General features: G+C 65.4%; 48 protein-coding genes (2 of these 48 cut by a window edge). 25 read left to right on the plus strand and 23 right to left on the minus strand.

The window, feature by feature from the left end; genetic code table 11:
* Nucleotides 1-77, plus strand: partial view of an NUDIX hydrolase gene (locus ACZ5BO_RS14880; protein WP_464700687.1) — the end only. It extends 346 nt beyond the left edge of the window; only the last 77 of its 423 coding nucleotides appear in the window; its start codon lies off the left edge, out of view; it ends in the stop codon at nucleotides 75-77.
* A gap of 14 nt (nucleotides 78-91) precedes the next feature.
* Here the strand turns inward: ACZ5BO_RS14880 and ACZ5BO_RS14885 are convergent, their stop codons facing one another.
* Nucleotides 92-1,114, minus strand: a complete 1,023-nt coding sequence (locus ACZ5BO_RS14885) for a sensor domain-containing diguanylate cyclase (RefSeq protein WP_029978295.1) — start codon at nucleotides 1,112-1,114, stop codon at nucleotides 92-94.
* A gap of 207 nt (nucleotides 1,115-1,321) precedes the next feature.
* Here ACZ5BO_RS14885 and ACZ5BO_RS14890 point away from each other — a divergent pair, with 207 nt between their 5' ends.
* Both ACZ5BO_RS14890 and dmeF read left to right on the plus strand, forming a co-directional pair.
* Nucleotides 1,322-1,597, plus strand: a complete 276-nt coding sequence (locus ACZ5BO_RS14890) for a metal/formaldehyde-sensitive transcriptional repressor (protein ID WP_025128074.1) — start codon at nucleotides 1,322-1,324, stop codon at nucleotides 1,595-1,597.
* A 10-nt stretch (nucleotides 1,598-1,607) separates the two neighbouring features.
* A complete protein-coding gene (dmeF, locus tag ACZ5BO_RS14895) occupies nucleotides 1,608-2,585 on the plus strand; it encodes a CDF family Co(II)/Ni(II) efflux transporter DmeF (protein ID WP_464700689.1) in 978 nt (325 codons plus the stop codon).
* 18 nt (nucleotides 2,586-2,603) lie between these two features.
* Here the strand turns inward: dmeF and ACZ5BO_RS14900 are convergent, their stop codons facing one another.
* Nucleotides 2,604-3,242, minus strand: a complete 639-nt coding sequence (locus ACZ5BO_RS14900; RefSeq protein WP_464701276.1) for a LysE family translocator — start codon at nucleotides 3,240-3,242, stop codon at nucleotides 2,604-2,606.
* A 119-nt stretch (nucleotides 3,243-3,361) separates the two neighbouring features.
* Between ACZ5BO_RS14900 and ACZ5BO_RS14905 the strand changes: the two genes are divergently transcribed.
* Nucleotides 3,362-4,315, plus strand: a complete 954-nt coding sequence (locus tag ACZ5BO_RS14905; RefSeq protein ID WP_464700691.1) for a LysR substrate-binding domain-containing protein — start codon at nucleotides 3,362-3,364, stop codon at nucleotides 4,313-4,315.
* Here the strand turns inward: ACZ5BO_RS14905 and ACZ5BO_RS14910 are convergent.
* The 4 genes from ACZ5BO_RS14910 to ACZ5BO_RS14925 all read right to left on the minus strand — a co-directional run bounded on the left by ACZ5BO_RS14910 (nucleotide 4,270) and on the right by ACZ5BO_RS14925 (nucleotide 7,007).
* A complete protein-coding gene (locus tag ACZ5BO_RS14910) occupies nucleotides 4,270-4,815 on the minus strand; it encodes an N-acetyltransferase family protein (RefSeq protein WP_464700693.1) in 546 nt (181 codons plus the stop codon). The genes ACZ5BO_RS14905 and ACZ5BO_RS14910 overlap by 46 nt on opposite strands.
* A 106-nt stretch (nucleotides 4,816-4,921) precedes the next feature.
* On the minus strand, nucleotides 4,922-5,416 hold the full coding sequence (locus tag ACZ5BO_RS14915) for a DUF1543 domain-containing protein (RefSeq protein WP_464700695.1): 495 nt from the start codon (nucleotides 5,414-5,416) through the stop codon (nucleotides 4,922-4,924).
* 83 nt (nucleotides 5,417-5,499) lie between these two features.
* Entirely contained in the window at nucleotides 5,500-5,868 is a 369-nt protein-coding gene (locus ACZ5BO_RS14920) for an antibiotic biosynthesis monooxygenase family protein (protein ID WP_025128080.1), read from the minus strand.
* Entirely contained in the window at nucleotides 5,865-7,007 is a 1,143-nt protein-coding gene (locus ACZ5BO_RS14925; protein ID WP_464700697.1) for a cytochrome P450, read from the minus strand. The genes ACZ5BO_RS14920 and ACZ5BO_RS14925 overlap by 4 nt, the downstream gene beginning before the upstream one ends.
* 81 nt (nucleotides 7,008-7,088) lie before the next feature.
* On the opposite strand from ACZ5BO_RS14925, the gene ACZ5BO_RS14930 reads away from it, so the two are divergent.
* A complete protein-coding gene (locus tag ACZ5BO_RS14930) occupies nucleotides 7,089-7,844 on the plus strand; it encodes a metalloregulator ArsR/SmtB family transcription factor (RefSeq protein WP_464700699.1) in 756 nt (251 codons plus the stop codon).
* Between the two features lie 57 nt (nucleotides 7,845-7,901).
* Here ACZ5BO_RS14930 and ACZ5BO_RS14935 read toward each other — a convergent pair whose 3' ends face one another.
* Nucleotides 7,902-11,504: a transporter substrate-binding domain-containing protein gene (locus tag ACZ5BO_RS14935; RefSeq protein WP_464700701.1), complete on the minus strand. Its 3,603-nt coding sequence runs from the start codon at nucleotides 11,502-11,504 to the stop codon at nucleotides 7,902-7,904.
* Nucleotides 11,505-11,815: 311 nt separating this feature from the next.
* Here ACZ5BO_RS14935 and ACZ5BO_RS14940 point away from each other — a divergent pair, with 311 nt between their 5' ends.
* The 5 genes from ACZ5BO_RS14940 to ACZ5BO_RS14960 all read left to right on the plus strand — a co-directional run bounded on the left by ACZ5BO_RS14940 (nucleotide 11,816) and on the right by ACZ5BO_RS14960 (nucleotide 17,315).
* Complete coding sequence (locus ACZ5BO_RS14940; protein WP_464700703.1) at nucleotides 11,816-13,012, plus strand: EAL domain-containing response regulator; 1,197 nt, start codon at nucleotides 11,816-11,818, stop codon at nucleotides 13,010-13,012.
* A 160-nt stretch (nucleotides 13,013-13,172) separates the two neighbouring features.
* On the plus strand, nucleotides 13,173-13,670 hold the full coding sequence (locus ACZ5BO_RS14945; RefSeq protein ID WP_025128085.1) for a P-loop nucleotide/nucleoside kinase family protein: 498 nt from the start codon (nucleotides 13,173-13,175) through the stop codon (nucleotides 13,668-13,670).
* A 487-nt stretch (nucleotides 13,671-14,157) separates the two neighbouring features.
* A complete protein-coding gene (locus tag ACZ5BO_RS14950) occupies nucleotides 14,158-15,567 on the plus strand; it encodes a circularly permuted type 2 ATP-grasp protein (protein ID WP_025128086.1) in 1,410 nt (469 codons plus the stop codon).
* A 3-nt stretch (nucleotides 15,568-15,570) separates the two neighbouring features.
* A complete protein-coding gene (locus ACZ5BO_RS14955) occupies nucleotides 15,571-16,521 on the plus strand; it encodes an alpha-E domain-containing protein (protein ID WP_025128087.1) in 951 nt (316 codons plus the stop codon).
* Nucleotides 16,518-17,315 (plus strand): transglutaminase family protein, encoded by a 798-nt coding sequence (locus ACZ5BO_RS14960; RefSeq protein ID WP_464700705.1) that lies wholly within the window; start codon nucleotides 16,518-16,520, stop codon nucleotides 17,313-17,315. Before ACZ5BO_RS14955 ends, ACZ5BO_RS14960 begins: the two co-directional genes overlap by 4 nt.
* 10 nt (nucleotides 17,316-17,325) lie before the next feature.
* Here the strand turns inward: ACZ5BO_RS14960 and ACZ5BO_RS14965 are convergent, their stop codons facing one another.
* Entirely contained in the window at nucleotides 17,326-18,123 is a 798-nt protein-coding gene (locus ACZ5BO_RS14965; protein WP_025128089.1) for an AraC family transcriptional regulator, read from the minus strand.
* Nucleotides 18,124-18,234: 111 nt separating this feature from the next.
* On the opposite strand from ACZ5BO_RS14965, the gene ACZ5BO_RS14970 reads away from it, so the two are divergent.
* Nucleotides 18,235-19,185: a DMT family transporter gene (locus ACZ5BO_RS14970; protein ID WP_464700707.1), complete on the plus strand. Its 951-nt coding sequence runs from the start codon at nucleotides 18,235-18,237 to the stop codon at nucleotides 19,183-19,185.
* A 33-nt stretch (nucleotides 19,186-19,218) separates the two neighbouring features.
* Here ACZ5BO_RS14970 and ACZ5BO_RS14975 read toward each other — a convergent pair whose 3' ends face one another.
* Nucleotides 19,219-19,869, minus strand: a complete 651-nt coding sequence (locus ACZ5BO_RS14975) for an SEL1-like repeat protein (protein WP_464700709.1) — start codon at nucleotides 19,867-19,869, stop codon at nucleotides 19,219-19,221.
* A 176-nt stretch (nucleotides 19,870-20,045) separates the two neighbouring features.
* Here ACZ5BO_RS14975 and ACZ5BO_RS14980 point away from each other — a divergent pair, with 176 nt between their 5' ends.
* The 3 genes from ACZ5BO_RS14980 to ACZ5BO_RS14990 are packed head-to-tail and all read left to right on the plus strand — an operon-like array spanning nucleotide 20,046 to nucleotide 22,854.
* Nucleotides 20,046-21,266 carry a putative DNA modification/repair radical SAM protein gene (locus ACZ5BO_RS14980; protein WP_025128092.1) on the plus strand — a complete coding sequence of 407 codons (1,221 nt, stop codon included), beginning with the start codon at nucleotides 20,046-20,048 and terminating at the stop codon, nucleotides 21,264-21,266.
* Complete coding sequence (locus tag ACZ5BO_RS14985; RefSeq protein WP_464700711.1) at nucleotides 21,263-22,156, plus strand: TIGR03915 family putative DNA repair protein; 894 nt, start codon at nucleotides 21,263-21,265, stop codon at nucleotides 22,154-22,156. Before ACZ5BO_RS14980 ends, ACZ5BO_RS14985 begins: the two co-directional genes overlap by 4 nt.
* Nucleotides 22,157-22,167: 11 nt before the next feature.
* Nucleotides 22,168-22,854 carry a hypothetical protein gene (locus ACZ5BO_RS14990; RefSeq protein ID WP_464700713.1) on the plus strand — a complete coding sequence of 229 codons (687 nt, stop codon included), beginning with the start codon at nucleotides 22,168-22,170 and terminating at the stop codon, nucleotides 22,852-22,854.
* 349 nt (nucleotides 22,855-23,203) lie between these two features.
* Here ACZ5BO_RS14990 and ACZ5BO_RS14995 read toward each other — a convergent pair whose 3' ends face one another.
* The 5 genes from ACZ5BO_RS14995 to ACZ5BO_RS15015 form a co-directional block, all read right to left on the minus strand.
* Nucleotides 23,204-24,223 carry a branched-chain amino acid aminotransferase gene (locus ACZ5BO_RS14995; RefSeq protein WP_025128095.1) on the minus strand — a complete coding sequence of 340 codons (1,020 nt, stop codon included), beginning with the start codon at nucleotides 24,221-24,223 and terminating at the stop codon, nucleotides 23,204-23,206.
* 286 nt (nucleotides 24,224-24,509) lie between these two features.
* Entirely contained in the window at nucleotides 24,510-25,901 is a 1,392-nt protein-coding gene (gene lpdA / locus ACZ5BO_RS15000; RefSeq protein WP_464700715.1) for a dihydrolipoyl dehydrogenase, read from the minus strand.
* 3 nt (nucleotides 25,902-25,904) lie between these two features.
* Entirely contained in the window at nucleotides 25,905-27,209 is a 1,305-nt protein-coding gene (locus ACZ5BO_RS15005; RefSeq protein ID WP_025128097.1) for a dihydrolipoamide acetyltransferase family protein, read from the minus strand.
* Nucleotides 27,210-28,268, minus strand: a complete 1,059-nt coding sequence (locus ACZ5BO_RS15010) for an alpha-ketoacid dehydrogenase subunit beta (RefSeq protein ID WP_011060829.1) — start codon at nucleotides 28,266-28,268, stop codon at nucleotides 27,210-27,212.
* Nucleotide 28,269: 1 nt separating this feature from the next.
* Nucleotides 28,270-29,505: a 3-methyl-2-oxobutanoate dehydrogenase (2-methylpropanoyl-transferring) subunit alpha gene (locus ACZ5BO_RS15015; protein WP_025128098.1), complete on the minus strand. Its 1,236-nt coding sequence runs from the start codon at nucleotides 29,503-29,505 to the stop codon at nucleotides 28,270-28,272.
* A gap of 196 nt (nucleotides 29,506-29,701) precedes the next feature.
* On the opposite strand from ACZ5BO_RS15015, the gene bkdR reads away from it, so the two are divergent.
* Nucleotides 29,702-30,190, plus strand: coding sequence for a Bkd operon transcriptional regulator BkdR (gene bkdR, locus ACZ5BO_RS15020; protein WP_016963011.1), 489 nt, complete (start codon nucleotides 29,702-29,704; stop codon nucleotides 30,188-30,190).
* Between the two features lie 3 nt (nucleotides 30,191-30,193).
* On the opposite strand, the gene ACZ5BO_RS15025 is transcribed toward bkdR, so the two are convergent.
* Nucleotides 30,194-31,390, minus strand: coding sequence for an HD-GYP domain-containing protein (locus ACZ5BO_RS15025; RefSeq protein ID WP_464700718.1), 1,197 nt, complete (start codon nucleotides 31,388-31,390; stop codon nucleotides 30,194-30,196).
* A 129-nt stretch (nucleotides 31,391-31,519) separates the two neighbouring features.
* Nucleotides 31,520-33,142 (minus strand): methyl-accepting chemotaxis protein, encoded by a 1,623-nt coding sequence (locus tag ACZ5BO_RS15030; RefSeq protein ID WP_464700720.1) that lies wholly within the window; start codon nucleotides 33,140-33,142, stop codon nucleotides 31,520-31,522.
* 309 nt (nucleotides 33,143-33,451) lie between these two features.
* Between ACZ5BO_RS15030 and ACZ5BO_RS15035 the strand changes: the two genes are divergently transcribed.
* Complete coding sequence (locus ACZ5BO_RS15035; RefSeq protein ID WP_025128101.1) at nucleotides 33,452-34,936, plus strand: DASS family sodium-coupled anion symporter; 1,485 nt, start codon at nucleotides 33,452-33,454, stop codon at nucleotides 34,934-34,936.
* Nucleotides 34,937-34,961: 25 nt separating this feature from the next.
* Here ACZ5BO_RS15035 and dapF read toward each other — a convergent pair whose 3' ends face one another.
* A complete protein-coding gene (gene dapF, locus ACZ5BO_RS15040) occupies nucleotides 34,962-35,771 on the minus strand; it encodes a diaminopimelate epimerase (protein WP_464700722.1) in 810 nt (269 codons plus the stop codon).
* A gap of 217 nt (nucleotides 35,772-35,988) precedes the next feature.
* Between dapF and ACZ5BO_RS15045 the strand changes: the two genes are divergently transcribed.
* Together ACZ5BO_RS15045 and ACZ5BO_RS15050 are read left to right on the plus strand one after the other, a co-directional pair.
* Nucleotides 35,989-37,650 (plus strand): MFS transporter, encoded by a 1,662-nt coding sequence (locus ACZ5BO_RS15045; protein WP_025128103.1) that lies wholly within the window; start codon nucleotides 35,989-35,991, stop codon nucleotides 37,648-37,650.
* Nucleotides 37,647-38,789 (plus strand): HlyD family secretion protein, encoded by a 1,143-nt coding sequence (locus ACZ5BO_RS15050; protein ID WP_464700724.1) that lies wholly within the window; start codon nucleotides 37,647-37,649, stop codon nucleotides 38,787-38,789. The genes ACZ5BO_RS15045 and ACZ5BO_RS15050 overlap by 4 nt, the downstream gene beginning before the upstream one ends.
* A 436-nt stretch (nucleotides 38,790-39,225) precedes the next feature.
* Here the strand turns inward: ACZ5BO_RS15050 and copD are convergent, their stop codons facing one another.
* Genes copD through ACZ5BO_RS15065 form a run of 3 tightly spaced genes read right to left on the minus strand, consistent with a single transcriptional unit; the run spans nucleotide 39,226 to nucleotide 40,940 of the window.
* Nucleotides 39,226-40,101, minus strand: coding sequence for a copper homeostasis membrane protein CopD (gene copD, locus ACZ5BO_RS15055; protein ID WP_464700726.1), 876 nt, complete (start codon nucleotides 40,099-40,101; stop codon nucleotides 39,226-39,228).
* A 3-nt stretch (nucleotides 40,102-40,104) separates the two neighbouring features.
* Complete coding sequence (gene copC / locus ACZ5BO_RS15060; RefSeq protein WP_464700728.1) at nucleotides 40,105-40,473, minus strand: copper homeostasis periplasmic binding protein CopC; 369 nt, start codon at nucleotides 40,471-40,473, stop codon at nucleotides 40,105-40,107.
* A 32-nt stretch (nucleotides 40,474-40,505) separates the two neighbouring features.
* On the minus strand, nucleotides 40,506-40,940 hold the full coding sequence (locus tag ACZ5BO_RS15065) for a GNAT family N-acetyltransferase (RefSeq protein ID WP_025128107.1): 435 nt from the start codon (nucleotides 40,938-40,940) through the stop codon (nucleotides 40,506-40,508).
* Between the two features lie 264 nt (nucleotides 40,941-41,204).
* On the opposite strand from ACZ5BO_RS15065, the gene ACZ5BO_RS15070 reads away from it, so the two are divergent.
* Complete coding sequence (locus tag ACZ5BO_RS15070; RefSeq protein ID WP_025128108.1) at nucleotides 41,205-41,825, plus strand: TetR/AcrR family transcriptional regulator; 621 nt, start codon at nucleotides 41,205-41,207, stop codon at nucleotides 41,823-41,825.
* Nucleotides 41,826-42,377: 552 nt separating this feature from the next.
* Here the strand turns inward: ACZ5BO_RS15070 and preA are convergent.
* From preA to hydA, 3 genes are all read right to left on the minus strand, one after another.
* Complete coding sequence (gene preA / locus ACZ5BO_RS15075; protein WP_464700731.1) at nucleotides 42,378-43,652, minus strand: NAD-dependent dihydropyrimidine dehydrogenase subunit PreA; 1,275 nt, start codon at nucleotides 43,650-43,652, stop codon at nucleotides 42,378-42,380.
* A complete protein-coding gene (locus ACZ5BO_RS15080; RefSeq protein ID WP_043274520.1) occupies nucleotides 43,653-45,020 on the minus strand; it encodes an NAD(P)-dependent oxidoreductase in 1,368 nt (455 codons plus the stop codon). It lies immediately after the preceding gene.
* A gap of 216 nt (nucleotides 45,021-45,236) precedes the next feature.
* Nucleotides 45,237-46,676 (minus strand): dihydropyrimidinase, encoded by a 1,440-nt coding sequence (hydA, locus tag ACZ5BO_RS15085; protein ID WP_025128111.1) that lies wholly within the window; start codon nucleotides 46,674-46,676, stop codon nucleotides 45,237-45,239.
* Nucleotides 46,677-47,297: 621 nt separating this feature from the next.
* Here hydA and ACZ5BO_RS15090 point away from each other — a divergent pair.
* The 6 genes from ACZ5BO_RS15090 to ACZ5BO_RS15115 form a co-directional block, all read left to right on the plus strand.
* Nucleotides 47,298-48,785, plus strand: a complete 1,488-nt coding sequence (locus tag ACZ5BO_RS15090) for an NCS1 family nucleobase:cation symporter-1 (protein WP_464700734.1) — start codon at nucleotides 47,298-47,300, stop codon at nucleotides 48,783-48,785.
* Nucleotides 48,786-49,107: 322 nt separating this feature from the next.
* The gene (locus ACZ5BO_RS15095; RefSeq protein ID WP_464700736.1) at nucleotides 49,108-50,385 is read left to right on the plus strand and encodes a Zn-dependent hydrolase; all 1,278 of its coding nucleotides are present in this window, start codon (nucleotides 49,108-49,110) and stop codon (nucleotides 50,383-50,385) included.
* 526 nt (nucleotides 50,386-50,911) lie between these two features.
* Nucleotides 50,912-51,463: a hypothetical protein gene (locus ACZ5BO_RS15100; RefSeq protein WP_464700738.1), complete on the plus strand. Its 552-nt coding sequence runs from the start codon at nucleotides 50,912-50,914 to the stop codon at nucleotides 51,461-51,463.
* 109 nt (nucleotides 51,464-51,572) lie between these two features.
* The gene (locus ACZ5BO_RS15105) at nucleotides 51,573-52,541 is read left to right on the plus strand and encodes an aliphatic sulfonate ABC transporter substrate-binding protein (protein WP_464700740.1); all 969 of its coding nucleotides are present in this window, start codon (nucleotides 51,573-51,575) and stop codon (nucleotides 52,539-52,541) included.
* 150 nt (nucleotides 52,542-52,691) lie between these two features.
* Nucleotides 52,692-54,767 carry an ATP-binding cassette domain-containing protein gene (locus tag ACZ5BO_RS15110; protein ID WP_464700742.1) on the plus strand — a complete coding sequence of 692 codons (2,076 nt, stop codon included), beginning with the start codon at nucleotides 52,692-52,694 and terminating at the stop codon, nucleotides 54,765-54,767.
* A protein-coding gene (locus ACZ5BO_RS15115; RefSeq protein ID WP_464700744.1) for an ABC transporter substrate-binding protein crosses the window boundary here: on the plus strand, nucleotides 54,764-55,754 show its 5' portion. 65 nt of this gene lie beyond the right edge of the window; only the first 991 of its 1,056 coding nucleotides appear in the window; the start codon lies at nucleotides 54,764-54,766; the stop codon falls past the right edge of the window. The genes ACZ5BO_RS15110 and ACZ5BO_RS15115 overlap by 4 nt, the downstream gene beginning before the upstream one ends.

The following is a 55,754-nucleotide window of genomic DNA, read 5'->3' on the forward strand; positions in this document are numbered from 1 at the left end:
ATGAATGGCACCCGTTGTTCCAGGGCGCTCTGGCTTATCTGCGCCAGCAACTGCTCGGCGCGGCCAGCGACGCCTGACACGGGCGGCGGCCTTATTGCCCCAGCCGATACTGGTTGTTGCCGCTGCGCTTGGCTTCGTACATCGCCAGGTCGGCAATGTGCAGCAACTGGTCCATGCGCCCCGCATGGTCGGGAAACACCGCCACTCCCAGGCTGCTGCCGATGCTGTGGCGCTGGCTGTCGACCTCCACCGGCGGCGACAGCTGGCTGAAGATCTTCTCGCCAATGCGCCGGGCTTCCTCGTCCAGGTCGAGCCCGGGTGACAGGCCCTCGAGAATCACCACGAACTCATCGCCGCCAATGCGCGCCACGGTGTCGCTGGCCCGCAGGATGCCCTGCAGGCGCTGGGCGGTGGCGCTCAGCACCCGGTCGCCGGCGGCATGGCCGAACTGGTCGTTGATCGCCTTGAAACCATTGAGGTCGACGAACACCAGGGCCACCCGGGTCTGGTCCTGACGCGCCTGTTCCAGGGCCCGGGACAGGCGCTGTTCGAGCATCAGGCGGTTGGGCAGGCCGGTCAGCGGATCGAAATGCGCCAGTTGCTGCAACTGGCGGGTGGAGACTTTTTCATCGGTGATGTCGCGCACCACCCCCATCATCTTGATGGCGGTGTCGTGCACGTTCTTCACCACGTTGCCGGTTTCCCGCAGCCAGTGAACGCTGCCATCGGGCCACACCACGCGGTATTCCTCGTCATGGTTCTCTCCGGTCTCCAGGCAATGCAACTCGCCGGCGCGGACCCGGGCCCGATCATCCGGGTGCACACAGGAGCAGAACAGCTCATAGGAGGGCACCACTTCACCGACCTTGAAGCCGAACATGCCGTAGATGGCTTCCGACCAGTACAGGCGCTGGGTGTCGACTTCCCAGTCCCAGGTGCCGATCCGCGCGAAGTACTGGCTGCGCTTGAAGCGCTCGGCATCATCGGGCGCGCCCTTGGCGAGGGCGCGATAGGCCCGCAGTTCGGCCTGGGCACGGCGTTCGCGATACAGCAGCCACAGGGCCAGCAGGGCTAGCAGCAGGGTCAGGCAGAGCAGGGACCAGACGGCAATCATCGGATTCTGGACAACATGGAAGGACAGGTCCTGAGGAAGGAGTAGCACTTGGCTATGTTAATCCACGGCAGTGGCCGGGCCGCAGTTATTTCTGTGGGACGAGCCGTTGATCCGTGGTTGCCGAGGGCAGCATTTTTCTCCCAGTGACTTGTGGCAGGCCAGATAAGGGCGCAGGATCTGTCTCATATAGGTATAGGGGGTATAGGTATGTCGCATACGCAGGCACAGAAAGATCAGTTGCTGAAACGGGTCCGGCGCATTCTCGGTCAGGTCCAGGCTGTGGAGCGGGCGCTGGAGAGCGGCGCCGACTGTGGCAAGACCCTGCACCTGGTGGCCGCCACCCGGGGCGCCATCAGCGGGCTGATGGGCGAGATCATCGAGGCCCATGCCCTGGAGCATGTGGCCAACCCCGAGCTCAGCGACGCCGAGCGGGCCCAGGGCGTGGCTGAACTGCTCGCCGCCATTCGCCGTTATGCCAAGTAGGAGTGCACTGATGAATCTGTCCCAGCAGGCTGCCCGTCTCGCCCACGATCACCAGTTCCTCGGTGCTGATCATGATGACAATGCCCGGCGTACCCTGTGGGTGGTGCTGCTGACGGTGGTGATGATGGGGGCGGAGATCGTCGCCGGCTACGTCACCGGGTCCATGGCGCTGTTGGCCGACGGGCTGCACATGGCCACCCACGCCGGGGCCCTGGGCATTGCGGCGGCGGCCTATGCCTTTGCCCGGCGCCACGCCGGCAACGCCCGTTTCAGTTTTGGCACCGGCAAAGTCGGTGACCTGGCCGGCTTCGCCTCGGCGATCATCCTCGGGCTGGTGGCCCTGGGGATCGGCGCCGAATCCCTGCTGCGGTTGTTCCAGCCGACGGCGGTGGCCTTTGCTGAAGCCACGCTGATCGCCGTGGCGGGGCTGTTGGTGAACATCCTCAGCGCCTGGCTGCTGGGCGGCGGGCATGCCCATCACGGCCACTCCCATGATCACGAGCATCACGAGCATCACGAGCATCACGAGCATCACGAGCATCACGAGCATCACGAGCATCATCGGGCGCACGGCGACAACAACCTGCGTTCGGCCTACGTGCACGTGCTGGCCGATGCCCTGACCTCGGTGCTGGCCATCGCCGCGCTGCTGGCCGGGCGCTACCTGGGCTGGGTCTGGCTGGACCCGGTGATGGGCATTGTCGGGGCGCTGGTGATCGCTCGCTGGTCCTATGCCCTGATCAAGTCCAGCGCGGCGGTGTTGCTCGATGCCAGCGACGCGGCGGTGGCTGCGCAGATCCGCGCCTCGGTGGAGGCGGCGGGAGACGCCAGCATCGTCGACCTGCACGTGTGGCAGGTCGGCCCCGGGGCCCGGGCAGCGATTGTCAGTGTGGTGGCCCAGGCTTCCCTCAGTGTCGAGGTGCTGCGCGCACGTCTTGCGTCGTTGCCCGGCTTGTCGCACCTGACCCTGGAACTGCGCAACGTCTGAGGCGCAATCCCGGGCGCCTTAGCTGACGCCCGGGCGGTACAGCTCCAGTAGTGAATAAACCAGGCCGACCACGGCCACCGCCAGCAGCACCAGGCTCGACAGCCCGGTCACCAGGCGCTTGTATTTCAGCGAGAAGCCCTGGCGGGCCACCAGGATATAGGCCCCCAGCACGGCAAAATCGATCAGTACCCAGACCAGGGTCAGCAGCAGTGCACTGTGCTGCACCGAGCGGCTGACCTGGATGAACTGGGGGAAGAACGAGACAAAGAACAGAATGTCCTTGGGGTTGCCGATGCCCACCAGAAACCCGGTGGCCAGGCCCTTGCCCCGGCGCCGTGCAGCGCCGGCCGGGGCGTCTCCGTTGTCGGGCGTGCGCAGTTCGCGCAGCCCCTGCAGCGCCAGCCAGGCGATGAAGCAGCAGCCCAACAGGCTGATCCAGCTGATCAGGCGCGGGTCCAGGGCCAGTCCCGTGGTCAGCATCAGTACCGCCAGCAGGGCCAGCAGCAGCGAGGCGGCATGAGTGCCCAGGGCCGTCAGCAGGGCCTGGCGCGGACCGGCGTTGATGCTGGTGCTGATGATCAGCGTCACCACCGGCCCCGGGGTCGCCACCAGCATCAGCACACTCAGCATGTAGGCCAGTAACAGCGATATATTCACATCCACGGACATTCACCTGATTCATTGCACAGGCGCTCAGCTTGGGGGCTTTGCCCTGCGTTGAAAAACGCAAAAAGCTGTGACCTACTATGATTATTAATCATCATGAGTGCCTGACGATGGTCGAGTCCCTACCGCCGCTCTATGCCTTGCGCGCCTTTGAAGTGGCGGCCCGTTCCAGCTCCTTCACCCGGGCGGCCGAGGAGCTGTCCCTGACCCAGAGCGCCATCAGCCGGCACATCCGCACCCTGGAGAGCCAGTTCGGCTGCCGCCTGTTCGAGCGCCATGGTCCACGGCTGGTGCTGACCGATACCGGACAGCGCCTGGCCCGGGAGCTCAAGGCCGGTTTTCGGATCATCGAGGACGCCTGCCTGCCGCTGCGGGTCAACAGTGGCCAGTTGCGGCTCAAGGCGCCCTCGACCCTGACCATGCGCTGGCTGCTCCGGGTCCTGGAACAGCTCAAGCGCGAGCATCCCGAACTGCCGGTGCAACTGGCCAGTGTATGGATGGACCTCGATCATGTGGATTTCTACGCCGAGCCGTACGACTGCGCGATCCTCCTGGGCAACGGCCAGTTCGGGGCCGGGGTCGAGGCCTGCAAGCTGTTCGATGAGTGGCTGGTTCCCGTGGGGCCGGCGCAAGCACCGGACGCAGCCTCCTGGACCCTGGAGCGACTGCAGCGTGCCGAACTGATCCACCCCTCGGCCGATCGCCGGGACTGGCGCCGCTGGCTGCAGGCCCAGGGCCTGCTGGAGCAGGTGCCCCTGGATCGGGGCAATGTGTTCGACACCCTGGACCAGGCCATCTCCGCCGCCATGGGCGGGCACGGCCTGTCGATTGCCGACCTGCACCTGGTGGCTCAGGACATTCGCCAGGGGCGGCTCAGCCTGCCGTTCCCCAAGGCCCTGGCCTCGGGCGACGGCTATTACCTGGTATGGCTGCGCGACAGTCCGCGCCAGGAACGGATCGACCGCCTGCGCCAGTTCCTGCTGAGCCAGGTGCTGGACATCACCGACCTGCCGCTGAGCTACCTGGGCGCCGGTCCAGGCTCTGCCGATTCGGGCATGGCCTGACGGCGCACCATGACCCAGTCGCGCTGGGGATCGGCGCCGCACTGGAACAGGGTCTCACCGACCTTGATAAAACCGTTGCGCTGGTAGAAGCGAATGGCCCGGGCATTGGTTTCGCTGACGGTCAGGCGCAGCGGCCCGGGTTGTTGCGCCAGGGTCTGTTGCAGCAGGTATTGGGCGGCGCCGCTGCCATGATGCTCGGCGGCCAGGTAGCAGCGGGTCAGCTCGGCGATGCCGTCGGCTTCGGCAATTGCCAAGGGTTCGGGCCGCAGGCTGATCAGGCTGTAGCCGATGATCTGCCGGTCCTGCAGCAGCACCCGCAGTTGCTTGAGGGGCGTCTCCAGCAGCGCGGCAAAATGCTCCGCTTGCAGGTGGTCGCGGATAAAGGCCTGGAGTTCTGCCGCCGGGGTGTCTGGCGGGCAGGCGAGGGCGAAGGTCTGGCGGGCGATCCGGCTCAGGTGCGGGCTGTCATCGACCCGGGCCGGGCGAAGGTGGAGGGGCATCGGCGGTTTCTCCCTGAAAGGCAGCGGCTGCGCTGGCCGATCATACCCCTGGGCGAGGGCGCCGCCGGCACCCCCGAGCATTTTTTAGCGACGCCAGGCCCCGGGGCTAGCCGAGGATGATGTAGTCGTTGTGCTGCACGATGCCCTGGTGCGGGCCGTGCACCAGGTGCACATAACGCCCGTCGACCAGGTCGACCGGCAGGCAGTCGTCGACATCCAGCAAGGCGTCGGTGTGGGGCTTGTGCCAGTGGGCGAGCATTTGCTGCTTGCCCTTGGCCTTGGCTTCGAGCCTGTCCCGGGCCACCACCAGCAGGTAACGATGAGCTTCACCGAAGGTGGCGGCCTCGTAGCCGCCCAGGTTGAGGAAAAACAGGCGTGGTGCATCGGCCGCCGGGGCCAGGGGGCTGAGTTCGAGCCGGTAGTCCTCGACCCCGTCGACCTTCATCCAGGAGTCGATGTGCAGGCCGGCGGGGCTGCCGAACCAGCCTTCGCGCAGTTGCGGGTAGGCGGCCGCAAGGCTGTCGGCAACCACGAACTGCACGTCGTGGACTTCGATCTTCGCTCTGGGGTGCTTGCCCCCCAGCATCACCACAAACAGCATGCTCACTCCTTTTTCGATGAACCGCGGCGCTGGCGGGCGCACCTTTTACCCCAGTGCGGCGCCGTTTGCCAAGACCGCCGGCTTCAATTGCTCGGCTCCTGCTTGCCGGGCCCATGGGCCTGGCGACTGTCCTCGGGGGCCTGCTCGCGTTGATGCAGGCCATAGTCGCGCAGCACCGTGGCGACCCGCAGGCGATAGTCGACGAAGATCCCCGTGCGTCCCTGGGATTGCGCCTGGCGATGGCACTCCAGGGTGCGCCATCGGGCCACGGCCTGCTCGTCGCGCCAGAACGACAGCGACAGCAGTTTTTCCGGCTGGCCGAGGCTCTGGAAGCGCTCGATGGAAATGAACCCGTCGATCCCGGCAAGCCGGGCGCCCAGGCCGGCGGCCAGCGCCAGGTAGTGCTCACGCCGCTCGGGGTGCGGCAAGACCTCGAAGATCACGGCAATCATGCGCTCACCTGCGGCCGGTCGCTGAACAGCGCGATGCGCCCGTTGACCGAAGGCAGGTAGTGCCGCTCCAGCTTCAGTTGGTTCAGCCCTGGCGACTGCAACAGGGCCTGCAGCAGGGTCTGGACGATGTTCAGCGCCAGCCCCCGGCCAGGGCACCGGTGCACCCCACTGCCGAAGCTGAAGCCCTGGTGGGCTGGGTCGCTGCCGGTGACGGCGGCCAGAGCCGGGTCATGGTTGGCGGCTGCCAGCAGCACCAGCAAGGTATCGCCGGCCTGCAACTCGACCCCATGCACGGTGCAGGGTTCGGCGACAAAGCGCCGGGTGTTCTGCACCGGCGGGTCCAGGCGCTGGCGCTGGATGAGCCAGGCGCCGAGCTGGCCGGGCGCCTGGCGCAGGCGCTGGCAGAGCGCCGGGTCTGCGAGCAGGGCAACCAGGCTGTTGCCGATCAGCCCGGCGCAGGCATCGTGGGTTTGCCCCAGCAGGCCCACCAGGTTGGCGCACAGGTCCGCCGGGCAAAGCTCGCCCCGCAGGCGCAGGATGTCGCTCAGCAGCGGGCTGTGTTCCTCGGCAGCTACCAGGGCCTGCATCTGGCCATTCAGGTACTGCGCGGCACTCTGGGCCGCCTGCAACTGGGCCGGATCGCTGAGGGGCGAGAAGCAGGCGACGAACTCGCTGGTGCGCAGGGCGAGTGCTTCACGCTGCTCGGCGGCTACTCCCAGCAGGCCGGCCACCAGCGCCACCGGCAGACGGAATTGCCAGCGATGCAGGTCGGCGGCGCAGCTCGGCGCCTCCAGGGCCGGGTGCCACTGGGCCAGGCAGGCCCTGAGGTCGACGCCTGCCAGGGCTTGCAGGCCAGGTTCGATGGCCGCGCGAGGGCAAGCGTGACGCTGGCCGTCGTTCATCCGCATCAGGCGGGCGAACAGCTCGCCGGCGGGGCCGCCTGCAATCGCCCGGGGCACCGCTTCATGGGCCGGGCGCACGCGGCAGGCCGGGTGATCGAGCACCGCGGCCACCGCCTCGGCACTGCTGGCAACCCATAGCCCGAGTCGGGAATCGTAGGTCAGGCCGCCCCGGGCGCGCAGGCGGGCGTAGTAGAAGTCGTATGGGTCAAAATGGGTAGCAGCGCTGATCGGGTCCATGATTTATCTCTTTGTTCGGCAGATATCCAGGTTGCTACTATCCTCATCCTTTCGAAGACATGATTCGTCAGGGAGCGAAATATGAATGCAGTGCAAAACGACCTGGGGGTATCCAATGTGGCGGCGGCGATCGCCGAGCCGGCCCGTACCCGGATGCTCTGTGCGCTGATGGACGGGCATGCCCGGACCAGCACCGAGCTGGCGGCGATTGCCGAGGTCAGCCCCTCCACCGCCAGCGCCCACCTGGCCAAGCTCAAGGATGCCGGCCTGCTGCGGCTGCAGGTCCAGGGCCGGCACCGCTACTACTGCCTGAGCGACCCGCTGGTGGCCCAGGCCCTGGAGGCGCTGATGGTGATCGACCGAAGCAGCACGCCGAGCTTTACCCCACGCACGCCGGACCGGCTGCAGTTCGCCCGTACCTGCTACGACCACCTGGCGGGCACCCTGGGGGTGCAGTTGCACGACCGACTGCTCGAAGCCGGCTGGCTGCTGGCGGCCGAGGAGGGCGAGGAGTACCGGGTCAGCGACAGCGGCGTCGAGTTCTTCAAGAGCCTGGGTATCGAGGTGGCCGAACTGGCCACCTTGCGCCGGCGCTTCGCCTGCCCGTGCCTGGACTGCAGCATGCGCCGCCCGCACCTGGGAGGTGCCCTGGGCGCGGCACTGTTGCGGTCACTGCTGGAGCGCAAGTGGCTGACCCAGGACCTGGACAGCCGCGCCCTGACCCTGACCGCCACGGGCGGGCGCTACATCAGCAAGCGCTTCAGCATGGCCCTGATCCAGCCGTCCAGGCCGCTGTCGGCGTCTACCGCCCGGGAGCTGCAGCATCTGGGCGGCTGAGTCGCCTGGTGGGGGCCCGGCAGGAGCGCCCGGGCCTCCAGGGCCGAAGCGCCGGGTTCATTCGGTTGTGATGGATCCCTGCAGGTCGCGGTCGAGGTCGATCATCGCCTGTTCCAGGCGGGTCAACGCTGCCTTGATCCGCTCCCTCTCGGCACTGTCGTCGCAGGCGTTTTCCAGGTAATTGCACTCGTCGATCAGGGCCTTGGCCTTGATGATCTGCGCCGCGCCGAGGATGCGGTGGGCGAGGTCGGCTACCCCTTGCGTGCGGTCGCTGGCGAGCAGTGCGCGGACCTGCTTCAGGTCCTGCCGGTTGCTCTGGTGCAGGCCCTTGAGTACCCGCTGGATGACCTGCGGATCGCCGCCGGTCAGGTGGTCCAGTTGGTGGATGTCATACCGCGCGTTGTCGATCTTCAGTGGCGGCCGCGGCAAGGGCCCCAACTGGCGCAGGCGGCGGTCCAGTTCCGGCAGGGCGATGGGCTTGAAGAGGCAGCCATTCATTCCGGCATCGCGGCAGCGCTGCTCTTCGTCGGGCTGGACGTTGGCGGTAAAGCCGAAGATCTGCACCGGCGGCCGGTTCTGGGCCTGCTCGGCGGCGCGGATCCTGCGGGCCAGTTCGTAGCCGTTGATCACCGGCATGTTGCAGTCGGTGATCACCAGGTCGAAGGTTTCCCGCTGCCATGCCAGGAGGGCCTCGGCCCCGTCCCGTGCCTGGCTCGGGGAATAGTCGAGGAACTTCAGCTGTTCGCAGAGCAACTGGCGATTGGCCTGGCTGTCGTCCACCACCAGGATGTGCAGCGAGGGCCTGGCGGCCAGCACCTCGATCGCCGGTGCGGCCTGGGGTTGTTGCGGCAAGGCTTCAAGGCGGCTCAGCTGCAGGTCGACCAGTACCTGGGTTCCCTCGCCGGGACGACTGTCCAAGGTCAGGTGCCCGCCCATCATTTCGCACAGGGTGCGGCAGATCACCAGGCCCAGGCCGGTGCCCGACCGGGCGTTCTGGTGCTGCCCGGGCACTTGGCTGAAGGGCTGGAACAACCGCTGCAGGTCACTGGCGGCGATACCGATGCCGGTGTCCCTGACCGTCAGGTGCACGGGCAATTGGGACGAGTCGTCGGGGCTGGCCCTGAGGCTGACCTGGACACTGCCGCTGTCGGTGAACTTGATCGCATTGCTGATCAGGTTCGACAGGATCTGCTTGAAGCGCATGGGGTCCACCAGCACGTCGCCGCTGGCGCTGCTGTCCAGGTCCAGCTCCAGGCGCAGGCCTTTTTGCCGGGCCAGGCCATCGAACACCCGGAACACCGACTCCACCAGTTCCCGCAGGTTGGCCCGCTCGGGGCTCAGGCTCAGGTGCCCGCTCTCGATCCGGGCGATATCCAGGATGTCGCCGATCAGGTCCAGCAGGCTCTGGGCCGAACCGTAGGCCACCTCGATCGAAGAGCGGTCGAGCTGGCCCTGGTCGGCACGCTTGAGGGCCAGCTCGAGCATGCCGATCACCGCGCTCATGGGGGTGCGGATCTCGTGGCTCATGGTCGCCAGGAAGGTGGTCTTGGCCCGGTTGGCCTCATCGGCATCCTGCTTGGCCTGCTGCAGCTGCTCCAGCAGTTGCTGGCGTTCGCTGATGTCCAGCCAGCCGCCGATGATCCCGATGATTTCGCCCTGGCCGTTACGGTACGGCAGCATCCAGTGATAGACGTTCAGGCGCTTGCCCTGCAGGTGCACCACCCGGTCCACCAGCATCGGCTGGCCGCCTTCGAGAATGGCCTGGAAGTCCACGGCGAACTCCCGGGCCTCGGGGACCGACAACTGCTCGAAGTGGGTGCCCAGCATTTCTTCGCGCCGGGCGCCGAGGGCCTTGAGGTAGCTGTCGTTGCAGATCACCAGGCGGCGGTCCAGGTCGCGCACGTAGATCGGGTTCGGCGTGCCGTTGATCAGTGCGTCCATGAAACGCATCTGGTCGTTGAGCGCCTGCTCGGCGTGCAGCCGCTGGTTGACCTGGCGGCGCATGGCGTAGCCCCAGGCCAGGGCGATCAGCAACAGCACCGCCGAGCCTGCGCCCACCAGGTAGATGATGTAGCGGTAGTCGCGCCAGGAGGGCGGTGCGATCGCGGCCTTCGAGCGCCAGCGATTGTTGAGCTCGGTGATGGCGTCGGGGGCGATGCTGCGCAGGGACTTGTCGATGATGCTGAACAGCTCCGTCTGATCGCGCCGGATGCCAAAGGACTCGTTGAGCAGGGGCAGGTTGACCACCGAGGCGACCTTGAGCTGGTCTTCCTTGATCCGCGGCATGTTGAAGCTGATGGAAATCTCCGCCTGCACCGCGCCGTCGCCCTTGTGGTCGCGCAGCAGGGTGAGGATCTCGAAGTTGGTCTGCACTTCCTCCAGGTGCACCTGGGGAAAACGCTCGCGCAGCATCGGCAGCAGGGCATGGCCGCTGCCGATCAGCAGGGTCTTGCCGGCCATCTCCTCCAGGCTCCTGGGGGCCCCGGGTTCGTCACGGGTGATCAGCATGTAGGGCCCGACCAGGTAAGGGCGGGTGAAGCGCAGGTAGCTTTCGCGCTCAGGGTTGCGGGCCAGGTCGGCGACCATCTGCACCCGGCCCGCGCGTACGGCGTCGTTGAGGTCCTTGAGGCTGGTCTGGGGGGTGATGACGAAGGTCAGTCCGGTCTTGGCTTCGAGCATTGCCAGCAGGTCGGCGGTGATCCCCAGGTAGTTGTCGTCGGCATCGAAGTAGGACAGCGGCGGCAGGTAGCGGTGGATGCCGATGCGCACCAGGGGGTTCTGCTCGATCCAGTGTTGTTCATCGGGACTCAGGTCGGTCTTGTCCAGGCTCAGCAGCAGGCGGTCGCCCCAGCGATTGCGGATGCTGATGTCCTGCTCCTTGTGCACCGCCTGCAATGCCTGGTTGAGCAGGCGCTGCAACTGGTGGTTGTCCGGGCTCAGGGCGAAGGCAAAACCCGAGGTGCCGGCCGGGCCGCTGTAGATCACCCGCAGGTAGTCGCTGTAATTGCGTGAAATCAGGAACTGCGCCGAAACCGCATCGCTGAGCAGAACGTCCACCTGGCCGAAGGCTACGGCGGCCATGGCGGCATCGGCGCTGGGGAAAGTCTCGATCCGTGCCTTGGGGTACATCTGGTGGGCGACCTGCGCGGTCACCGCGTCCCCGGAGATGGCCAGGCTGCGCCCCTGGAGCCCGTCCTTGATTGACGGCGAGCCGCCCAGGCGGGCCACCAGGGTCGGCCGATTGACGATGTAGCTGTCGCTCTGCAACAGATGGCGGGCCTGGATTTCACCGGTGGTGACGCTGCCCATGAAGTCGACCTCGCCCCTGGCCAGGGCGCTGAAGGCGTCCTCGCGGCTGGGGTAGGCGCGGATCCGCACCTTCACCCCCAGAGAGTCCTCCAGCAGGCCGAGGTAGTCGGCGGTGATGCCCTCGAACTCGTTGCTTTCGGTGACCATCTCCAGGGGCGGAAGGTTTTGCCGCGAGGTTCCCAGCACCAGTTCGCGCTTGTTGCGCAGCCATTGCCAGTCCGTGGCGTCGAGGGCGAGCTCGTGGTGATGGGGGGACTCGTAGTTGAGCAGTTGCAAGGGCATTGCGCTGTCGCCCAGGGCTGGCAGGCAGGCCAGCCAGGCCAGTGCCGGCAGCAGGATAAAACGGGGCATCGGGGCTCCTGGTCAGCGATTGGCGCAAGGGTCGGTCAAGCAGCGTATGGGCAAGGCAGCGAATGGAGGAAATATAGTTCAAGGCCCGGGGCCCAAACAGGCTATTTTCCTGATCCGCCGGGTGCTGAACAAGGGCTGTGCGGAGCACGGACCAAAGGTACGGCTCACGCCTTGACCGGCGCAGTGTTAGGGATACGCTTGTTTTTATCCACGCGCTCCAGGTCATCGCGTCGGCAGGTCTGCGGCAATGGTTTCGGTGAAACGCCGTGGGCTCCTTGTCGGTCACCGCCGTTCCACTCCAGGATGCTCCCGTGAAGACCTTGAAGATACTGGTGCTCGAAGACCACCCCGTGCAGCAACTGTTGGCAGTGGAGCAATTGCGCCGCCTGGGGGTGAAGGCGCCCCTGGCAGCGTTCGACGGCTTGAGTGCGTTGCGCCTGTTGCGTGAGCAGGGAGCGGCCGACATCGTGCTCTGCGACCTGCAGATGCCGGGAATGGACGGCCTGGAGTTCCTCCGCCGAGCCAGCGAGGAGCGACTGGTGCGGGCGGTGATTCTGTTCAGCCTGATCGAGGCCGACCTGCGCCGGGCAGTGTTGCAGATGGTCAGCCTGCATGGCCTGATCGTCCTCGGCGACGTAGGCAAGCCGGCAGCGCTGGCGGACCTGCAGACGATGCTCGAGTTCTATCGGCAGGACGAGCCGCAACTGCCTGCAGCGTTGCCGCCGAAGCTGGTCGCGGTCAGCCCTGAGTTGTTGCGCCAGGGGGTGGAGCAGCACCAGTTCGTGTCCTATTACCAGCCCAAGTTCAACCTGCAGCAGGCCAGTTGTTGCGGCGCCGAGGTGCTGATGCGCTGGCACCACCCGCAGCTCGGAGTGCTGGGCCCGGGAGCCTTTCTCGAGGCACTGGAAAGCGCAGGCCTGCTGGACCAGGTCTTGCGCCAGCAACTGGATCAGGGCATGGCGCTGCAGCGCCAACTGCTGGATCGCGGCGAGGAACTGGAACTGGCTTTCAATCTGCAACCCCGGCAACTGGCGTGCAGCGAGGTGGTCGTGCACATCCGCCAGGCCATCGAGCGCCACCGGATTCCGCCGCGGTTGCTGACGTTCGAGATCACCGAGGTCGGGTTGGTGGAGGCCCCGGCCATCAGCCTGGAAAACCTCGTGCGCCTGCGGATGATGGAGTGCAACCTGGCCATCGATGATTTCGGCGCCGGCTATTCGTCCTTGCAGCGCCTGTGTGAGCTGCCCTTCAACCAGATCAAGCTCGATGCCCACTTCGTCCGTGAACTGGTGCGCCAGCCGCGCTGCCGAGCGGTGGTCGGCGCCTCCCTGGCCCTGGCCCGCAACCTGCAGATGAGCCTGGTGGTGGAAGGGGTGGAGACCGCGCTTGAACGGCGCCTGCTGCTGGAAATGGGCTGCACCCTGGCCCAGGGCTACTGGTACGCCCGGCCGATGTCGGCCGCCGACCTGCAGGCCTGGCCGCGAGCTGCGCCGGCCGTTGTCCGCTAGGCGCGGCTGGCGGACGGCCCTGGTCAGCCGGTGGGCCGCGCGGCCGGCCGGGTGTCGGGTCGCTCCTGCTGCCGCCAGCAGGGGCCAAGAGCGCGATAAAGCCTGGACGCGCGGAGCGTTTATGCCGAAGCTGGGCTCCCTCGACCTGGGTAGAACCTGCATGCTCATTGTTTTCAGCGGATTGCCGGGAACCGGCAAGACCACCATCGCCCGCGCCCTGGTGCCACACCTGAAGGCCACCTACCTGCGTATCGACAGCCTCGAACAAGGCTTGCGCAACGCCGGCCTGGCAGAGGTCGGCAAGGCCGGCTATCAACTGGCCCTACAACTGGCCCAGGCCAACCTGGCCCTGGGCAACCCGGTGCTGGCGGACTGTGTCAATCCGGTGGCCGAGAGCCGCCAGGCCTGGCGCGAACTGGCCGGCCACTCGGGAGTCGGGCTGCTGGAGATCGAAGTGGTGTGTTCCGACCTTGAGGAACACCGGCGGCGGGTCGAGACCCGGCAGCTGGATGTACCGGGCCTGCAGCCGCCGAGCTGGCAGTCGGTGCTCGACCACGACTACCAGCCGTGGGAGCCGGACCTGCGCCTGGACAGCGCGCAGCTGTCCCCGCAGCAGGCGGTGGCGCGGATCCTCAAGCGCTTGCCTGGGCGCACCTGAGCCGACGCCAGTGCTCTCCCGGGGGAGCCGGCCGGGCCCTTGAACCTCAATGGTGCGCAGCCTGTGCTGGCCCGGGCCGGGCGCAGGGAGAAATGCCCGGCCCGGTGCGGAAAACTCCCGATAACGGGGCAAAAGAAAACCCTTCCCAGGCTTGATGCACCGATTCTGCTCGTCCGGCCCCCGAATGACCCCCGCTTGAAGCCCAGGGGGCATCAGCGATGCCCATGGCTGGATGAATGTTTTGTCGCCTTTTTGAATCTATTTGTCGCATAGGCTGGGCCGGCCGAGCTGGGCCGCTGCCGGTGTGGGTGCTTGTGCATTTGCGGCATAGCGATTGCTATCACAGTTCCAGGGGCCGGCATCGCCGCCCCGATCGAGGGATTCAGGAGGTGCTCGAAGACCAGGGCCCCCTGTACAAGCGTGAAGCCGGGTTTCACCCACACAGGATTCAGATAAGAAGCCGTTGACCTGACGGCAAGGAGTGGCAATGTCCCGCGCTTTTTTTGATGAGATGTATGCCGCCAGCGGCGCCTGCCGCCCTCACTACCAAGCCTTCGCCCAGTGGCTGGCGGACACCCCCCTGGAACTGCTGGACCAGCGCCGGCGCGAAGCCGACCTGCTGTTCCATCGCGCCGGCATCACCTTCACCCTGTATGGCGACGAGCAGGGCACCGAGCGCCTGATTCCCTTCGACATCATTCCCCGCAGCATCAAGGCCAGCGAATGGCGCACCGTGGAGCGCGGCTGCATCCAGCGGGTGCAGGCGCTGAACCTGTTTCTTGCCGACATCTATCACGCTCAGCGGATTCTCAAGGAGGGCATCATTCCCGCCGAGCAGGTGCTGGCCAACCAAGGCTATCAGATGGCCATGCAGGGCCAGGACCTGCACCGGGGAATCTATGCCCACATCGCCGGGGTCGACCTGGTGCGCGATGGTGATGGCCGCTACTACGTGCTCGAAGACAACCTGCGCACCCCCAGCGGCGTCAGCTACATGCTCGAAGACCGCAAGATGATGATGCGCCTGTTTCCCGAGCTGTTCGCCGCCCAGCGGGTGGCGCCCATCGACCACTACCCGAACCTGCTGCTCGACACCCTGAAGAGCTCCAGCCCGCTGGATAACCCGACCGTGGTGGTGCTGACCCCGGGACGCTTCAACAGCGCCTATTTCGAACACGCGTTCCTGGCCCGGGAGATGGGCGTGGAGCTGGTCGAAGGCGCCGATCTGTTCGTGCGTGACGACCGGGTGTTCATGCGCACCACCGCCGGTGCCCAGGCGGTGGATGTGATCTACCGGCGCCTGGACGATGCCTACCTCGACCCGCTGTCATTCAACCCCGACTCGATGCTCGGGGTGCCCGGGCTGATTGCCGCCTACCGCTGCGGCAACGTGGTGCTGGCCAACGCCGTGGGCACCGGGGTCGCCGACGACAAGTCGATCTACCCCTATGTCGACGAGATGATCCGCTTCTACCTCAGCGAGGAGCCGATCCTCAACAACGTGCCCACTTGGCAATGCCGCAAGCCCGCTGAACTGTCCCATGTACTGGCCAACCTGGCGGACCTGGTGGTCAAGGAAACCCAGGGCTCCGGCGGTTACGGCATGCTGGTGGGCCCGGCGGCCACGGCGGCGGAGATCGAGGAGTTCCGCGCCCGGCTCAAGGCCCGGCCCGAGGCCTATATCGCTCAACCCACACTGTCGTTGTCGACCTGCCCGACCTTCGTCGACAGCGGCATCGCCCCGCGGCATATCGATTTGCGCCCCTTTGTGCTGTCCGGCCGCGAGACCCGCCTGGTGCCCGGCGGCCTGACCCGGGTGGCCCTGCGCGAGGGCTCGCTGGTGGTGAACTCGTCCCAGGGCGGCGGCACCAAGGACACTTGGGTGGTGGAGGACTGAACCATGCTTTCAAGAACCGCTGCAGACCTGTACTGGATGTCCCGCTACCTGGAGCGCGCAGAGAACCTGGCGCGCATGCTCGAAGTCAGCTATTCGCTGTCGCTGATGCCCCAGGCCGGGCGCGGCGATGGCCATGCCGAGCTGGCCATGTCGTTGCTGGCGGCCGGCACCCTGGAGGATTACCACCAGCACCACGGTGAACTCAACACCGAGCGCATGCTGCATTTCTTCGCCCTCGACGACAGCAACCCGGGGAGCATCTACAGCTGCCTGCGGGCCGCCCGCAGCAATGCCCACGCGGTGCGCGGGCGGATCACCGCAGACATGTGGGAGAACATCAACGCCACCTGGCTGGAGATGCGCAACATCGCCCGCAATGGCCTGGGGCGCTACGGCATCAGCCAGTTCTGCGAGTGGGTCAAGGAGCGCTCCCATCTGTTTCGCGGTGCCACCGCCGGCACCATCATGCGCAACGACGCCTACCGCTTCATTCGCCTGGGGACCTTCATCGAGCGCGCCGACAACACCCTGCGCCTGCTGGACGTGCGTTATGAAATGTTCGGCGAGGAATCCGAGGAAGTCAGCGACGACTCGGCCCGCGGCTACTACCAGTGGAGCGCCTTGCTTCGTGCCTTGTCGTCCTTCGAGGCGTTCAACGAGATCTACCGCAATGCTCCGGGCGCCGAGCAGGTGTCCGAGATGCTGCTGTTGCGGGCCGATGTGCCGCGTTCCCTGCACGCCTGCATCGAGGAGCTGGACCAGATCCTCGCCGGCCTGCCGGGAGACAACGGCCGCCCGGCCCAGCGCCTGGCTGCCGAGTTGAACGCGCGCCTGCGCTACACCGGGATCAACGAGATCCTCGATTCCGGACTGCACCAATGGCTGACCGAGTCCATCGCCCAGGTCCGCCACCTGGGGCAGACCGTGCACGAGTCCTATCTGGAGGTGGTATGAAACTGTCCATTCGTCACGACACGACCTACAGCTATGCCGACGAAGTCTGCACCAGCATCCAGTTCCTGCGCCTCACGCCTCAGGACAGCACGCGCCAGCAGATCCTCGAATGGCACCTGGAGTTGCCACGCCGGGTGCGCGCCCAGCGTGATCCCTACGGCAACATCCTCCACGTCATGACCCTCGACGAGCCCCACGGGGCGATTGTCCTCTCAGCCTTTGGCGAGGTGCGGATCGACCCGGACCAGGACGTGGAGGGCGACAGCCAGTCGCCGCTGCCGTTCCTGCGCAGCAGCCACCTGAGCCAGGCCGACCTTGCCCTGAGCGAGTTTGCCCGGCGCCACTGCGGCCAACGCCGTGATCGCGCGGCCTTGATCGACCTGATGCAGGCCCTGGCCGAACACATGCCTTACCGTCCGGGTGCCACCGGAGTCGGCAGCACGGCCGCCGAAGCCTTTGCCGGAGGCGCCGGGGTCTGCCAGGACCACACCCATGCGTTCCTGGCCTGTGCCCGCAGCCTGGGGATTCCCGCGCGCTATGCCTCCGGCTACCTGTGCACCGAGGACCAGAGCCACCTGGCCAGCCATGCCTGGGCCGAAGCCTGGCTCGACGACGGCTGGTACAGCTTCGATGTGACCAACCGCCTGGCCCGGCCCGAGCGCCACCTGAAACTGGCGGTGGGCCTGGACTACCTGGATGCCTGCCCGGTGCGCGGCATGCGCCGGGGAGGAGGGATGGAGCAGATGCACGCGCAGGTGCAGGTCAGTTCAATGATGCAGGTTCAGCATCAATAGGTGCGCGGGCTCAGTCCCGCCCCATGGATTGACGGCGGTACTCATCCGGTGTGGTGCCCATCATCCGCCGGAACATGCTGATAAAGGCTGAGGCGCTGCTGTAGCCCAGGTCCAGGCCAATGCTTTCCACGGTCTGGCCCTGTTCCAGCAAGGCCAGGGCCTGCACCACTTTCAAGCGCTGACGCCATTCGCTCAGGGACATGCCCAGCTCCTGCTGGCTGCGACGCATCAGCGTGCGCTCGCTGGTGTGGGCGGCATGGGCCAGTTGCGGCAGCGAGCGCGGGTCTCCGGGGTTGGCCTTGAGGGTGCGCAGCACCGGCCCCAGCAGCGGGTCATCGGAAGAGGGCAGGTAGCTGCCGGCGCAGGAGGCATGCCCCAGCTTGTCCACCAGCACCTGCAGCAGACGCTGTTGTTCGTCGTTCTGGGGCAGCCCCGGCGGCGCCTGGCGCAGGTCGTCCAGGAGCGCCAGGACCAGCGGGCTGAGGCTCAGGGCGCAGTGCCGGGCGGGCAGGGCGGTGCACAGCTCGGGCGCCAGGTACAGCGAGCAGTGGCAGGCTTCGTGGCGGTTGAACCCCATGTGCTCGACATTGGGCGGCAGCCAGATGCCGTACTGTGGTGGCGCCAGGTAATGGTGGTCGCCCAATTCGATTTCCATCACCCCGCTGTAGGCGTAGACGAACTCGCCCCAGGGATGGCGGTGGCGTGGGTAGGTGGCGTGGGCCGGCAGGTTGGCCGCGCGAAAGAAGATCGGCGCCGGCAGGGCTTCGCTGAAAGGGGGCAGGTGCAGCAGTTGCGCGGCTTTGTTCACGGTGGGCACCGGTTGGCGGATAAGTGCTATGGGCTGGCGGAATAAAACTATATCTAGGAAAACTGTCAGGCGGACAATCCTTCATCACTTTTTCTCCATGAAGGATCTGCCATGGCCACTCGCCAACCCCTGGATGCCACCGCCTGTAGCCTGATGGTCGGCCTGTGCGCGATCTGGGGCCTGCAACAGGTGGCGCTCAAGGCTACTGCGCCGGACATTGCCCCCGTGCTGCAGATTGCCCTGCGTTCCGGCGGCGCGGCGCTGCTGGTGGGGCTGCTGATGCGCTGGCGCGGCGAGAGCCTGGGGCTGGGTGATGGCCACTGGCGTCCGGGCCTGCTGGTGGGCGGGTTGTTCGCCCTGGAGTTTCTGCTGGTGGGTGAAGGGTTGCGCTACACCACGGCCTCGCACATGGCGATCTTTCTCTATACCGCGCCGATCTTCGCCGCCCTCGGGTTGCATTGGCTGATGCCCGCCGAGCGCCTCAAACCTGCGCAATGGCTGGGCATCGGCGTGGCCTTTGGCGGCATAGTCGTGGCCTTCAGCGGACCCTCCACGGCCGGACACGGTGGCGGCAGCAATGTGCTGCTGGGGGATTTTCTCGGGGTGCTGGGCGGGGTTGCCTGGGGCGCCACCACGGTGGTGGTGCGCTGTTCGCGGCTGGCTTCCAGCCCGACCACCCGCACTCTGCAATACCAGTTGCTGGGGGCGTTCGTCTGGCTCGGCCTGGCGGCCCTGCTGTTCGGCCAGACACGGATCCATTTCACTCCCCTGGTGATCGCCAGCCTGGGGTTCCAGGTGCTGGTGGTGTCCTTCGCCAGCTTCCTGATCTGGTTCACGCTGCTGCGCCGTTACCCGGCCTCGCGGCTTGGAGTGCTGTCGTTCATGACTCCGCTGTTCGGCATCGGCTTTGGGGTGTGGCTGCTGCACGAGCCCTTGGAGCGGAGCTTCATCTTCGGCGCGCTGCTGGTGCTGTCGGGGATCGTCATGGTCAGCGGCTACGAATGGCTGCGCCAGCGTCTCAAGCGCAACCGCGAAAGCCCGGTTGCGCCGCGCAGCTCTTGAGAACCCAGCCGCCTCGCGAGCAGGCGCAGGGATTCAGCGTTTCGCCGCCTCAACGGCGTTGCGGATTTCTTCCTGCAATTGGCGGGCGCCGCTGCAGGCCGGGTCGGCGGGGCCGTGCTTGCAGGACTTTTCCAGCACCTTCAATGCCAGGTTGACATCGGGGGTTACGCCTATGCCCCGGCTCAGGTGGAAGCCGTACATGGTGCAGGCCCAGGGATCATCCAGCTCACAGGCCTTGTTGAAGGTCTGCACCGCACAGTGCCGGACGGCCTGGCTGTCGGCATCGGCCGTGAGCATGCCAGCGGCGCGGTTGGTGCATCCGGAGACCAGCCCCAGGCTGCAGGCGCGCTGGTACAGCGCTTCATAGCCGTCCGCGGGGCCCTTTGCCTGTTGCAGGGTGGTTGCCAGCCAGTAGCAGTCGTTGCCGTCGCCGGCTTCGCAGCGCTGCAGGCAGGCCTCCAGTTGCCCAGGGGATGCACAGCGGTTGGCTTGCATGCTGCGTGTCGCGGTCCTGGCCGGCATGTTGTCGCCGGGGCATTGCCTGGCCTGGGCTTGCCAGTCTTGCCGGGCCTGGATGTCGGCATACAGCCTGTCGAACAGGGCCTGGTTGTCTGACGTGGCGCTGGCGGCAAGGCTCGACAGCAGGGCGATGCCGAACAGGCAGAAACGGTAGAGGCGATGCATGGCGCAGAGTCCTTTCCAGAGGAGCGTGGGGGCGGGCGTATGTTAAGGATTTTCGCCAATAGCACCAGGCTGCCGACGGGTTGGCGAGATTTTTTTCACTTTGCCCCCGGCAACGCCCTTGTGGTCCCGGGCTTTTACTCTGTACTGTATATAAAAACAGTATCCGGGCCCCGACCATGCAGTTGATCGACAAGTTGAGCATCCTCGCCGATGCGGCCAAGTACGATGCCTCCTGCGCCAGCAGCGGGGCGCCCAAGCGCAGCTCCGAGGGCAAGAGCGGGCTGGGTTCGAGCAACGGCATGGGCATCTGCCACAGCTATACCCCGGATGGGCGCTGCGTCTCGCTGCTCAAGGTCCTGCTGACCAATTTCTGTCTCTATGACTGCCAGTACTGCGTCAACCGTCGTTCCAGCGACGTGCCCCGGGCGCGCTTCAGCCCCGAGGAAGTGGTGCACCTGACCCTGGATTTCTACCGGCGCAATTGTGTCAGCGGCCTGTTTCTCAGCTCCGGGATCATTCGCTCGGCGGACTACACCATGGAGCAGTTGGTGCGGGTGGCGCAGCTGCTGCGCGAGGTGCATGAATTTCGCGGCTACATCCACCTCAAGACCATTCCCGATGCCGACCCGGCGCTGATCGAGCAGGCCGGGCGCTATGCCGATCGCCTCAGCGTGAATGTCGAGTTGCCCACCGACCAGGGCCTCAGGACCCTGGCCCCGGAAAAACAGCTGGGCTCGATCAAGCAGGCGATGCAGACCATCTACACCGGCGAGCAGACGGTACTCAACGAGCCCCGGGCGCCGCGTTTCGCCCCGGCCGGGCAGAGCACCCAGATGATCGTCGGCGCCGATGACACCGACGACAGCACCATCCTCCACAGTGCCCAGGCGCTGTATGGCAACTTCCGCTTGCGCCGGGTCTATTACTCGGCCTTCAGCCCGATTCCCAACAGCCCGAAAAGCGTGCCCCTGGCGGCGCCGCCGCTGATGCGCGAACACCGCCTGTACCAGGCCGACTTCCTCCTGCGGGGCTACGGTTTTAGTGCCAACGAGCTGTTCAAGGGCCCCGGGCACCTGGCCCTGGACATCGACCCCAAGCTGGCCTGGGCCCTGGAGAATCGCAGCGTGTTTCCCCTCGACCTGAACCGCGCCGAGCCGGCGCTGATCTCGCGGATTCCGGGGATTGGCCTGCGCACCACCCAGCGCCTGGTGGCGTTGCGCCGCGAGCGGCGGATCCGCTTCGAAGACCTGGCGCGCATGCGCTGCGTGCTGAGCAAGGCCAAGCCGTTCTTCATCACCAGCGACTATCACCCGCAGCAGGCGGAAAGCAGCAGTGCCTCGCTCTACCAGCAACTGCGCGATCGCCCGCAGCCGCAGCAGATGGGGCTGTGGGGATGATCAGCCTGGACTGCGACGACCTGTTCGACACCTGGCGCCAGCAGGCGCGCTGGCTGCTCAGCCATTCCATCGACCCGAGCCGGGTCAGTTGGTCCGGCAAGCAGGCAGCCGACCTGTTCGCCAGCGATGAAGACCTCGCCCAGGAGCCGGGCCCTTTTCGCGCGCGCATTCCCCTGGCGCTGTTGCCACTGCTGGAGCGGGCCGGTGCCTGGTGCGGAGAGCAGCGCTGGAGCCTGCTGTACGAAGTGCTGTGGCGGGTCGCACACGGTGATCGCACGGCGATGCTCAGCGGCGATGCGCTGGGCAGCGAGCTGCAACGACGGATCAGGCAGGTGGACCGCGAGGCCCATCACCTGCATGCCTTCGTCCGCTTCGTCAGCGTGCCCGAAGGCCGCTCGAACCTCGCAGAGCAGCCGCAGTACGTGGCCTGGCACGAGCCGGCCCACGACATCCTGGCCAGTGCCAGCGAGCACTTCATCGGACGCGTGGGGCGTCAGCGCTGGATCATCGCCACGCCCCGGGACGGGGTCTGCTATGACGGCCAGCGGCTGATCCACCTGCGCCAGTGCCCGCGTGCCTGGCAACACCTGGCGCAGACCATCGAAGACCCCAAGGGCGACCTGTGGCTGGCCTACTACAGCCATATCTTCAACCCGGCACGGCTCAACCCCAAGGCCATGCAGGGGCATTTGCCGGCGCGGTTCTGGAAGCACCTGCCGGAAGGCCCGCTGATTCCCGCACTGATCAGCGAAGCCCGCCACGGCAAGCAGCGTGATGGCCAGGCCAGCGCCGTGGCGGCGCGGCCGGGCAAGCGGATTGGCCAGGTGCACAGCGATAGCCCTGGGCATTGGTCGGGGCCATCCATGACAATGGGCGGCTTCGAACAATGAGGCAGGCAGCCATGGATGACGGCAAAGGGATTACCGAGGTGTTCTGGTCGAAGACCGTCAGCGACGACGCCAAGATGATGTGGCGGATCGGCAGCCGGGGCGCGACCTTCCTGATGGCCTTGCTGTTGCCCAAGACCGGGTTCAAGGCCGTGGACATCGCAGTGGGGGTGCTGACCATGCTGATCCCCTTGCTGGTGATCGAAACGCAAAGGGCCTATTCGAAGTTCTCCCCCGGGTTCCTGGCCTGGGTGATCCGCATCAGCGTGTTTGCCAGCGGTGTGGCCATGGCCAGCCTGGGGCTGGTGATCTACTTCGGGGTGGTCATGCCCGTGGTTTCGGCGGTGGGGGTGCATTTCTTCCAGCAAAGTACTCGCTACCACGGGCAGGGGCAGAGCGCTGTGGAGCTCTTCGGATTCTGGTGGATGGCAGCCGTCACCGGGTTTGCCGTGCTGTATGCGCTGTTGAAGAATTTTCGCGAGACGAAGATTTTCGAGATTGTCTATCACCTGCCGCGCAACGCGGTGCGGCAACTCATGCAGGATCGGCCATTGCGTGCTGACAACTGGCCGATGTTCGTCTGGTTCGAACTCTGTGTGTTGATCGGCAGCTTCCTCTACACCTTCATGGCCTCCCAGGCTGCGTTGCTGGTGGTGGACGGGGCGCGACAGGTGTTGAAGTTGTTCGGAACCGGCCTCTAGGGAGGGACCCGCCTTCGTCGAGAGGAAGACGGGCACCGCGGGCTGTGGCAAGGCGCCACCTGGTGGGGCTCGGCCCTCGGCAGCAACTGTACTTGAAGCTGGTCGTCAGGTTGCGCGGGGCACCCTGGTTGCCGCAGGAACCGGCGTTGCTGTAGCCGCTGCGATCGAACCGGTTGTCGAGGTTGAGGGAGGCGCTGAGGTCCGAATGATAAAGCTTGTCCTATGGATCGTTGCCAAAGCTCCGCAAGAAAAGTCTGACGCCGCTCTGCCAGGAACGCACAGACAGATTCCAGGCATGAAAAAGCCCGCCCCTGGCAAGCAGGGGCGGGCCTGGCTGAAGCAGGGGGGATCAGACCTTGACGATCCAGCCCGCTGGCGCTTCAACGTCGCCGGTCTGCACGCCGGTCAGCTCTTTGTAGAGCTTCTGGGTGATCGGGCCGACTTCTTTTTCGCTATAGAACACGTGCAGCTTGTTCTGGTATTCGATGCCGCCGATCGGGGTGATCACGGCGGCGGTACCGCAGGCACCGGCTTCCTTGAAGTCCGACAGCTTGTCGATGAACACGTCGCCCTCGATCACTTCCAGGCCCAGGCGGGTCTTGGCCAGTTCGATCAGCGACAGGCGGGTGATGCCTGGCAGCACGGAAGGCGAGTTCGGGGTGACGAACTTGTCATCGTGGGTGATGCCGAAGAAGTTGGCCGAGCCGACTTCCTCGATCTTGCGGTGGGTCAGCGGGTCGAGGTAGATGCAGTCGGCGAAGTGCGCCTTCTTGGCCTCGGAGCCGGGCATCAGGCTGGCGGCGTAGTTGCCACCGACCTTGGCCGCGCCGGTGCCTTGCGGGGCTGCACGGTCGTAGCTGGAGATCAGGAAGTTGTGCGGGGTCAGGCCGCCCTTGAAGTAGGCGCCGACCGGGATGGCGAAGATCGAGAAGATGAACTCCGGCGCGGTACGCACGCCGATGTTGTCGCCGACGCCGATCACGAACGGGCGCAGGTACAGGGCGCCGCCGGTGCCGTAAGGCGGGATGAAGCGCTCGTTGGCGCGAACCACTTCCTTGCAGGCCTCGATGAACTGCTCGGTGGGCACCTGGGGCATCAGCAGGCGTGCGCAGCTGCGCTGCATGCGGGCGGCGTTCTGGTCCGGGCGGAACAGGTTGATCGAGCCGTCCTTGCAGCGGTAGGCCTTCAGGCCTTCGAAACATTGCTGGCCATAGTGCAGGGCGGTGGAGCCCTCGCTGATGTGCAGCACGTTGTCAGCGGTCAAGGTGCCCTTGTCCCACTCGCCATTACGCCAGTGCGACAGATAGCGCTTGTCTGTCTTGATGTAGTCAAAACCCAGCTTGTCCCAATTGATGCTTTCGTTACCCATGACACCCTCTATCGCTTAACAACCGTCGGAACGGCTCAAGGCTTCTGACGTTTTTTGGATGGGCACAACAATACTGCATTCCGGGGGCGTCCCGCATCCCGGACGATGGGAGGGGGAGCAAAAAAACATAGCCTGCTTATGAAGCGTCCCCATAACAGCCCCCATAGCCCCTGTAGGAGCGAGCTTGCTCGCGAAGGCCTCGGCGCGAACGCGTGGCTATCCCCGTCAGCCCTTTCGCGAGCAAGCTCGCTCCTACCTGGGCAGTGTCCTGTGTGCCCCTGAATGCTTACAGATGCAGGGCGTGGCCCAGTGCTCGCAGCGCTGCTTCCTGGACCGCTTCACCCAGGGTCGGGTGGGCGTGGATGGTGCCGCCGATGTCTTCCAGGCGTGCGCCCATTTCCAGGGACTGACCGAAGGCCGTGGACAATTCGGAGACCCCGACCCCCACCGCCTGCCAGCCGACAATCAGGTGATTGTCCCGTCGCGCCACCACCCGCACGAAACCGCTTTTCGATTCCAGGGTCATGGCCCGGCCATTGGCCGCGAACGGGAAGCTGCTGACGATGCAATCCAGGCCGGCCGACTTGGCTTCGTCCGGGGTCTTGCCCACCACCACCAGTTCCGGGTCGGTGAAGCACACCGCCGGGATTGCCGCCGGGTTGAACTCGCGGTGCTTGCCGGCGATCAGCTCGGCGACCATCTCGCCCTGGGCCATGGCCCGGTGCGCGAGCATCGGCTCACCGCTGAGGTCGCCGATGGCCCAGACGTTGCGCATGCTGGTCTGGCAGCGGTTGTCGATCTTGATCGCCGCGCCGTTCATGTCCAGGTTCAGGGCTTCCAGGTTCCAGCCCTGGGTGTTGGGCTTGCGGCCCACCGCCACCAGCACCTGGTCGGTGGCCAGGTTCAGGGTGTCGCCGTTGGGCTCGCGCACCTGCAGGCTGCTGCTGGCGGCGTCGAAGCCGAGCACGCTGTGCTTGAGGTAGAGCTTGATCCCCAACTGTTTCACCGATTCGAGCACCGGCTGGGTCAGCTCGGCGTCATAGGCCGGAAGGATGCGCTCCTGGGCCTCGACCACGCTGACTTCGACCCCGAGCTTGCGGTAGGCGATGCCCAGCTCCAGGCCGATGTAGCCGCCGCCGACCACGCTCAGGCGCTTGGGCAGGGTCTTGGGCGCCAGGGCCTCGGTGGAGGAGATGATCGGCCCGCCGAGGGGCAGCATCGGCAGGTTGACGCTTTTCGAACCGGTGGCCAGCAGCAGGTGCTCGCACTGGATGCGGGTGTCGGCGCCGTCGATCTCCACGGTCTTGCCGTCGATGACCTTGGCCCAGCCCTGGATCACCTGGACCTTGTTTTTCTTCAACAGCGCGGCAACCCCGGTGGTCAGGCGGTCGACGATGCCGTCCTTCCATTCCACGCTCTTGCCGATGTTCAGGGTTGGCGCCGCCACTTCGATGCCCAGGGCCGAGCCCTGGCTGTGGTGGCGGGTCTGATGGAACTGCTCGGCGACATGGATCAGCGCCTTGGACGGGATGCAGCCGATGTTCAGGCAGGTGCCGCCCAGGGCCTGGCCCTCCACCAGAATGGTGGAGATGCCCAGCTGGCCGGCGCGGATCGCCGCCACGTAACCGCCGGGGCCGCCGCCGATGATCAGCAGCTGGGTATTGAGAGTCTGAGGCATGTCTTACTCCACAAACAGCGTGGCGGGTTGTTCGAGCAGGCCGCGAATGGCCTGGATGAATTGCGCAGCGTCCATGCCGTCGACCACCCGATGATCGAAGGAGCTGGAGAGGTTCATCATCTTGCGGATCACGATCTGGCCCTTGATCACCATGGGCCGCTCGACAATGCGGTTGACCCCGACAATCGCCACTTCCGGCAGGTTCAGCACCGGGGTGCTGACGATTCCGCCCAGGGCGCCGAGGCTGGTGAGGGTGATGGTGGAGCCGGACAGTTCATCCCGGGCGGCCTTGCCACTGCGGGCGGCCTGGGCCAGGCGCGAGATTTCCTCGGCGTTGCCCCATAGGCTGCGGGCTTCGGCGTGACGCACCACCGGCACCATCAGGCCGACGTCGCTCTGGGTAGCGACCCCGACATGCACCGCGCCGAGGCGGGTGATGACCTGGGCTTCATCGTCGTAGCGGGCGTTGATCTGCGGGAAGTCGCGCAGGGCAACGACCATGGCCCGTACCAGGAACGGCAGCAGGGTCAGCTTGCCGCGGGTGGCGCCGTGCTTTTCATTGAGGTGGATGCGCAGCTCTTCCAGGGCGGTGACGTCCACTTCCTCGACATAGCTGAAGTGCGCGGCGCGCTGGGTGGATTCCTGCATGCGCTGGGCGATCTTGCGGCGCATGCCGATCACCTGGATCTGCTCTTCGTCGTGGCGTTCGGCATAACCGGCCCCCGGCGCCGAGTAGCCCTTGAGCGGCTGGCTGTCCTGGGCCAGGTAGGCGTCCAGGTCTTCGTGGAGGATGCGTCCGGCCGGGCCGCTGCCTTGCACCAGGCGCAGCTGGATGCCCAGGTCCAGGGCGTGCTTGCGCACCGCCGGCGAGGCCAGGGGGCGTTCGTCGGCTTCCCGCGCCACCGGCGCCTGGGGCGCTGGGCGGCAGGCGGCGGCTTGGCTGGCGACGGGTTTTTCCGCCTGGGCTGCGGCGGCCACCGGCAGGGCGGCTGCAGGCTTATTAATAGCAGCCGGCTCTTTGGCTGCCGGTGCAGTTGCCTGGGCAGACTCCTTGAGGTTGCCCGCGCCTTCGACTTCGATGCTGATGAGGATGCTGCCTACCGCCATCACTTCACCGGGCTCGCCGCCCAGGGAAATGACCTTGCCGTGCACCGGGGAGGGGATGTCCACCATCGCCTTGTCGGTCATCACGTCCGCCAGCACCTGGTCTTCCACGACCTGGTCACCGACCTTGACATGCCACTGCGCCAGTTCTACTTCCGCGATGCCTTCGCCGATGTCCGGCATCTTGATAACGTGCGTGCCCATTCAGACCTCCATGACCCGTTGCAGCGCCGCGCCCACTCGGGACGGCCCTGGGAAATATGCCCACTCCTGCGCGTGGGGATACGGCGTATCCCAACCGGTAACGCGCTCGATCGGGGCTTCCAGGTGGTGGAAGCAGTGTTCCTGCACCAGCGACACCAGTTCGGCGCCGAAGCCGCAGGTGCGGGTGGCTTCGTGTACCACCACGCAACGGCCGGTCTTCTTCACCGACTTGACGATGGTGTCCAGGTCCAGGGGCCACAGGCTGCGCAGGTCGATGACCTCGGCGTCGATGCCGGTTTCCTCGGCCGCCACTTGCGACACATACACCGTGGTGCCGTAGGTGAGGATGGTCACGTCCTTGCCCGGGCGGGCGATGGCTGCCACGTCCAGGGGCACCTTGTAGTAGCCGTCCGGCACCTGGGCCGCGGGGTGTTTCGACCAGGGGGTGACCGGGCGATCGTGGTGACCATCGAACGGGCCGTTATACAGGCGCTTGGGTTCGAGGAAGATCACCGGGTCATCGTTCTCGATGGAGGCGATCAGCAGGCCCTTGGCGTCATAGGGGTTGGACGGCATCACGGTGCGCAGGCCGCAGACCTGGGTGAACATCGCCTCGATGCTCTGGCTGTGGGTCTGGCCGCCGTAGATCCCGCCGCCGCAGGGCATGCGCAGGGTCATCGGCGCGGTGAACTGGCCGGCGGAGCGATAGCGCAGGCGCGCGGCCTCGGAAATGATCTGGTCCGAGGCCGGGTAGACGTAGTCGGCGAACTGGATTTCCGCCACCGGGCGCAGGCCGTAGGCGCCCATGCCGATGGCTGCGCCGACGATGCCGCTTTCTGAGATCGGCGCGTCGAACACCCGCGAGGTGCCGTACTTGGCCTGCAGGCCTTCGGTGCAGCGGAACACGCCGCCGAAGTAGCCGACGTCCTGGCCGAAGACCACGACGTTGTCGTCACGCTCGAGCATCACATCCATGGCCGAGCGCAGGGCCTGGATCATGGTCATGGTGGTGGTGGTCATGGCGGTGTCCAGCTGGATATTGTTGTTGTGATCGTTCATCTCAGATCCCCAGTTCCTGGCGTTGGCGTTTCAGGTGTTCGGGCATGTCCTTGTAGACATCCTCGAACATGGTCGCGGCGCTTGGGATCTGGCCGCCGGCGAGGGTGCCGAACTGCTCGGCTTCCTTCTGCGCGGCGATGACCTGGGCCTCCAGCTCGGCACTGACGGCGGTGTGTTCCTCTTCGGACCATTGGCCGATCTTGATCAGGTGCTGCTTGAGGCGGGCAATCGGGTCGCCCAGGGGGAAGTGGCTCCAGTCGTCGGCCGGGCGGTATTTCGACGGGTCGTCGGAGGTGGAGTGCGGGCCGGCGCGGTAGGTGACCCATTCGATCAGGGTCGGGCCGAGGTTGCGGCGGGCGCGTTCGGCGGCCCAGCGCGAGGCGGCGTAGACCGCGACAAAATCGTTGCCGTCGACCCGCAGCGAGGCGATGCCGCAGCCCACGCCGCGTCCGGCGAAGGTGGTGGCTTCACCGCCGGCGATGGCCTGGAAGGTGGAGATCGCCCACTGGTTGTTGACCACGTTGAGGATCACCGGCGCGCGGTACACGTGGGCGAAGGTCAGGGCGGTGTGGAAGTCCGACTCGGCGGTGGCGCCGTCGCCGATCCAGGCCGAGGCGATCTTGGTATCGCCCTTGATCGCCGAGGCCATGCCCCAGCCCACGCCCTGCACGAACTGGGTGGCGAGGTTGCCGGAAATGGTGAAGAACCCGGATTCCTTCACCGAGTACATGATCGGCAGCTGGCGTCCCTTGAGCGGATCGCGCTCGTTGGACAGCAGTTGGCAGATCATCTCCACCAGCGGCACTTCCCGGGCCATCAGGATGCTTTGCTGGCGATAGGTGGGGAAGCACATGTCGTCGATGTTCAGCGCCAGGGCCTGGGCACTGCCGATGGCTTCCTCGCCCAGGCTCTGCATGTAGAAGGACATCTTCTTCTGCCGTTGGGCAACCACCATGCGGTTGTCGAAGATCCGCGTCTTGAGCATGGCGCGCATGCCCTGGCGCAGGATGGCCACAGGCACGTCGTCGGCCCATTCGCCCAGGGCGTTGCCCTGGTCGTCGAGCACACGGATCAGGCCCCGGGCCAGGTCGGCGCAGTCGGCAGGTTCGATATCGATAGGGGGTTTGCGGGCCAGGCCGGCATCGTTCAGACGCAGGTAGGTGAAGTCGGTCTTGCAGCCGGGACGGCCCGAAGGTTCGGGAACGTGCAGGCGTAGCGGTGCATACGCTGTGGTCATGGCTTTCTACGCTCGATCTTGTGGATTTCTTGTAATTGGGCGCGCTAGCTGGCAGTCATTCCCTGGGTAAGGGAAATCTTGTCCTACAAACATCATAGGCCGGGTGAGAGAGAATATTTATCTCTGTTTCATTGCGCTGGAGATCATTTGCAGATAAAAAATCTGCATAAACATAAAAAACAGGTTGTTTTGTCTCATGCGTAAACTGGACCGTACCGACATCGGCATTCTCAACAGCCTCCAGGAGAATGCCCGCATCACCAACGCCGACCTGGCCCGTTCGGTGAACCTTTCACCCACTCCCTGCTTCAACCGGGTCAAGGCCATGGAAGAGCTGGGGCTGATCCGCGAGCAGGTGACCCTGCTGGACGCCGACCTGCTGGGCCTGCACGTCAACGTGTTCATTCACGTCAGCCTGGAGAAGCAGGTGGAAGAGGCCTTGCAGCATTTCGAAGAGGCCATCGCCGACCGCCCGGAAGTCATGGAGTGCTACCTGATGGCCGGCGACCCGGACTACCTGATCCGCGTGCTGGTGCCGACCATCCAGGCCCTGGAGCGCTTCATGATGGACTTCCTGACCAAGGTCCCCGGGGTGGCCAATATCCGCTCCAGCTTTGCCCTCAAGCAGGTGCGCTACAAGACCGCACTGCCGTTGCCGGCCAACGGCCTGACCCTGGGCACCTGAGGCTCAGGCGGGGCTCTCGCTCCAGAGCCGGTCGAGCTGCTTGAAATCCCAGTCTTGCGGGTCTTCGCGGCCGACGATGCGTTCCTTGCCCTGGTGCCGTGACAGGTCGATGACCCGTTGCGGCAGAGGCATTCCCGAGCGGGTGGAAAAGAACACCTTGACCCTGGGCATCAGCAACGAGTCGGGGTTCTGTTCCAGCACCACCGCCAGCTGCCCGCTGTGCAGGCGCACCAGGGAGCCCACCGGGTAGATGCCGACACTCTTGACCAGGGCCTGAAGCACCCGCGGGGCGAAATGCCCGGTCCAGCCGGACATCCTCTGCAGCGCTTCGGCCGGGTCCCAGCCGCGGTTGTAGGGGCGGGTCGAGGTCACTGCGTCATACACGTCGCAGACCGCGCCCATCTGCGCGAACAGGCTGATCTGCTCCCCCGCCAGGCGGTGCGGGTAGCCGCTGCCGTCGATCTTTTCGTGGTGGTGCAGGCACACGTCCAGCACCAGCGCATCCAGGTGCGGGTTCTGGCGCAGGATCGCGCCACCGGCGGCGGGGTGCAGCTTGATCCGCTCGAACTCGTCGGCCGAGAGTTTTTCCGGTTTGTTGAGGATGCTGTCGGGGATGGTCAGCTTGCCGATGTCGTGCAGCAGCCCGGCCACCCCGGCCTGATGCACCTGGGTGGCCGGCAGTTGCAACTGACGGGCCACCGCCACCATCAGCGCACACACCGCCACCGAGTGCATGTAGGTGTAGTCGTCGGCAGTCTTCAGCCGGGCCAGGCTGATCAGCACGTCGGGGTGGCGCAGCAGCGAAGCGGAGAGGTTATGCACCAGATTGTCCACCTGGGCCAGTTCGATGGCCTGGCCCATGCGCACTTCCTGGAACATGGCCATGACGGCCTGTTTCGAGTGGGCGCAGAGTTTCAGCGCCCGCTGGATTTCCTCGGAGCGCTCGACCCGCCGCGGGGCCGCGGGTTTGACCAGCGGGGCAGGGGCAGGCGCAGGCGCCGGGCTGTCCGGTGCCAGGTCCAGGCCCTTGTTCAAGTCGATCCACAGGTCGGTGAGGTTGGACTGGCGCAGACGCTGGTAGTCGGACGGGCTCTTGAGCACGAAGCCGGCCTTCCAGAACGAATGATCCAGCCACGAGCCGTCGAACTGGTGGATGTACATCCCCATGCGCAACTGAGTGATGGATATGCGTTTGAGCACGCTGAAACCCTCCGCCCGATCCAGTCCCGGCGGCCCCCCTGGGGGCCGGCCGGTGCCGAACGATAAAGCTCCTTGCCGTTATTCGTCCTGAGCCTCGCGAGCGGGCGCGGAATCAGTCCGCGCCAGCGCTCAGAGGGAGAAGCGTGCCACCAGTTTGTTCAGACTCACCGCCAGGCCCGACAGTTCACTGCTGGCGATCGACGTCTGGCTGGCGGCCGACGAGCTTTGCAGCGACAGGTCGCGGATGCTCATCAGGTTCTGGTCCACCGAGCGGGCGACCTGGGCCTGCTCTTCCGAGGCGGTGGCGATCATCAGGTTACGCTCGTTGATGTCGCTGATGGCCTGGGTGATATGGCCGATGGCAGCGCCGGCCTCGTGGGCGATGGCCAGGGTCTGGCTGGCGTCCTCGCTGCTTTGCTGCATCGACAGCATGGCCTTGTTCGAACCCGACTGGATGCCCTGGATCATCTGCTCGATCTCCTGGGTCGAGAGCTGGGTCCGGTGGGCCAGGGCGCGCACCTCGTCGGCCACCACGGCAAAGCCGCGGCCTTGCTCGCCGGCCCGGGCGGCTTCGATGGCGGCGTTGAGGGCCAGCAGGTTGGTCTGTTCGGCAATTGCCCGGATCACGTCCAGAACCTTGGTGATGTCCTGGGCCTGCTGGGCCAGGCCGGCCATTTCCACCCGGGTGTGCTCCACGGTGCCGGTGAGTTTCTCGATCGAGTGGATGGTCTGTTCGACCCGTTCCTTGCCCAGCCCTGCCGAGCGTTCCGAGGCCTGGGTCGACTGCGACGCGGACACCGCGTTGCGCGCCACTTCCTCCACCGCGGCGGTCATTTCGTTGACCGCGGTGGCGGCCTGGTCGGTCTCCATGCTCTGTTGCTGGATACCGGCATTGGACTCGCGGGTGATGGCGCTCATTTCCTCGGCGGCGGAGGCCAGTTGGGTCGAGGAATCGGCAATGTGGCGGATGGTGGATTTCAGGCTGTCGAGCATCGCCTGGGTGGAGGTTTGCAGATCGGTCAGTTCGTCCTGGCCGCTGACTTCCACCTGGGTACGCAAGTCGCCCTCGGCGATTTTCTGGGTGGTGGCCAGCAGCGACAGCACCGGGCGGATGATGCTGCGGGTGAACAGGGTGGCGATCAGGATGGTCAGGACAATGGCCAGCACGATGATCACCCAGGTCAGGGTCAGGCCGCTGTCAAACTGTTGGCCGGCCAGGGTTGCGGACTGCTCGGCGCCAGTTTCATTGATGCGGATCAGCGCCTCGATCGAGGCTTGCAGGCTGTTGGCCAGGGGCACGGTGACCTGGTTGATGTAGGTGTTGGTCTGTTCGGCGGTATTGGTCTTGCTGTTGTCGATCATCACCGTCAGCTTGTCCAGGTAGTCCTGGGCGCCGCGCTTGACCTGCTCGTAGTTGGTTTTTTCTTCGGCGCTGGAGATCAGCGGCTCGTAGTCCTTGATCGCCTGGGCCAGGGTGGTTTTCAGGTTGCCCAGCTTGTCCAGCGAGGCGGCTTTCTGGCTTTCGGTCTCAGTGGCGTAGTGCAGGGCCTCCAGGCGCACACGCAAGGTTGAGGATTCGATTTTCGTGGCTTGCCTGACGCTGGGCAGCCAGTTGGTCTGAAGGTCGAGCGCCGCGTCGTGAATCTGTCCCATTTTCCACAGTGCCAATCCCCCCAAGCCGATCAACAATACGCAAATGGCGCCAAAACTCACGAGCGCCCTGGAAGTCAGTTTCAGATTTCTTGTCACCATAGAGGCACCTTGCAGGTTGGAGTGATAGTGATACAGCTAAAAACGTTTCGACTCCTTGTCGCCTTGATAGCACTCTGACTCCAAAATGATGAAAAATCTGTAGAAATGTAAAAATATATTTCCACAAGTTTTCCATCGTTCAGCCGAGGGACCGCCAAGGCGGGAGAAAGCTCCGGGTAGCCTGGGCTTGCCGGCCCCTCCGGGAGGACCGGCGCGGTACGGCAAACCCGCGGGCTTGACCCTTATCAAGGCACTTTTGAGCGTTTTGAGCGATCCTTGGCACCTGTCCAATGGAAAAGGAAAAGGCCCATGACAACGCCTGTGACAACGGCGCCCGCGGCCAAGGCCGTATTACCGATTGGATTGCTGATCGGCGTGCTGGCCCTGGTCGGCGTACTGCTGTTGCCCCTGCCGGCCGACTTGCCGGTGGCCGGGCATCGCATGCTGGCGATCCTGGCATTTGCCGTGGTGGTGTGGATCAGCGAGGCGGTGTCCTACGAGGCCAGCGCCATCATGATCACCGCCCTGATGGCATTCCTCATCGGCACCGCGCCAACCCTGCAGGACCCGACGCAGATCTACGGCAGTTCGGCGGCCATCAGCATGGCGCTGACCGGCTTCTCCAACTCGGCCCTGGCCCTGGTGGCCGGCGCCCTGTTCATCGCCGCCGCGATGACCCACACCGGCCTGGACCGGCGCATCGCCCTGGTGACCCTGACCGGGGTCGGCACCAGCACCCGGCGCATCCTCATCGGCGCTATCGCCGTGACCATTCTCCTCAGCCTGCTGGTGCCCAGCGCCACCGCCCGCAGTGCTTGCGTGGTGCCGATCATGATGGGGGTGATTGCCGCGTTCGGCGTCGACAAGCGCTCGAACATCGCCGCTGGCCTGATGATTGTGGTGGCCCAGGGCACCAGCATCTGGAACGTCGGGATCCAGACCGCCGCGGCGCAGAACCTGCTGACCGTGGGCTTCATGGACAAGATGCTCGGCCAGCGCGTGGCCTGGCTCGACTGGCTGATCGCCGGGGCGCCCTGGGCGGTGATCATGTCCCTGGTGCTGCTGTGGCTGGTGCTCAAGCTGCTGCCCCCGGAAACCGACAGCATCCCTGGCGGCCAGGAAGCGGTGGCCCGATCCCTGGCGGAAATCGGCCCCATGACCGGGCCGCAGAAACGCCTGTTGGCAGTGTCGCTGCTGTTGCTCCTGGCCTGGTCCACCGAAGGCAAGCTGCACCCCTTCGACACCACGACCACCACCTACGCCGGGCTGGTGATCCTGCTGCTGCCACGCATCGGCATCATGACCTGGAAGGACGTGCAGTCACGGATTCCCTGGGGCACGGTGATTGTCTTCGGGGTCGGCATCAGCCTGGGCACGGCGCTGCTCAGCACCCAGGCCGGGCAGTGGCTGGGCACCCAGGTGGTGGCCCACACCGGGCTGGACCAGGTGGGCCCGCTGGCGGTGTTCGCGATTCTTTCGGCCTTCCTGATCCTCATCCACCTGGGGTTCGCCAGCGCCACGGCGCTGACCTCGGCCTTGCTGCCGATCCTCATCGCCGTGCTGCAGACCCTGCCCGGTGAGATCAACCGCCTGGGCATGACCATGCTCCTGGGCTTTGTCGTCAGCTACGGTTTCATCCTGCCGATCAACGCCCCGCAGAACATGGTCTGCCTGGGCACCGAGACCTTCACCGCCCGGCAATTTGCCAAGGTCGGCCTGTTGGTGACCCTGGTGGGCTATCTGCTGATGCTGGTGTTCGCCATGACCTGGTGGAAGTGGCTGGGCTGGATGTAGCCCTGGCTGCACCAATGCCCCGGGGTTACAGCCACCCCTGAAACACCCGGGTGACGCGACCGGCCAGGTGCACCGTGCCCTGGCCGTCCCAGCTCACGGTCACCGGGCCGCCATCGCACAGCACCCGGACCGGGCTGTCGAGCAATCCTCGGCGAATGCCATTGACCGCCGCCCCGCAAGAGCAGGAACCCGAGCCCAGGGGAATGGCGCCATTGCGCTCCCAGATCCGCAGGCGGATGGTCTGGCGGTCGATCACCTCGATGAAATGCACGTTGGTCTTCTGTGGAAACAACGGGTCGTTCTCCGTCAGCGGGCCGAGGTGGGCCAGGTCCAGGCCCGCCAGGTCGTCGACGAAGAAGCTGCAATGGGGATTGCCCATGCTGCACGCTGCCGGCGTTCCCGGCAGGGGCAGGGCGAGGCTGTCCAGGGGGGCGGCCAGGGGAATCTCCCGCCAGGCGAACTGCGGTTCGCCCATTTCCACCGAGACCGAATGATCCTCCAGGCGTCGGCAGTGCAAAATGCCCCGTTCGGTCCTGACCTGCAGCGCCTCGACGGCGCTTTCGTCCATCAGCAGATCGGCGGCGCCACGGGTCGCGCTGCCGCAGGTGGCAAGGCTGGAACCATCGGCATTCCAGAAGGTCAGTTGAGCCGCCGTCTCGGGGCAATCGCCGAGCACCACCAACTGATTGAAGCCGATGCCACGCCGGCGGTCGCCCAGGGCCCTGGCCTGTTCGCCAGTGATCGGCTGGTCGCGGCCACGGGCATCGATCAGCACGAAGTCATCGCCATTGGCGTGCATCTTGATAAACGGCAGGTTGCTCGCGTGCAGGGGCATTGGGGCTCCAGGGAGTGACGGCCGAGAGTCGTGAGTAGTGGGGCGGGGCGCAGGCAGCAGGATTTCGAAAAAAACGCGCCGGCGCCAGCGCATTAAAATAAAATTCATCTCGCCGGTAGCCGGTTCGCCCGGATTCCGGGTTTTGCGGCACACTGGCGAACCACCAGGAACATCGCCCGCGGCTGCACCGCAGCCTGGCACCGCACAAGGTCACTGCATGGATCACTACGCGCCGCGCAACTGGCAGCCCCACGAAAAGCCCAGCCTGCCCGGTTCTCCGTCCACACCGTTGCATCCCACCCACAAGCGCCTGGCCTATGCCCTGGTGGGCTTGCTGGTGGCCATCACCGGCGGCCTGGGCAACTCGCTGGTGATCGCCAACCTGCCGTACCTGCAGGGCGCGCTGGGGGCCACCACCGCGGAAATGGCCTGGCTGCCGGCGGCCTATGTTATGACCAACGTGTCGATGAACCTGCTGCTGGTGAAGTTTCGCCAGCAGTTCGGCCTGCGCGCCTTCACCGAAGTGTTCCTGGTGCTCTACGCCCTGGTGACCTTTGGCCACCTGTTCGTCAACGACCTGAGCTCGGCCATCGCCGTGCGTGCGGCCCACGGCATGGTGGGCGCGGCCCTGAGTTCCCTGGGCCTGTACTACATGGTCCAGGCCTTCCCGGCGAAGTGGCGGCTCAAGGCCCTGGTGCTGGGGCTGGGCGCTTCGCAACTGGCCTTGCCCCTGGCCCGGCTGTTCTCCGAGGACCTGTTGCAGATCGCCGAATGGCGCGGCCTGTATCTGTTCGAACTGGGGCTGGCGCTGACCTCCCTGGGCTGCGTGTTCATGCTCAAGCTGCCACCGGGGGATCGCTTTCGTACCTTCGAGAAACTCGACTTCCTGACCTTCGCCCTGCTGGCCAGTGGCGTGGCGCTGCTGTGTGCGGTGCTGTCCCTGGGGCGCATCGACTGGTGGCTGGAAGCGCCGTGGATCGGTTACGCCAGCGCCGCCTCCATCGTGCTGATCCTGGCCGGGCTGTGCATCGAACATAACCGCAGCAACCCGATGCTGATGACCCGCTGGCTGGGCAGCGGGGTGATGATCCGCCTGGCCCTGGCGGTGATCCTGATCCGCATGGTGCTGTCCGAGCAGTCCACCGGCGCCGTGGGTTTTCTCCAGGCGCTGAACCTGGGCAGCGAGCAGATGCGCCTGCTCTACGGGGTGATGCTGCTGGGCAGCATCGCCGGGCTGGCCACCAGCGCCCTGACCATCAACCCGGCGCACCTGCTGATGCCGCTGATCATTTCCCTGGCGCTGATGGCCGTGGGCTCGGTGATGGACAGCTTCTCCAGCAACCTCACGCGTCCGGCCAACATGTACCTCAGCCAGTTCCTGCTGGCCTTTGGCGGCACCTTCTTCCTCGGCCCGACCATGGTCCTGGGCACCCGCAACGTGTTGACCAACCCGCGCAACCTGGTGAGCTTCTCGGTGCTGTTCGGCATTTGCCAGAACCTCGGCGGGCTGATCGGCTCGGCCCTGCTCGGGACCTTCCAGATCGCCCGGGAGAAATACCATTCCAGCCATATCGTCGAGCAGTTGACCCTGCTCGACCCCCAGGTACTGGCGCGGGTGCAGAGCGGCGCGGCGGCCTATGGCAAGGTCATCGCCGACCCGGACCTGCGCACCTTGCAAGGCATGCGCGCCCTGGCTACGGCGGCCACCCGCGAGGCCAACATACTGGCTTATAACGATGTGTTCATGCTGATTGCGGTGATCGCCGTCCTGACCATGATCTGGATCTTCATACGCAGCCTGTGGCTGATGAGCACGACCCAAGCCGTCGCGCCCGCCAGCCCGGCCCCTGTCCAACCACGTGGTGCCCCTTCTTCATGAGCGAACCGATCAATCCCACCACCAACGCCATTGCCTCGAGCCCCGAGCCCAATGGCCCGCCGACCATCCCGGCCACCGAGCCGCGCCCGCTGGCGGTGCGTATTGTGTCCTCCCTGGGGTTTGCCGCGATTGCCATCGTTGGTGTGCTGATCGTGCTCTACGCCTGGCAGCTGCCGCCGTTCTCCAGCGCCATCGAGAGCACCGAGAACGCCCTGGTGCGCGGCCAGGTGACCATCATCGGCCCGCAGCTCAGCGGCTATGTGTTCGAAGTACCGGTGCAGGACTTCCAGCAGGTCAAGGCCGGCGACCTGCTGGTGCGCCTCGACGACCGCATCTACAAGCAGCGCCTGGACCAGTCCCTGGCCCAACTGGCGGTGCAGAAGGCCGCCCTGGCCAATGCCCTGCAGCAACGCAACAGCGCCGAGGCCACCATCAAGCTGCGCCAGGCGGCCCTGGCCGACAGCCAGGCCCAGGCGCGCAAGAGCGCGGCCGACCTGCAGCGCAACGAAGCGTTGATCGCCGACGGCTCGGTGTCCCGGCGCGAGCTGGACGTGACCCGCGCGGCCAATGCCCAGACCGTGGCCGCCGTGGCCCAGGCCCAGGCGCAACTGGAAATCGCCCGCCAGGACCTGCAGACCGTGATCGTCAACCGCGGCTCCCTGGAAGCGGCGGTGGCCAGCGCCGAAGCGGCGGTGGAACTGGCACGGATCGACCTGTCCAACACCCGGGTGCTGGCACCCCGGGATGGGCAATTGGGGCAGATCGGCGTGCGCCTGGGGGCCTACGTCAACTCCGGGGCGCAACTCATGGCCCTGGTGCCCAGCCAGCTGTGGGTGATCGCCAACATGAAGGAAACCCAGATGGACAATGTGCATATCGGTCAGCCGGTGAGCTTTACCGTGGATGCCCTGAACCATCGCAAATTCACCGGCAGGGTGCAGTTGATCTCACCGGCCACCGGTTCCGAGTTCGCCTTGCTGCAGGCCGACAACGCCACCGGCAACTTCGTCAAGATTGCCCAGCGAGTGCCGGTGCGGATCACCGTCGACCCCGACCAGCCAGAGCTCGACCGCCTGCGCCCGGGGTTATCGGTGGTGGTCAGCATCGACACCCGCGCCACCCCCACTGACACCCCGTAGGAGCCGGCTTGCCGGCGAAGAGGCCCTTGAGTCTTGCATGGCCTGGGCGGACGCCTTCGCTGGCAAGCCAGCTCCTACGGGATTGTGGTTTACCCGCGCCCAATGCTTTTTCGTAGGAGCCGGCTTGCCGGCGAAGAGGCCCTTGAGTCTTGCATGGCCTGGGCGGACGCCTTCGCTGGCAAGCCAGCTCCTACGGGATTGTGGATTACCCGCGCCCAATGCTTTTTCGTAGGAGCCGGCTTGCCGGCGAAGAGGCCCTTGAGCCTTGCATCGCCTGGGCGAACGCTTTCGCTGGCAAGCCAGCTCCTACGGGATTGTGTTTTACCCGCACCCAATGCTTTTTCGTAGGAGCCGGCTTGCCGGCGAAGAGGCCCTTGAGCCTTGCATGGCCTGGGCGAACGCCTTCGCTGGCAAGCCAGCTCCTACAGGCTGTGGTTTACAGCGCCTGCATCGGCGGCAAGGTGCCCAGCAACGACACGGCGGCCACCGCCGCCACGCCCAGCAGCCACTCCGCCAGCACGCTGTTGCGCAAGGTGCCCAGGCGCCGGTCGCAACCGCGAATCCGCAAGCGATTGAACAGCGCCAGCCCCAGCATCCCCGCCACCAGCAGCACCTTGATCAGCAGGATCAGGGCAAAGCCGCTGAACAACGGGGTCGGCCACCACTGTCCGGTAAGTACCCGCACATTGATCAGGCCGGTTATCAGCAAACCGCTGACCAGCCCATAACCCACGCCGCTGAAGCGCTTCAACAACGGTTCGACAGACAGGCCCGCGGGCTGCCGCAACACCAGCAACAGCACCAGCAGGCCCCCCAGCCAGATGGCCACACAGCTTAAATGCACGATCTGATTGAGGATCAGCAACTGCCCCTGCACCCCATCGAGCATGGCGCCGTGGCCCACCGGCGCCAGGGTTGCCAGGAGCACAGCGCCCAGCCCCAGTTGCAGCGGCAGGCGTCGGCCCAGTGGGGTCGGCAGCAGCGCCAGCAACAGCAGGTTGAGCAGCAGGTGCCAGGTCCAGACCTGGCCGAAAAAGGTCTTGCCCAACACCAATTGCAAGGTCGTCGGGTCCAGCGCCGCCGACCAGGAGCCGGCCATGCTGGCGGTAATCAGCAGCAGCCAGCACAGGCCGCTGCCCAGACCGATCAGCGTCAACCAGCGGCTGAGCCGATCGAGCTGTCGCTGCACGGCGCCATGCTCGTTCTGCGCTGAATCACGGCCCAGCAACAGCGGGCGAAACACCCAGGCGCCGACCAGGGTCAGCACCACCGCAAAGTGCACGAAGCGGCACAGCACCAGCCATGACGCCATGGATTACGGGCTCACCTTGAAGCTGTAGCTGCCTTCGCTCTTGTGGGTGTCCACCGACACCGCGTGCCATTGCACCTTGTACTCGCCGGCTTGCAGCGGCGTGGCGGCCGGAGTGACGACCAGGGTCTTCTTGTCCGAACCTTCGGTGGCCAGGCCTTTCACTTCGAGAGGGGCGCCGTCCTTGCTGATGGTGACCTGGGTGAAGGCCGCTTCCACGCCTTCGGTGAACACCAGGCGCAGTTCGGTGGGCGCGACCACGCTGCTGTCGGCCGCCGGCGTGGCGCCTTTCAGGTGCGCGTGGGCCAATGCCGAGGAGGCCGCCAGCAGGGAGGCGAGCAGGGCGGTAGTGGTGAAGAGGTTTTTCAGTGACATGAGAGGATTACCTTTAACAAAGAGGGCAGGGCTCAACGATCTTGCAACTGCATGTGGATGATCGGAAACGGTCGTCCTTCGCCGTCGGTTTCCGAGCGGCCGCAGTCGGCGAAGCCGTAGTGCCGGTAGAAGCCGTGGGCCTGGGGGTTCTGTTCATTGACGTCGACCTTCAGGCCAGGGCGACGCACCTGGTCCAGTAGCCTACGGCCGATGCCCTGGCCGCGCAGGGCCGGGTCGATGAACAGCATCTGCACCGTGTCGTCGCTGGTGGCGATAAAGCCGCCGGGGCTGGCATCGGGAGTTTCCCAGACCAGAACGTCGAGTGCCGGCAGGTAGCTGTCGCGCACTAGCGGGTAGAGGCGCTGGATATCGTCTTCAGCGATAAAGTCATGGGTGGCGCGCACCGAACGCTCCCAGAGCGCGGTCAGCAGGGCGTCGTCCGCAGCGACGCGAGGGCGAATCTTCATGAGCATGTTCCATCGGTAACAGGACAGATGGCCGGCGATGGGGCAGGGCCGGCATTCGGGCAGAGACCTGTATGCCCGTGTCGCGAATTAACGCCTGGACGGAGCACCGCAGTGGCTGCTGCAAATGAGCGGGAGGCCGATCCTACCCAATACCGCCGGGCGGCGAAAGACCGGCGTCGTCCCGCAATGTCCCAGCCCTAACGCCTCCCCGCAGTGCGCGGACGAATGCTAGTCTTGCCCCAGACTGTTTTCGTAGGAGCCCTCATGGGCAATCACAAGATCGAGATTCGTCGCAGCAACGTGGAAAAAATCCTCCTGGGTGCCGAGAAAATCTTCGCTGAAAAGGGCTATGCCGGCACCGCCATGGCCGACATCGCCGAAGAAGTGCAACTGCCGCGTTCCAACCTGCATTACTACTTCAGCACCAAGAACGAGCTGTACAGCGCCGTGCTCCTGGACCTGCTGGAGGTATGGAAGCAGGACGCCCTGTGCTTCGAGATGTTCGACGACCCGCGGGTGGTGCTCAGCAGCTACATCCGCGCCAAGATGCAGCATTCCCGCAGCCGGCCTTATGGCTCCAAGGTCTGGGCCAACGAAATCATGCACGGTGCCCCGACCCTGGGCGAGGCCCTGGATGCCAGCCTGTACGACTGGGCGAAGATGAAGGAAGCGAAGATCCGCCAATGGGTCGAGGACGGGCGGATCCTGCCGGTGGAACCCTCAAGCCTGCTGTACATGATCTGGGCCTCGACCCAGCACTACGCCGACTTCGACCACCAGGTGATGATCCTCAACGACCACCAGCCCCTGTCGGACCTGCAATTCGAACGAGCGGTACAGACCGTCACCAGCGTCATCCTGCGGGGCATCGGCCTGGAGCCCTGAGCCTGTCGCCGCCTACCGTAGGAGCTGGCTTGCCAGCGAAGAGGCCCGCAAGACCGCCTTCGCCGGCAAGCCGGCTCCTACAGAACCTCCCGCGATATTCCTGCCAGCCGTAGGAGCTGGCTTGCCAGCGAAGAGGCCCGCAAGACCGCCTTCGCCGGCAAGCCGGCTCCTACAGAACCCCCGCGATATTTCTGCCAGCCGTAGGAGCTGGCTTGCCAGCGAAGGGGCCCGCAAGACCGCCTTCGCCGGCAAGCCGGCTCCTACAGAACCCCCGCGATATTCCTGCCAGCCGTAGGAGCTGGCTTGCCAGCGAAAGGGGCCGTAAGACCGCCTTCGCTGGCAAGCCGGCTCCTACGGATCCCCCGCGATATCTCTGCCAGCCGTAGGAGCTGGCTTGCCAGCGAAGAGGCCCGCAAGACCGCCTTCGCCGGCAAGCCGGCTCCTACAGAACCTCCCGCGATATTCCTGCCAGCTGTAGGAGCTGGCTTGCCAGCGAAAGGGCCCGCAAGACCGCCTTCGCCGGCAAGCCAGCTCCTACAGCAGGTGCGTGGGTCACACCGCTTCGCGGTAGGGATTGCGCGGATCATGCAGCCAGTCGAGGAACGGCTTGCCGGTTTGCTGAGGCACCATCTCGATGCAGTCCTGCACCGGGCAGGTGATCTGGCACAGGTTGCAACCCACGCATTCGTCGTCGATCACCTCATATTTATGGGTGCCGTCCGCTTGCCTGAGGCTGGCTATCGCCTGGTGCGAAGTGTCTTCGCAGGCAATATGACAACGGCCGCAACCGATGCACGCCTCCTGGTCAATTTTCGCGATCACCTGGTAGTTGATGTCCAGGTACTTCCAGTCGGTGGTGTTGCCCACGGCGCGCCCGCTGAAGTCTTGCAGGCTGGAGTAGCCCTGGCTGTCCATCCACCGCGACAGCCCATCCTTCATTTCCTCGACGATGCGAAAGCCATGCAGCATCGCCGCGGTGCATACCTGCACCGCGCCGCAGCCCAGGGCCACGAACTCCGCCGCATCGCGCCAGTTGCCGATGCCGCCAATACCGCAGATCGGCAGGCCGCGGGTCTGTGGGTCGCGGGCGATCTCGGCCACCATGTTCAGGGCAATCGGCTTGACCGCCGAACCGCAATAGCCGCCGTGGGTGCTCTGGCTGCCCACCATGGGGTGGGCCACCATGCGTTCCAGGTCGACGCTGGTGATGGAGTTGATGGTGTTGATCAGCGATACCGCATCCGCGCCACCGCGATGGGCGGCGCGGGCCGCGGTGCGGATGTCGGTGATGTTCGGCGTCAGCTTGACGATCACCGGCAGCGAGCAATAAGTCTTGCACCAGCGGGTCACCTGTTCGACGTATTCCGGCACCTGGCCCACCGCCGCGCCCATGCCCCGTTCCGGCATGCCGTGAGGGCAGCCGAAATTCAGTTCGATGCCGTCGGCGCCGGTGGCTTCCACCAGCGGCAGGATGGCTTTCCACGACTCTTCGACGCAGGGCACCATCAGCGAGACGATCAGCGCCCGGTCCGGCCAGTCCTTCTTCACCTGGGTGATTTCCTGGAGGTTGATCTCCAGGGAGCGGTCGGTGATCAGCTCGATATTGTTGATGCCCATGACCTCGCGGTTGGGCCCGAAGTGCGCCGAGTAGCGCGACGACACGTTGACCGCCGCCGGGTCTTCCCCGAGGGTTTTCCAGACCACGCCGCCCCAGCCGGCCTCGAACGCGCGGACCACGTTGTAGGCCTTATCGGTGGGCGGCGCGGACGCCAGCCAGAACGGGTTGGGGGCTTTGATACCGGCAAAGACAATCGACAGATCGGCCATTTATGCAGCCTCCTGGTTGAGCATCAGTCGGGCATGCATGGCTTCTGCGGCCAGCTTGCCGTGTTGTACCGCCTGCACGGTGAGGTCCTGGCCGAGGCTGACGCAGTCGCCGCCGGCGTAGACCCCGGGAATGCTGGTGCGCAGCTGTTCGTCCACCTGGATGCGCTCGCCGCAGCGTTGCAGCTCCCGGGCCAGCGGGTCGCTGAGGGCGGCGCCGTCGAAGCCCTGGCCGATGGCCTTGAAGATCGCGTCGGCGGCCAGTTCGAAGGTGTCGCCGGTGCTCTGCAGGCGGCCTTCCACCAGCCGGGTGCGGGCAAAGCGCATGCCGCGCACCCGGCCCTGGTCATCCAGCAGCACCTGCTCGGGGGCGGCCCAGGTCAGCAGGCGCACCTGATTGGCCTTGGCGATCTCCTGTTCGTGCTCGGTGGCGCCCATGTCCTCCACGCCCCGGCGGTACACCAGGTTGACATCGCTGGCCCCCAGGCGCGCCATCTGCACCGCCATGTCGATGGCGGTGTTGCCGGCGCCGAGGACAATGCAGCGGTTGGCCAGGGGCAACTGGCTGAGGTCGTCGGCCTGGCGCAGTTCACGGATGTAGTCGGTGGCGGCCAGCAGCCCGGAGGCTTGTTCATGTTCCAGCCCAAGCTGCTTGCTGGCGGCCAGCCCGAGACCGAGGAACACCGCGTCGTACTCCTGATGCAGTTGGGTCAGGCTCAGGTTGTCGCCGAGTTTCTGCCCGTGACGGATCTCGATGCCGCCCACCCCGAGGAGAAATTCCAGCTCCTGCTGGGCGAAGTCGTCCACCAGCTTGTACTTGGCGATCCCGTATTCGTTGAGGCCGCCGGCCTTGTCCCGGGCTTCGAAAATCACCACCTCATGGCCATGCAGGGCGCAACGGTGGGCGCAGGACAAACCCGCCGGGCCGGCACCGACCACGGCGATGCGCTTGCCGGTGGGCGCGGCGCGCTGGAACGGGTGCTGGGTGAAGTGGGCGTTGTCCAGGGCATAGCGCTGCAGCAGGCCGATCAGTACCGGCGCGCATTCCTGGGCGTTGTTGCGCACGCAGGCCTGCTGGCAGAGGATCTCGGTGGGGCAGACCCGGGCGCAGCTGCCGCCGAGGATATTGGCCGAGAGAATCTTCTGCGCCGCGCCCTGGACGTTGTCGGTGTGGATATTGCGGATGAACGAGGGAATGTCGATCTCGCTGGGGCAGGCATTGACGCAGGGCGCGTCGTAGCAATACAGGCAGCGCGAGGCTTCCAGGTGCGCCTGGCGGGCATTGAGCGGCGGCGCCAGGTCGGTGAAATGGCCAGCCAGGCTGGCGTTGTCCAGGGTGGGGTGGGGCAAGTGGTTCAAGGTCTTGATCACGGTTTTGGCCTCACGGTTCGTTTCTTGGTTGCCTCTGACGGGCATTTTCTGTAGCTGAGATCACCCCTATCCGTAGGAGCCGGCTTGCCGGCGAATAGGCCTTTGACTCTTGCAAGGGATTTGCGGGCGCCTTCGCTGGCAAGCCAGCTCCTACAGGGGGCATGGGTTTCTGTAGGAGCGAGCTTGCTCGCGATAGGGGGGCAACGCCCCCCGGTCTCAGCGTTTAACCGCCGTCGGCTTGTGCCGCTCGGCGCGCTTGCTCAAGAGGTCGAACACCGCCGGGTAGGCCGGGCGCTCGATGTAGCGCCCGGCGCCGCGTTCGGCTCGCAGGTCGCCGTCGGCCCACACCAGCCGGCCCTGGCTGATGGTGTGGCTGGGCACGCCGCGCACGGTCTTGCCTTCGAAGATGTTGAAGTCCACCTGCTGGTGGTGGGTCTTGGCGGAGATGGTGCGGCTGCCTTGCGGGTCCCAGAGCACCAGGTCGGCATCGGCGCCAACGCGGATCGCACCCTTGCGCGGGTAGAGGTTGAAGATCTTCGCGGTGTTGGTGGAGGTCAGGGCGACGAACTCCTGCATCGACAGGCGCCCGCTGTTCACCCCTTCGTCCCACAGCACTGCCATGCGGTCTTCGATGCCGGCGGTGCCGTTGGGGATCTTGCTGAAGTCGTCGCGGCCGGCGGCTTTCTGTTCGGCGCAGAAGCAGCAGTGGTCGGTGGCGGTGGTGTGCAGGTTGCCCGACTGCAGGCCGCGCCACAGGGCTTCCTGATGGCCCCGGGGGCGAAAGGGTGGGCTCATCACGTAGCCGGCGGCGGTCTGCCAGTCCGGGTCGCGGTACACGCTGTCGTCCAGCAGCAGGTGTCCGGCCAGCACTTCACCGTAGACCGGCTGGCCCTTGCCCCGGGCGTAGCTGATTTCATCCAGGGCTTCCTGGGTCGAGACATGCACCAGGTACAGCGGCGTGCCCAGGGTCTCGGCGATGCGGATCGCCCGGCTGGCCGCTTCGCCTTCCACTTGCGAGGGCCGTGACAGCGGGTGGGCTTCGGGCCCGGTGATGCCCTGGGCCAGCAGCTTGCGTTGCAGGTGATACACCAGCTCGCCGTTTTCCGCGTGCACCGTGGGCACCGCCCCCAGTTCCAGGCAGCGCTCGAAGCTCGCCACCAGGGTGTCGTCGGCGGCCATGATGGCGTTCTTGTAGGCCATGAAGTGCTTGAAGCTGTTGATGCCGTGGTGCTGCACCAGCTCGGCCATTTCCTCGCGGACCTGCTCGCTCCACCAGGTGATGGCCACGTGGAAACCGTAGTCGCTGGCGGATTTTTCGGCCCAGCCGCGCCACTGCTGGAAGGCTTCCAGCAACGACTGCTGGGGGTTGGGAATCACGAAGTCGATGATTGAGGTGGTGCCGCCTGCAAGACCCGCCGCGGTGCCGCTGAAAAAGTCTTCGCTGGCCACGGTGCCCATGAAGGGCAGTTGCATGTGGGTGTGGGGGTCGATGCCGCCGGGCATCAAGTATTGGCCGCTGCCATCGAGCACTTCGCAGCCTGCGGGAATATCCAGATTGTTGCCGATGGCTCTAATCAGGCCCTCTGCGCAGAGTACATCGGCCTGGTAACTTTCATCATGGGTAATAACGGTGGCGCCACGGATCAACAGAGACATTCCGAGTTCCTCGCAGGCATGACCGGCTTGTGCCGGTTCTAACTTTTTTATTGAACGCGCTGACAACTATACAATCCTGTCAGCGGTGTCAGGAATAGAAGCTAGCCCGAGTTACAAGAAACAGCAAGAATATTTTTTATAAGCTTATATTCAATATAAGTTGCTGAAATTTAACGATTAAAAACACAAATCCGCAAAATGGTGCAGCGCCTCACCATTTTGACGCACTTGACAGGATCAAAAAATAGTCGAGATTTCCTATGTCGAATCAGCTGCTTGAGGAGGCGCTGGGAAGACCAATAAATAATTAAAAAAATAAATGTGCACTGCTTTGGGTCCTGACCGAATGGACAACTTGCCAAACACCCAGCCTGAGTGAATTGGCAACTAACCAGGGACTTGCAAGTTGCTTGAATAAAACCCAATGACATCAGTTGTTTACATGGATTCCGCCGACTGTGCAGCAGCGACCGCGCAAGTACTTGGCATCTTTATTGAGTGCCGCCGCAGGTCGATGTGCCAGAGGCTGGAAGTCGTAAGTTCTCCGGCCATCGTCCGGTGCGCGAACCCTTCGCCTGCCGCCCTGATGAGCAAAATAATCAGAACAACAGTGGAGCGGCCATGCAACAGATCAGATCCCAGGTGACCGAGCGCGAAGGCTTGTACGAGTTGGACGCCGGCAGCGACGTACTCGACAGCCCCCGTTACAACCACGACATCGCACCGACCAAGGTCCAGGAGCGCACCTGGAACAAATGGCACATCACCGCACTATGGATCGGCATGTCGATCTGCGTGCCCACCTACACCCTGGGCGGGGTGCTCACCGCCTACTTCGGGCTCAGCGTTGGCGAGGCGCTGCTGGCGATCCTCCTGGCCAATATCGTGGTGCTGGTGCCCCTGACCCTCAACGCCTTTGCCGGCACCAAGTACGGCATTCCCTTCCCGGTGTTGCTGCGCTCATCGTTCGGCATCATCGGCTCCAACGTGCCGTGCCTGATCCGCGCCCTGGTGGCCTGCGGCTGGTTCGGCATCCAGACGATGTTCGGTGGGCTGGCGATTCACCTGTTCCTGGGCTCGATCTTCGAGGGCTGGAAGGCCCTGGGCGGCACCGGCGAGGTGATCGGCTTCATGATCTTCTGGACCCTCAACCTGTGGGTGGTGCTGCGCGGCGCCGAGTCGATCAAGTGGCTGGAAACCCTGTCCGCGCCGCTGCTGGTGGCGGTGGGTATCGGCCTGCTGGTGTGGGCTTTGCCCAATGTGTCCCTGAGCGAGTTGCTGGCAATCCCGCCCAAGCGTCCCGAGGGCGCCAGCGTCACCAGTTACTTCATGGCCGGGCTCACGGCGATGGTAGGATTCTGGGCCACCCTGTCGCTGAACATTCCCGACTTCAGCCGCTACGCCAAAAGCCAGAAGGACCAGATCCTCGGGCAGATCTTCGGCCTGCCGCTGACCATGTTCCTGTTCGCCGCCCTGGGGGTGGTGATGACCGCCGCCTCGGTGAAACTGGTGGGGGTCACCGTCTCCGATCCGGTGAGCCTGATCGGCCACATCCAGAGCCCGGGCTGGGTGGCCCTGGCCATGGCGTTGATCATCATCGCCACCTTGTCCACCAACACCGCGGCCAACATCGTCTCGCCCACCAACGACTTCCAGAACCTGGCGCCGAAGCTGATCGGCCGCACCACCGCAGTGATCCTCACCGGCCTGGTGGGGCTGGCGCTGATGGGCCACGAATTGCTGAAAAAGCTCGGCCTGCTGATTTCCGACGTCAGCCTGGAGACCGTGTATTCCAACTGGCTGCTGGGCTACTCCAGCCTCCTGGGGCCGATTGCCGGGATCATGGTGGTGGACTATTTCATCATCAAGAAACAGCGCCTGGACCTGGCCGGCCTGTACCGCGACGACGTCTACCCGGCGTGGAACTGGCACGGCTTCATCGCCTTCGGCGTGCCGGTGGCGCTGACCCTGATGTCCCTGGGCAGCAGCGCCTTCAACTGGTTCTACAGCTACGGCTGGTTCACCGGTTCGGCCCTGGGCGGGCTGATCTACTACGGCCTGTGCAGCCTGCGTAGCCCCCAGGTAGCGACCGCCAAGACCCCGACATGAGCACCCAACCAGCGCTCTCGCTCACCACCATTCCCGTAGGAGCTGGCTTGCCAGCGAAGGCGTCAGCCACGACGGCACAAGGCTCCAGGGCCTATTCGCCGGCAAGCCGGCTCCTACGGTGGGCTGGCGGTGTTTGTTGTAGGCGCTGGCTTGCCAGCGAAGGCGTCCTCAGCCTTGTACACGGCTCGAGGGCCTCTTCGCCGGCAAGCGGAGCATTGCCCGGCCGGCTCCTACAGATACAGGTTTTGCCGGGCCATTATCCCGGGCGATTGCTGGCACGAATCCCCCGACACCATCAGAAGAAATGCCTGAGGAGATCACCATGAACGCTGCCGTCGAGGTTCTGCAATCCAGCCATCAGCACATCAACCGCGACCGCCTCTGGCAGTCGCTCATGGAGCTGGCCCGGCTCGGGGCCACGGTCAAGGGCGGGGTCTGTCGCCTGGCCCTGACCGACCTCGACCGCCAGGCCCGGGACCTGTTCGTGCAATGGTGCGAAGCGGCCGGCTGCACGGTCACGGTGGATGGCATCGGCAACATCTTCGCCCGCCGTCCCGGGCGCAACCCACAACTGCCACCGGTGATGACCGGCAGCCATATCGACACCCAGCCCACCGGCGGCAAGTTCGACGGCTGCTTCGGCGTGCTGGCCGGGGTGGAAGTGCTGCGCACCCTCAACGACCTCAAGCTGGAAACCGAGGCGCCCCTGGAAGTGGTGGTGTGGACCAACGAAGAAGGCTCGCGCTTCCCGCCGTGCATGATGGGCTCCGGGGTGTTCGCCGAAAAATTCACCCTGGAAGATACCCTGGCCAAGACCGACGCCGAGGGTGTCAGCGTCGGCGAGGCCCTGAACGCCATCGGCTACGCCGGAAAGCGCCAAGTCAGCGGGCACCCGGTGGGCGCCTATTTCGAGGCCCATATCGAGCAGGGGCCGATCCTTGAAGACGAACGCAAGACCATAGGCGTGGTGCTCGGCGCCCTGGGCCAGAAGTGGTTCGACCTCAAGCTGCGGGGCGTCGAAGCCCACGCCGGCCCGACCCCCATGCACCTGCGCAAGGACGCCCTGGTGGGCGCCGCCGCCGTGGTGGCGGCGGTCAACCGCGCCGCCCTCGGCCACCAGCCTCACGCCTGTGGCACCGTCGGCTGCCTGCAAGCCTATCCAGGATCGCGCAACGTGATCCCGGGGGAGGTGCGCATGACCCTGGACTTCCGTCACCTGGAGCCGGCGCGCCTGGATTCGATGATTGCCGAAGTGCGCCAGGTGATCGACAACACCTGCGAAGAACACGGCCTGAGCTTCGAACTGACCCCGACTGCGGACTTCCCACCGCTGTATTTCGACCCGGTGTGCGTCGATGCGGTGCGCGGTGCCGCACAAGGGTTGGGCCTGTCCCATATGGACATCGTCAGCGGCGCCGGGCACGACGCAATCTTCGTCGCCGAACTGGGCCCGGCGGGAATGATCTTCGTGCCTTGCGAAGGCGGCATCAGCCACAACGAAATCGAGAACGCCGACCCCGACGACCTGGCCGCCGGCTGCGCCGTGCTGCTGCGCGCCATGCTCGCCGCCTCCCAATCCATCGCCCAACGCCAACCGTAGGAGCCGGCTTGCCGGCGAAGAGGCCCTTGAGCCTTGCATCGGCCTTGAAGACGCCTTCGCTGGCAAGCCAGCTCCTACCGGGGGGCTGTGGTGTATCGACGAATCCGCCCACGCCGCCATCCCCGTAGGAGCCGGCTTGCCGGCGAAGAGGCCCGCAAGACCTGCATCGCCAGTGCCGACGCCTTCGCTGGCAAGCCAGCTCCTACCGGGGGCCTGTGGTGTTTTCACGAATCCGCCCACGCCACCATCCCCGTAGGAGCCGGCTTGCCGGCGAAGAGGCCCGCAAGACCTGTATCGCCAGTGCTGACGCCTTCGCTGGCAAGCCAGCTCCTACCCGGGGGCCTGCGGTGTTTTCACCAATCTGCCCACGCCACCATCCCCGTAGGAGCCGGCTTGCCGGCGAAGGGGCCCGCAAGACTTGCACCGCCCATGCCGACGCCTTCGCTGGCAAGCCAGCTCCTACAAGGGCATCGTCAGCCGCTGGTCCTGGCGTACACTGGCGAACTTTTCGCACGGGATATCGACTATGCACAGGATGGCGTTTTGTCTGGCCCTGGCTCTGAGCCTGGGGGGCTGTATCGATTACAAATGGGGCCACGACTGGAAGGCCGACAGCCTCGGCGGTTGGCAGGACGCCAGCAAGGGAAAATATGACCAGGGCACCGCGTTCAAGCTGGCCTGCGGGCCCGAGCCGCTGTATGTGAAGCTGACCTCCGCGCCGTCCCACCATCTGATGTCGCTGCTGTTCATTCCCCTGGTCCCGGCGGCCACCGGCGATGACAACCATCTGAGCATCAACGCCCGCCACCCCAGCCTCTCGGCCTGTTCGGCGGCGCAGAACCCCCTGGTGATCAAGCTGGACAACCGGGTGATCAGCCATATCGGCTACGCAGCAGGCGACCAGGCGGGCAGTTGCGAGCTGCGCCTGGACGAGCGCGAGTTGCAGGGCGAGCGGGTGTCGATCGAGGTCAATCAGGCCGTGCTGCCTTGTGCCGTGGCCCCGCTGACCTTGAAGAAAAACGGCTTCTTCTGCCTGCGCAAAACCGAGTTCGGCGGTTCCAAGCCTTGTGACCGTTAGGGGCGGTCAGCCGCACGAACCTAAGCTAATTCCTAAAAAGTATTTATTTCCTGTTTGTTAGATCGATTAGCTTTTAGCGACTTTCCTGTCTCCGAGAAGGTTCGCCCCCATGCGCCTGCCCTTTGCTTTGCGTCGCAGCTTGTCGATCACCGCCCTGGCCGGCCTGGCGCTGGGCATGGCCTTGAATGCCCAGGCCGACACTGACCTGCGCATCGGCTACCAGAAATCCTCGACCCTGCTGGCCTTGCTCAAGGCCCAGGGCACCCTGGAAAAACAGCTGGCGGGGCAGGGGGTGAAGATCACCTGGCACGAATTCACCAGTGGCCTGCCGCTGGCGGAATCGCTGAATGTGGGCAATGTCGATATCAGCGCCGATGTCGCCGACACGGTGCCGGTCTTCGCTCAGGCCGCCGGGGCCAAGCTGACCTATTTCGCCACCGAAACCCCATCACCCGCCGCCCAGTCCATCGTCATTCCCAAGGACTCGCCGCTCAAGTCCCTGGCCGACCTCAAGGGCAAGCGCATCGCCGTGACCAAGGCTGCCGGCAGCCATTACCTGCTGATCGCTGCCTTGCGCGAAGCGGGCTTGAGCTTCGCTGATATCCAGCCGGTGTACCTGACCCCGGCCGATGGCCGCGCGGCGCTGGAAACCGCCAAGGTCGATGCCTGGGTCACCTGGGAACCCTTCGTCGCCAGCGCCCAGCGCCAGCAGGGCGCGCGGGTGCTGCACGACGGCCAGGGGCTGGCCAGCTATCGCCGGTACTACCTGGCATCCAGCGATTACGCCAAGGCCCATCCCGAGGTGCTGAATCAGGTGTTTGCCGAGCTGCAGAAGACCGGCACCTGGGTCAAGGCGCATCCGGCCGAGGCGGCAAGACTGCTGGGCCCGCTGTGGGGCAACCTGGATGTACCGACCGTGGAACTGGCCAACAGCCGCCGCACCTATCAGGTGGAGGCGGTGAAGCTGGACGCCTTGGGCGAGCAGCAGAAAATTGCCGATGCCTTCTACCAGGAAAAGCTTTTGCCCAAGCCAGTGGATGCCCGGGCGGTGCAGTTGTGGAGCCCCAAGAAGTTGTGATCGCTGGTTAGATTGCCTTCGCTGGCAAGCCAGCTCCTACATGCACCACGCGATGCCGTTGTAGGAGCCGGCTTGCCGGCGAACAGGCCCCCTCTTTTTTTCTTGTTCACCGCCGGCTACGCCATCACGCGCCCGGCGTCAGGAGTTCCCGTGTCTGCCGTTCACGCCCAAGAGGCTTTCGCCGTCCCAGCCTCAGCCGCCACGCCACCGAGCCCCGCCGAGGTGGTGCTGGAGTTGCGCAACCTGACCAAGCACTACGCCCGCCGCCGTGGCCAGAGCGCGCCGCCGGCGGTGCAGCAGGTCAGCCTCCAGGTGCGCCGTGGCGAAGTGCTGTGCCTGATGGGCACCTCCGGCAGTGGCAAGTCCACCTTGCTGCGGCATATCAACCGGCTGATCGAGCCCAGCAGCGGCGAGGTGCTGATCGACGGTGCGGCCATCAGCCAACTCTCGGCCGAGGAACTGCGCACCCTGCGTTCCCGGCGCATCGGCATGGTCTTCCAACATTTTGGCCTGTTGCCCCATCGCAGCGTGCGCGACAACGTCGCCTTGCCCCTGGAATTGCGCGGCGAGCCCGAGGCCCAGCGCCACGCCGCGGCCGATCTGCAACTGCAAGCCATGGGCCTGGACGGCTGGGGCGAGCATTACCCCCATGAACTGTCCGGCGGCATGCAGCAGCGGGTCGGCCTGGCCCGGGCCCTGGTCAGCGAACCGGACATCCTGCTGATGGACGAACCCTTCAGTGCCCTCGACCCGACTATCCGCCGCGACCTGCAAAGCCACTTTCTGCGGGTGGTGCGCGAGCGCGGTATCACCACCTTGCTGGTGACCCACGACCCGGCAGAAGCCTTGCGCCTGGCGGACCGCATTGCCGTGCTGCGCCACGGCCAACTGATCCAGCTGGGCACCCCCAGCGAGTTGCTGGAGCAACCGGCGGATGCCGAAGTGGCGGACTTCTTTCAGGACCACGGGGCCCGCAGCGACACGCCGGTGACGGTCTTGCCGACCCCGGGCAAGCGCGGGGTGGCGCCGGCTCCGGCCAGCCCTGGGTTGTCCTTGGCCCAGGCCCTGCTGCTGGGGCCGGCGGCCCTGGCTGCCAGCGGTCGCGGTGGCCTGTACTGGCTGGGGTTCGCCCTGGAACTGGGGGCAGCCGCAGCCCTGGGGCAGGGGCTGGCCACGGCCAGTCTTGCCTGGGGCGCCCTGGCGCTGCTCGGCCTGCTGTGCAGCCGCCTGTTGAGCCTGACCCTGGCCCGGCGCCCCAGCCGCCAGGGCCGTTCCGACTGGCGCCTGCCGTGGCTGGTATTGCTGCTGTGCCAGGCCCTGGTGCTGTGGCGGGTTCTGGCCGCCGATGCTTCGGGCCCCTGGCTGCAATTCCCCGCCGACCGCCAAGTGCTGCTGGGCACCGCGGCGGCCATCGACCAGTTGATCGGCTGGTCCCAAGTCACCTTTGAAAGCACCTTCGTCGGCGTGATAGTCGCTGTGCGCACGGTGATCGAAAGCATCGAAAGCCTGCTGGGCTGGCTGCCCTGGCCGGTGCCGGCCCTGGCCCTGGTGCTGCTGGCCTGGCGCAGCGCCGGCGCCGCCCTGGCCCTGACCAGCGCCGTCGCCTTGCTCTACATCGGTCTGTTCGGCTTCTGGGAACGGACCATCGCCACCCTGGCCCTGGTGGGTTCCTCGGTGCTGATCTCGCTGCTGATCGGCGTGCCTGCCGGCATCCTCCTGGCCAAGCGCGCCCTGGCCCGGCGCCTGATCACCCCCTTGCTGGACGTGATGCAGACCCTGCCGACCTTCGTGTACCTGATCCCGGCGGTGGCGTTCTTCTCGGTGGGCAAGACCCCGGCGGTGATCGCCACGGTGATCTTCGCCCTGGCGCCGATGATCCGCCTTACCGCCCTGGGGATTCAGGAAGTGCCCAAGACCGCCGTCGAAGCGGCCCTGGCCCACGGCGCCACGCCGTGGCAGATCCTGACCAAGGTCGAGCTGCCCCTGGCTGCGGGTTCCTTGCTGCTGGGGATCAACCAGACCCTGGTGATGAGCCTGTCGATGGTGGTGGTGGCGGCGCTGATCGGCGCCGGCGGCCTGGGCTACGACGTGATGACCGCGCTGCGCAACATCAAGGGCGGCGAGGGCATGTTGGCCGGCGCCGCAATCGTGTTCTGCGCGTTGATTCCCGACCGCATCATTCAAGCGACCCTGCGCCAGCGGGATCGCACATTGCATCAATCATGAGGTGTCCCTTGAACAAGTCGTTTACCCGTACCCTTGGCGCCGCCGCGCTGCTGTTGGGTTTGTCCCTGCCGGTGCTGGCCAAGGACAAGATCGTTATCGGCGAACAGAACTGGACCGGCGCCATCGCCATCCAGAACATCCTCGGCGAAGTGATCAAGAGCCGCCTCGACGGCGACGTTTCCTACCTGGCCGGCGACGTGCCGGTGTTGTTTGCCGCCGCTGCCAAGGGCGACGGCTCGGTGGACGTGCTGACCGATATCTGGCTGCCCAACCAGTCTGCCGCCTGGGCCAAATACGTCACCGGTGGCACCCGCTCCCTGGTGCCCAACAAACAGCCGTACCTGGGGGTGCAGGGCTTCTATATCCCCGGCTACCTGCAAGACAAATACGGCGTGAAATCGGTCTACGACCTGCAAAAGCCGGAAGTGGCGAAACTCTTCGAACCCCTGGGCGGCGGCAAGGCGCAACTGCTGGTGGGCCCGGCGGGCTGGGAGTCCACCTACATCGGCGAGATCAAGGCCAAGGACTTCGGCTTTGCCGACAAATTCGAATCGGTGTCCACCGAAGCCTCGGTGACCTACGCTAAGCTCGCCGCGGCCTACAAGGCCCAGCGCGGCGTGGTGTTCTACGCCTACACCCCGGACTGGATCTTCTCCGCCTTCGACCTGCGCCGCCTGGATGAACCGGCGTTCGACGGCTATGCCCAGGACAACAAGAAGGGCGACCCGCTGTACAAGGCCGATGGCTGCTGGAAATTCATCAGCCCGACAGTGGATGCCGACTGGCTGAGCAAGAGCAAGATCACCTGCGCCTACCCGGATGCCCGGGTGTATGTCCTGGCCTCCAGTGCCCTGCAAAAACGCGCACCGCGAATTGCCGCGTTCCTGGAGAACTTCAGCATCGAGCCTCAGGCCCTGAACGACCTGATCCTCAAGATCGAAAAGGAACAGCAACCGGCGGCGCAGGCGGCCAAGGAATGGGTGGCGG

This window comes from Pseudomonas sp. FFPRI_1, from assembly GCF_055384485.1.

Excerpts from the sequence above, each read along its gene's own strand:
- ACZ5BO_RS14885 (WP_029978295.1), bottom strand. The coding sequence starts at position 1,114 with ATGATTGCCGTCTGGTCCCTGCTCTGCCTGACCCTGCTGCTAGCCCTG.
- ACZ5BO_RS14890 (WP_025128074.1), top strand. The coding sequence starts at position 1,322 with ATGTCGCATACGCAGGCACAGAAAGATCAGTTGCTGAAACGGGTCCGG.
- dmeF (WP_464700689.1), top strand. The coding sequence starts at position 1,608 with ATGAATCTGTCCCAGCAGGCTGCCCGTCTCGCCCACGATCACCAGTTC.
- ACZ5BO_RS14905 (WP_464700691.1), top strand. The coding sequence starts at position 3,362 with ATGGTCGAGTCCCTACCGCCGCTCTATGCCTTGCGCGCCTTTGAAGTG.
- ACZ5BO_RS14910 (WP_464700693.1), bottom strand. The coding sequence starts at position 4,815 with ATGCCCCTCCACCTTCGCCCGGCCCGGGTCGATGACAGCCCGCACCTG.
- ACZ5BO_RS14915 (WP_464700695.1), bottom strand. The coding sequence starts at position 5,416 with ATGCTGTTTGTGGTGATGCTGGGGGGCAAGCACCCCAGAGCGAAGATC.
- ACZ5BO_RS14920 (WP_025128080.1), bottom strand. The coding sequence starts at position 5,868 with ATGATTGCCGTGATCTTCGAGGTCTTGCCGCACCCCGAGCGGCGTGAG.
- ACZ5BO_RS14925 (WP_464700697.1), bottom strand. The coding sequence starts at position 7,007 with ATGGACCCGATCAGCGCTGCTACCCATTTTGACCCATACGACTTCTAC.
- ACZ5BO_RS14930 (WP_464700699.1), top strand. The coding sequence starts at position 7,089 with ATGAATGCAGTGCAAAACGACCTGGGGGTATCCAATGTGGCGGCGGCG.
- ACZ5BO_RS14935 (WP_464700701.1), bottom strand. The coding sequence starts at position 11,504 with ATGCCCCGTTTTATCCTGCTGCCGGCACTGGCCTGGCTGGCCTGCCTG.
- ACZ5BO_RS14945 (WP_025128085.1), top strand. The coding sequence starts at position 13,173 with ATGCTCATTGTTTTCAGCGGATTGCCGGGAACCGGCAAGACCACCATC.
- ACZ5BO_RS14950 (WP_025128086.1), top strand. The coding sequence starts at position 14,158 with ATGTCCCGCGCTTTTTTTGATGAGATGTATGCCGCCAGCGGCGCCTGC.
- ACZ5BO_RS14955 (WP_025128087.1), top strand. The coding sequence starts at position 15,571 with ATGCTTTCAAGAACCGCTGCAGACCTGTACTGGATGTCCCGCTACCTG.
- ACZ5BO_RS14960 (WP_464700705.1), top strand. The coding sequence starts at position 16,518 with ATGAAACTGTCCATTCGTCACGACACGACCTACAGCTATGCCGACGAA.
- ACZ5BO_RS14970 (WP_464700707.1), top strand. The coding sequence starts at position 18,235 with ATGGCCACTCGCCAACCCCTGGATGCCACCGCCTGTAGCCTGATGGTC.
- ACZ5BO_RS14975 (WP_464700709.1), bottom strand. The coding sequence starts at position 19,869 with ATGCATCGCCTCTACCGTTTCTGCCTGTTCGGCATCGCCCTGCTGTCG.
- ACZ5BO_RS14980 (WP_025128092.1), top strand. The coding sequence starts at position 20,046 with ATGCAGTTGATCGACAAGTTGAGCATCCTCGCCGATGCGGCCAAGTAC.
- ACZ5BO_RS14985 (WP_464700711.1), top strand. The coding sequence starts at position 21,263 with ATGATCAGCCTGGACTGCGACGACCTGTTCGACACCTGGCGCCAGCAG.
- ACZ5BO_RS14990 (WP_464700713.1), top strand. The coding sequence starts at position 22,168 with ATGGATGACGGCAAAGGGATTACCGAGGTGTTCTGGTCGAAGACCGTC.
- ACZ5BO_RS14995 (WP_025128095.1), bottom strand. The coding sequence starts at position 24,223 with ATGGGTAACGAAAGCATCAATTGGGACAAGCTGGGTTTTGACTACATC.
- lpdA (WP_464700715.1), bottom strand. The coding sequence starts at position 25,901 with ATGCCTCAGACTCTCAATACCCAGCTGCTGATCATCGGCGGCGGCCCC.
- ACZ5BO_RS15005 (WP_025128097.1), bottom strand. The coding sequence starts at position 27,209 with ATGGGCACGCACGTTATCAAGATGCCGGACATCGGCGAAGGCATCGCG.
- ACZ5BO_RS15010 (WP_011060829.1), bottom strand. The coding sequence starts at position 28,268 with ATGAACGATCACAACAACAATATCCAGCTGGACACCGCCATGACCACC.
- ACZ5BO_RS15015 (WP_025128098.1), bottom strand. The coding sequence starts at position 29,505 with ATGACCACAGCGTATGCACCGCTACGCCTGCACGTTCCCGAACCTTCG.
- bkdR (WP_016963011.1), top strand. The coding sequence starts at position 29,702 with ATGCGTAAACTGGACCGTACCGACATCGGCATTCTCAACAGCCTCCAG.
- ACZ5BO_RS15030 (WP_464700720.1), bottom strand. The coding sequence starts at position 33,142 with ATGGTGACAAGAAATCTGAAACTGACTTCCAGGGCGCTCGTGAGTTTT.
- ACZ5BO_RS15035 (WP_025128101.1), top strand. The coding sequence starts at position 33,452 with ATGACAACGCCTGTGACAACGGCGCCCGCGGCCAAGGCCGTATTACCG.
- dapF (WP_464700722.1), bottom strand. The coding sequence starts at position 35,771 with ATGCCCCTGCACGCGAGCAACCTGCCGTTTATCAAGATGCACGCCAAT.
- ACZ5BO_RS15045 (WP_025128103.1), top strand. The coding sequence starts at position 35,989 with ATGGATCACTACGCGCCGCGCAACTGGCAGCCCCACGAAAAGCCCAGC.
- ACZ5BO_RS15050 (WP_464700724.1), top strand. The coding sequence starts at position 37,647 with ATGAGCGAACCGATCAATCCCACCACCAACGCCATTGCCTCGAGCCCC.
- copD (WP_464700726.1), bottom strand. The coding sequence starts at position 40,101 with ATGGCGTCATGGCTGGTGCTGTGCCGCTTCGTGCACTTTGCGGTGGTG.
- copC (WP_464700728.1), bottom strand. The coding sequence starts at position 40,473 with ATGTCACTGAAAAACCTCTTCACCACTACCGCCCTGCTCGCCTCCCTG.
- ACZ5BO_RS15065 (WP_025128107.1), bottom strand. The coding sequence starts at position 40,940 with ATGAAGATTCGCCCTCGCGTCGCTGCGGACGACGCCCTGCTGACCGCG.
- ACZ5BO_RS15070 (WP_025128108.1), top strand. The coding sequence starts at position 41,205 with ATGGGCAATCACAAGATCGAGATTCGTCGCAGCAACGTGGAAAAAATC.
- preA (WP_464700731.1), bottom strand. The coding sequence starts at position 43,652 with ATGGCCGATCTGTCGATTGTCTTTGCCGGTATCAAAGCCCCCAACCCG.
- hydA (WP_025128111.1), bottom strand. The coding sequence starts at position 46,676 with ATGTCTCTGTTGATCCGTGGCGCCACCGTTATTACCCATGATGAAAGT.
- ACZ5BO_RS15090 (WP_464700734.1), top strand. The coding sequence starts at position 47,298 with ATGCAACAGATCAGATCCCAGGTGACCGAGCGCGAAGGCTTGTACGAG.
- ACZ5BO_RS15095 (WP_464700736.1), top strand. The coding sequence starts at position 49,108 with ATGAACGCTGCCGTCGAGGTTCTGCAATCCAGCCATCAGCACATCAAC.
- ACZ5BO_RS15100 (WP_464700738.1), top strand. The coding sequence starts at position 50,912 with ATGCACAGGATGGCGTTTTGTCTGGCCCTGGCTCTGAGCCTGGGGGGC.
- ACZ5BO_RS15105 (WP_464700740.1), top strand. The coding sequence starts at position 51,573 with ATGCGCCTGCCCTTTGCTTTGCGTCGCAGCTTGTCGATCACCGCCCTG.